This is a genomic window from Limnohabitans sp. DM1 (assembly GCF_001269385.1).
Taxonomy (GTDB): Bacteria; Pseudomonadota; Gammaproteobacteria; order Burkholderiales; family Burkholderiaceae_C; genus Limnohabitans_A.
In genome coordinates this window covers 228,457-284,779 of sequence record NZ_CXOO01000014.1, presented here as the reverse complement: position 1 = coordinate 284,779, position 56,323 = coordinate 228,457, and the positions used below count along the sequence as shown (strand labels likewise).

Below are 56,323 nucleotides of genomic sequence, written 5' to 3'. Positions count from 1 at the left end.
GGCCAAGGCTTTTTCCAAGCCCATGATGGCGCTGTACGAAGACCAGATCCGTGAACTCTGTGTGGGCATCCTCGACCAGGCCCTGGCGCTGGGCGAGTTTGACGCCACGCACCAGATCGCCCGCCAGCTGCCGATGCGCATGCTCGGGCGCATCGCGGGCCTGCCCGAGGAGGACCTGGACTGGCTGGTGGACAAGGGCGACGCGCTCATGGCCAACACCGACAGCGATTTCACCAGCCATGTGGTCGACAAGATGGACACCGAGGCCTACCGCTTCATGCCGTTTCGCTCGCCCGCCGGGGCCGACCTGTTCGACTACGCGGCCCAGATGATGGAACGCAAGCGCGCAGCGGGCGACACCAGTGGCGTGCTGCACCTGATCACCCAGCCTGACGCCCAGGGCAATGTGATCAGCGACACCGAGTTTCGCAACTTCTTTTGCCTGCTGGTGGCGGCGGGCAACGACACCACGCGCTATTCGATCGCAGCAGCCTTGCACGCGCTGGCCAACCAGCCCGGCCTGATGGCGCAGCTCAAGGCGGTGCAGGGCGAGGTCGCCTGGGAGGGCGTGGCCGACGAGTTCATCCGCTGGGCCTCACCCGCCACGCACTTTCGCCGCACCGCGACCGAGGACTTCGAGTACCACGGCAAGCAGGTCAGGGCGGGCGACAAGGTGTTGCTCTGGTTCATCTCGGGCAACCGCGATGAGCGCGCTTTTGACCGGCCGTTCACGGTCAACCTGAACCGGGGCGTGAACCGCCACCTGTCGTTCGGGCAGGGTGGTGCGCATGCCTGTCTGGGCATGTGGCTGGCGCGGCTGGAGTTGCGCGTTTTGCTGCAGGAGCTGATCAAGCGGGTGGACCGCATTGAGCAGACGGGCGAACACGCTTTTTTACGCTCGAATTTTGTTAGTGGCATCAAACGCCTGCCGGTGCGCATGCACCTCATCTGAAGGAAAAAAACCATGACTTCTGCTGCACATGAGCGCCTGCGGGTGCTGTATTGCGACCACCTGGCCATTGCGCGGGGCAAATACGTCACGCTCAAACCCGGTCAGGGCGGCGGTGCCCGTTTTTGCCGCGGCACCTTTGGCGTCACTTACGAAAAAGAGCTGATCCCGGCCCCAGGCGCGATGGTCATGGAAGGCCTGCCCGATATGGAGGCGGCCTACACCGCCGAAGACATCCGCCCGGGCTGGCAGCCGTTCACCCAAGTGGCCATTGGCGACCTCAAAGCCAACGATGGCACGCCCCTGCCCATGTGCGGGCGCAGTGCCTTGAAGCGCGCCGTGGCCGACTGGCAGGCCATGGGCTACGAGCCGATGGTGGGCATTGAGCTCGAAGCCTTTGCCTTCCAGATCGAGCCCGACGGCTCGCTCAAACCCTACGACACGCCTGCGGCCCATGTGTATTCAACCGGTCCATTCTCCGACCCGAGGGGCTTCACCGACGCCCTGTGGGAAAAAGCCACGGCCGCGGGCTTTCGCATCGACAGCATGAACACCGAATACGACGCGCCGCAGTTCGAGTTCACACTCACCTATGACCGCGCCGTGAAGGCGGTGGACGACATCTTTTTGTTTCGCCTGCTGGCACGCGAAGTCGCTTTCCAGCACGGCATCGTGCTGACCTTCATGCCCAAGCCCATCCTCACAGTGGGGGGCAGCGGGGTGCACATCAACTTCAGCCTGCGCGATGGTCAAGGCCACAACGTGATTTCGGGCGGCCATGACGCCAGCCAGTTCAACGCGCTCACATTGGGCTGCACTGCCGGGCTGATGCACCACCACCAAGCGCTGGCGGGCCTGCTGGCACCCAGCGCCAATTCATACAAACGCCTGCAACCGGCCAGCCTCTCGGGCTTCTGGCAAAACTGGGCGGTGGACCACCGGGGCGTCACCGTGCGCCTGTCGGCTGAAAGCGGTCCGGGCGCACGCATTGAGCACCGCATGGGCGACGCCGCCGCCAACCCCTACACCCACACCGCAGCGGTCTTGCAGGCGGCACGTCTGGGTATGGTCAATGGCTACCCACTGCAGCCAGCCGAGACAGGTGACTGTTTGGAAAACAAAGACGCCACCGAAAGCGTGTCCGAATCCTTGTCGGGTGCCCTGGATGCGCTCCAAGCTGACACCGTCTTGAGTCAGGCGCTGGGCCAAGGCTTGGTGGACAACCATGTGGGGATCAAGCGCCACGAAATTGAACGCACCGCAGGCCTGGAAGGCGATGCGCTGCGGGATTACTACATCCGTTTCATCTGAAGGACAGCACATGCAAGACTGGGAGGCCTTGGGACCCGACGCCACGGTGGTGGTGGTCGGAGGCGGGCATGCCGGTGTGGGTGTGTTGGCGCAGTTGCGCAGTCAAGGCTTTGCCGGGCAGTTGGTGCTCATTTCTGCCGAAAATGGCTCGCCTTACCACCGACCACCTCTGTCGAAAAAAGCCTTGCTGGAGGGGGCATCGCTGAGCTTGCGCCCTGAGCCTTGGTACGAGAGCAACCGGGTGACCTGTTACACGTCTGCCAGGGTCACGGGCATAGATCGTGCGGCACGTCGTGTGCATTTGCAATCGACATCGGCCCCTGAGGTCATGGCCTATGACGCACTCATTTTGGCCACTGGCGCGGCACCCCGAGCATGGACCGATCCAGTCAAAGGCGGTGACGCTTTAGGCCTGGTCGACGGTGTTCATGTGTTGCGCGATGTGGAGGACGCGCAGGCCTTGCGCGCTGCGTTGCTGTCCAGTGGCCATCTGGTCATCGTCGGCGGCGGCTACATCGGTCTGGAAGTGGCAGCCACGGCCAGGGCCTTGGGGTGTGGGGTGTGCATCGTGGAGCAAGCGCCGCGCATTTTGCAGCGCGTGGCGCCGCAGGCCACCAGTCAGCTGCTGCGTCAGCTGCACCAATCCCATGGGGTGCAGCTGTTTGAAGGCGCCCAGGTCGTGGCGCTGCAGCGCGAAGGGCAAAAAATCAGCAGCGTACGCATCCAAACCGCCGAGGGCGAGTTGTGCGATCTTCAGGCCGACTTGGTGTTGGCCGGTATTGGTGCGGTACCCCGTGACGATTTGGCCAAAGCCTGTGGTTTGGAGGTGGGCAATGGCATTGTGGTCAATGCCCAGTGCCAAACCCAAGACCCCGCGATTTGGGCCGTGGGGGATGTGGCCAGACACCGGGACCAATCGATCCGCATCGAGTCGGTAGGCAACGCCAATCACCAAGCCGCCCTGGTGGCTGCGGCATTGATGGCCCGACCTGAACCACTGCCTTTAGTGCCCTGGTTTTGGTCCGACCAATACGGTGGGCGTTTGCAAATTGCCGGTTTGTGGCAAACCGCTGACCGTTGGGTGGAGCGCCAAGAGGGTGCGCAGGGGCGCAGCATTTGGTCTTACCAAGGGCCTCGGTTGGTTGCGGTCGATGCGTGGCAAGCCCCTGTGGCCTATGCCTTGGGCAAGAAATGGTTGGAAACCGGCCAATATCCTCCTGCCGAGTGGTTGGCCCATCAGGACCAGAACTTGAAGGACTGGGTGCCTCAAGCTGCCAGCGGCGTGGCCCTGTGAGGGGACTTGAACGCGACCACCCATTTTTCACGAGGAGCAAAGTCTTGCCCCTTGTTTTAAACTTTGAAAGAGATCTCACCATGCCTACAGTGCACTGGATTTTGCCCAATGGCGAACGCGTTTGCGACGATGTCAATGAAAGCACCAACCTGATGGATGCGGCCCAGATGAATGGCATTGCCGGCATCGATGGCGAATGCGGCGGTTGTTTGTCTTGCGCCACCTGCCATGTGGTCGTTGATGATGCTTGGTTGGCCCTGTGCCCCCCCATGGGCGAGGTGGAGAACGCCATGCTCGACATCGTCAGCTCACCGCGCCAAAGCGGCAGCCGCTTGAGCTGCCAGCTGATCGCATCGCCAGCCCTTGATGGCATCGTCCTTCATGTTCCTCAATGAGGTGACGCATGTCTGATCACCAGCTTCAACGCAACCAACTTGGTGTGGCGTCCATTGTGTTTTTTGTCGTCGCAGCTGCAGCCCCTCTTTTGGGAATGACCGGCGCTGCGCCCATGGCCATGGTGTTGGGCAATGGCGCTGGTGTGCCCGGATCGTATTTGCTGGTGGGCTTGACCTTGCTGTTGTTCAGTGTGGGTTACTGCGCCATGAGCCGTCGCGTGACCAATTCGGGGGCATTTTTTGCCTACATCGGCAGCGGCTTGGGATTGCCGGTTGGCCTGGGGGCTGCCATGGTGTCGGTGTTGGCCTACGCTGCCATTCAGTTGGCCATTTATGGGTTTTGGGGTGGACTCTTGGCCATGCAGTGGGGGGTGCTGCCTTGGTGGGGCTGGTCAGGCTTGGCCTGGTGCTTGGTGACGATTTTGTCCATGCGCCAAGTCGAGGTGGGTGCCCGCTTGTTGGGCGTCCTGCTGCTCATGGAGATGGCCTGTCTGCTCGTCACCGCTGTGGCCATTTTGTTGCACGGTGGCCCGGAGGGCTTGTCTTGGGCCGCGGCTTTTGCGCCTGAAAATGTGTTGTCAGGCGGGTTGTCTGGCTCGGCGGGGGTATCTTTGGCTTTTGCCTTGGCCTCGTTCATTGGTTTCGAAGCCACGGCCATTTACGGTGAAGAGTCGACTGACCCCAAAACCACGGTGCCTCGCGCCACTTACTGGGCCGTTGCCTTGATCACGGTGTTTTTCGCGTTGACCTCGTTTGCCATCGTCACCGGTCTGGGTGCCTCCCAAGTGGTGGATGAGGTGGTCAAGCGCTCCACAGTGAATGGTCAGGCCTTGGCCGACCCCGCAGCGGTGTTGTTGTCCCTGGCCAATGAGTTCGTCGGTCCTTGGATGGCCAGTGCGATGGCGCTTTTGGTCATCACCAGCTTGTTTGCCGGATTGCTGGCGTTTCAAAATTCGGCGGCGCGCTACTTGTTTGCATTGTCTCGCGGTGGTGCATTGCCTGCTTCGCTGGCCCAGGTCAATCGCCAAGGTGCGCCGTTCAAGGCGTCGGCTTGGGTCAGCGTGCTCACGGCCTTGGTCATGGTGGCCTTTGCCGTATCCGGCTTGGATCCCATTGTTCAGCTGTTCGCTTGGTGCAGTGGCGTGGCGGTGGTCGCGATTTTGATGATCGAGGTCTTGGTCTCGTTGGGCGTTTGGGCCTATTTCAGACGCTCGCACGAGAAGGTGGGGGCCTGGGTCAGCACCATGGCTCCCTTGGCCTCGGCCGTGCTGTTGAGCCTGGGTTTGTATTTGCTGTTGTCGCGCTTTGGCTTGCTGACCGGCTTGGTGATGACGGGGGTAGACCCCGCCGCTACAGCATGGGGACTGAGCCCCCTGGGCTGGTTGCTGGCCTTGTTGCCCGCTTTGGTCGGGGTTGTGGGCTGGGCCACGGCACACTGGCGTCCCTTGGGCAGCAACCAATTGCTCAAAGACATCCTTTCCTGAAGTACAAAGGTCACCCATGAAACAAGAACACATCGACGCACTGCGTCACTTGCCCATTGCCCACCAAGGTCTGCTGATCGAAGGACAGTGGCAGCCTGCAGCATCTGGCCAGACCTTGCCCGTGGTCTCGCCTATCGACGGGCAGACGCTTTGCAGCATCGCCGCTGCCGGGGCTGTGGACGTCGACCGCGCGGTGCAGGCGGCCCGCCGCAGTTTTGAGCAGGGCGTGTGGTCGCGCATGGCGCCTGCAGAGCGCAAGAAAATTCTGCACCGCATTGCTGACCGCATCGAGGCTAACCATGCCGAACTGGCGGTGCTGGGCGTGCGCGACAACGGCACCGAGATCGCCATGGCCTGGAAGGCCGAGCCGGGCAGCGCGGCGGGCACCTTCCGCTACTACGCCGAGTGTGTGGACAAGATCAACGGCGAGATCGCCCCCACGCCAGAAGGCACGCTGGGCTTGATCCACAAGGAGGCGGTCGGCGTGGTCGGGGCCATCGTGCCCTGGAACTTTCCACTCATGATTGGCGCCTGGAAGATCGCCCCAGCGCTTGCGGCAGGCAACTCGGTGGTGCTCAAACCGTCCGAAGACGCCTCGCTGTCTTTGCTGCGCCTGGCACAGCTGTGTTTGGACGCAGGATTGCCGCCGGGGGTGCTCAATGTGGTCACCGGCACAGGCGCAGAGGCGGGTGAGGCGCTGGCGCGGCACATGGATGTGGACATCTTGACTTTCACCGGCTCGGGCCCGGTGGGACGCCTGTTGCTCAAGGCTTCGGCCGAGTCCAACCTGAAACGGGTGTACCTGGAGCTGGGTGGCAAGTCGCCCAATGTGGTGTTCGAGGATGCGCCCGATCTGGCACAGGCGGCCAAGGTCTCGGCCATGGGCATCTTCCGCAACAGCGGGCAGGTGTGTGTGGCGGGCTCGCGCCTTTTGGTGCAGCGCTCGGTACACGATGAATTTGTGGATCGCCTGCAGAACATCGCTTCCAGCTTGCGCGTGGGTGACCCGCTCGATGTGACGACCGACATCGGTGCCGTCAGCAGCGCTCGCCAGCTGGCCCGCAACCAGAGCATGCTGGCCCGTGCTTTAGAGCAGGGCGCGCGTCTGCGCACGGGTGGTCAGGTGATTGCGCCTGTGCCCGGTGGCCAATACATGAGCCCTGCCGTGCTCGATGGCGTTCAGCCCGAGATGGAAATCGCCCGGCAGGAGGTCTTTGGCCCGGTGCTGGCCGTCATGCCGTTTGACGATGAGGCCCATGCTGTGCGCCTGGCCAACGGCACCGAATACGGCTTGGCAGCAGGGGTGTGGACCGGCAGTCTGTCTCGTGCCCATCGCATGGTGCGCGCCATCAAGGCCGGGCTGGTGCACGTCAACACCTATGGCGGCCCCGACATCACCGTGCCGCTGGGCGGCGTGCGGCAGTCGGGCAATGGGCACGACAAGTCGATGCATGCCCTGGACAAATACCTGGACCTGAAAACGGCCTGGATTCAGCTTTGATTTTTGAAAGTAAATGACATGAACCACTCCCAACTCAAGGCGGACAACGCCCAATACCTGTGGCACCCCATGGCCCACCCGGGGCAGATGAAAAAATCCACACCCGACATCATCGCCAAAGGCGAGGGCTGCTGGATCTGGGACGTGGATGGCCACAAGATGCTCGACGGCGTGGGGGGGCTGTGGGCCTGCAACCTGGGCCACAGCAACAAACCTGTGCGCGACGCCATCGTGGCGCAGATGGATGAGCTGCCGTTCTACAACGTGTTCCGCGGCACCACCCATGTGCGGGCGATCGAGTTGTCCAAACGCCTGGTGCAGACGATGGAGCCTGAGGGCGTGGCCACGGTGATGTTTTCCACCGGCGGATCGGACGCGGTGGAGGGTGCGCTCAAAGTGGCGCGTCAGTACTGGAAGCTCAAAGGCCAGGCCGACCGCTTCAAGTTCATCAGCCTGCGCCAGGGTTACCACGGCGTGCACTTTGGCGGCATGAGCGTGAACGGCAACACCAATTTCCGCCGCGCTTACGAGCCACTGCTGCCCGGCTGCTTTCACGTCGACACGCCTTGGGCGTACCACAACCCCTACACCGATGACCCGATTCGCCTGGGCGAAATTTGCGCCGAAATGCTCGAGCGCGAAATCGTGTTCCAGGGGCCGGACACGGTGGCGGCCTTCATTGCCGAGCCGGTGCAGGGCGCGGGCGGCGTGATCGTGCCGCCGCCCAATTACTGGCCGCTGGTGCGCCAGATTTGCGACAAGTACGGTGTGCTCTTGATTGCCGACGAGGTGGTGACCGGCTTTGGCCGCGCTGGTGAGCTGTTTGGCACGCGCCTGTGGGGTGTGAATGCCGACATGTGGTGCCTGGCCAAGGGTATTTCTTCGGGTTACATCCCGCTCGGGGCCACGGCCATCAACCGCCGCATTGCCGAGGTGTTTGACGCCGACACCACGGGCGCGGCCTCGGTCTCGCACGGCTACACCTACAGCGCGCACCCGATCGCAGCCGCTGCGGCGCTGGCCACGCTCGACCAGATCGAGGCGCTGGACATCCCCGGCAACGCCGCCCGCGTGGGTGCGCACCTGCAGACCCGCTTGCGCAAGCTGGTGGACACCTGCGCCTTTGTGGGCGATGTGCGTGGTGTGGGCCTGATGCTGGGCATCGAGATGGTGAGCGACAAGGCCAAACGCACGCCCATGACCCGCAGCAGCGACATCCCGGCGCGGGTGGCCAAGGCCGCCTACAAGGCCGGCCTGATGGTGCGCATCTCCGGCCCCAACCTGATTTTGTCGCCGCCGCTGATCATCACCCGCGAGCAGGTGGACTTGATGTGCGACGTGCTCGAGGCCGCGTTTGCCGCTGTGCAGGAGGGCCGCGCATGAAGAGCCCGGTCATTCTGATTGTCGGCACCGTCGACACCAAGAGCGACGAGATCGGCTTCATGCGCGAGCAGGTGCAGGCCGCTGGCGGCCAGGCACTGATCATGGACGTGGGCGTGCTGGCCAAAGGCCGGGTGGTCCCGGACATCGCCAACACCGATGTGGCCGCAGCAGCGGGCGTGACGCTGCAGCAGGTGATGGACAGTGGCGACGAAAACAGCGCCATGGCCCTGATGGCGCAAGGCGCATCGGCCCTGGCGGTCCAACTGCAGCGCGAGGGCCGCATGGACGGCCTGCTGGTGCTGGGCGGCACCATGGGCACCGACTTGGCGCTGGACGTGGCCAGCAGTTTGCCGCTGGGCGTGCCCAAGGTGGTGCTGTCCACGGTGGCGTTTTCGCCCCTGTTGCCGCCCGATCGCATGCCGCCCGATTTGATGATGGTGCTGTGGGCGGGCGGCCTGTACGGCCTCAACAGCCTGTGCCAGTCGGCCCTGGCCCAAGCCGCAGGCGCGGTGGTCGGGGCCTGCCGCGTGGCGCGGGTGCCGCGCTTTGACCGGCCGGTGGTGGGCATGACCTCTTTGGGCTCGAGTTGCCTGAAATACATGGTGCAACTGCAGCCTGAACTGGACAAACGTGGGTTTGATTTGGCGGTGTTCCACACCACGGGCATGGGGGGCCGGGCGTTTGAATCACTGGCCGCCCAAGGGCAGTTCGCCTGCGTGATGGATTTCAGCCTGCAGGAGATGGTCAACCAGATGGGCGGCTCGGTGGTCAGTGCTGGCCCCGACCGCCTGATGGGTGCAGGCCGACAGGGCGTGCCGATGATCGTGGCCCCGGGGGCCACCGATCTGGTGGATTACCCCGCCTGGGGCCAGATGCCCGAGCGCTTTGCCGGGCGACCCTCGCACGACCACAACCGCCTGATCGCTTCGGTGGGCATTGATGCCGACATGCGCCGTGAATTTGCTCGGGAGTTGGCCAGCCGCTTGCGCCAGGCGCAAGGCCCGGTGCATCTGGTGCTGCCCCTGCAAGGCATACAAGAGTGGGACCGGGCCGGTGCACCGCTGCACGATCCAGAAGGTCTGGCCGCGATGATGGACGAAATGGCGCAATGCGATTGGGGCGCGGCCGAGGTCTCGCGCATCGACGCCCACATCAACGATGCGGCATTTGTGCAGCAGGTGCTGAAGGTGTTTGACGATTGGCTGGCACGTGGGCTGGTGGACCCTGCTGCGGGCAAGAAAGTTGACCATGTCTGATGCGCTGAGACCCGAAGACAAGGCCCTGATTCTGGACTTTGGTGGTGTCATCAGCCGCACCTTGTTTGAAACCCATGCTTTGAGTGAGGCGGCTTTGGGCCTGGCTGCCGGCACGCTCACCTGGCAAGGCCCGTTTGCGCCTGAAACCGATGCGCTGTGGCAAGCCATGCAGGCCGATCAGATCAGTGAACGCGATTACTGGATGCAACGCACCCGAGAGGTCGGGCGTTTGCTGGGTGAAGACTGGACCGAGATGCAGACCTTTGTGCAGCGCGCTCGGGGGGCGGATGTGCAGGCCGTGATCCGGCCCGAAGCGGTGGCGGCCATCCACCAAGCCAAGGCGCTGGGCTACAAGCTGGGCATTTTGTCCAATGAGCTGGATCTGTTTTATGGGGCTGATTTTCGCGAACGTTTGCCTTTGCTCCAGCAGTTTGACGTGATCGTGGACGCCACGTACACCCAGATCCTCAAGCCCGACCCACGCGCTTACCAGGCGTGTGTGCAGGCCTTGGGGGTGCGGGCCGATCATGCGGTGTTTGTGGACGACCAGTTGCGCAACGTGTTGGGCGCCCAGCGCTGCGGCTTGGCCGTGGTGCATCTGGATGTTTGCCAACCGGGTGCCGGTTTTGCCACCGCCTTGCAGTTGCTGGCCGCACTGTGATGCGCGGTTTGGGCCTTTGGCCAAGGGCCAGGCAGGGCGAGAGCAGGGCATGAAGGGGGCGTCTTGACGGGGGAAGGGGCTGGTGGGGCCTGGGATCGGACGTGACACCCCGGCCCGTGCCTGTGTTTGCAAAAACTTTATGATGCCGCTTCCAAACAAAACCCGGAGACACGACATGAACAACTTGAACCCCTGGGGCCAACGCCGCGATTTCTTGAAGGCCATGGCCGCCGTGACGGGCTCATTGCCTGTGTGGGCCCAGGCCCAAAGCAGCTGGCCTTCCAAACCGGTGACCATGGTGGTGCCCTTTCCGGCAGGCGGCGGCACCGATGCCTTCGCCCGGCCCCTGTCGGCCCAATTTGCCAAGCTGACCGGCAAGCAGCTCATCATTGACAACCGGGGTGGAGCGGGTGGCACTTTGGGCGCTGGCGTGGCCGCCAAATCGACGCCCGATGGCTACAACCTGTTCATGGGTGCCGTTCACCACACGATCGCGCCCAGCATGTACCCCAAGCTGGACTACGACCTGGAACGCGACCTGATCCCCTTGATTTTGGTTGCCAACGTGCCACAGGTCCTGGTGGTCAATCCCAAAAAAGTGCAGGCGGCCGACTTCAAGGCCTTCCTGGAGATGGTCAAAAAGAACCCCGGTCGTCTGAACTACGGCTCTGCCGGGGGCGGTACCTCGCACCATCTGGCCGGCGAGTTGTTCAAGCTGCAGACCAAGACCTTCATCACCCACATCCCTTACCGGGGTGCTGGCCCGGCCCTGCAAGACCTGATCGCGGGCAACGTGGACATGATGTTCGACGGCCTGGGCTCGTCGGCGGCGCACATCAAGGGCGGCCGCATCAAGGCCCTCATGGTCTCGGGTGCGAAGCGCAATGCGGCATTCCCGGACGTGCCTTGCTCGGCCGAGCTGGGTTTACCCGATTACACCGTGTCCACCTGGTACGGCGTGTGGGCCCCCAAGGGCACGCCAGCGGACGCCCAAGCCCGCGCCATTGAAGAGATCCGTCGCGCCTGCCAGACCGACGAGGCCAAAGCCGTCTGGGCCAACCAGGGGGCGGAATTCCCCAACCTGACCACCACCCAGTTCGATGGCTTCATCAAGAAAGAGCTGACCAAGTGGTCGCAAGTGGTCAAGGCCTCCGGGGCCAAGCTCGACTGATTGCGGCACTGGATGTTCAACGGGCCTGTGATCGGGCCCTTGTTCATGCCCTTTTACACCTTGCGATTTTGAAACCATGACCCACAACAACCTGTTTTCGGCCCTGCGGGCTGCTTTTCCGGCCGACTTGACAGCCACGGCGGTGGAGACCGATGAAGGCCTGCGCTACAGCTGGCAAGACCTGGACCGCGCCACGGCCATGATGGCCAACTTGCTGCAATCGCTGGATTTGCCATGCGGCAGCCGGGTGGCCGTGCAGGTCGAAAAATCGGTCGAAGCCATGGTGCTTTACCTGGCTTGCTTGCGTGCAGGCTGCGTGTTTTTGCCGCTCAACACCGCCTACCAAAGTGCCGAGATCGAGTACTTCATTGGCAACGCCGAGCCGGCCGTGGTGGTGTGCAGCGGTGCCAATTTTGGCTGGGTCAGCAAGATCGCTTTCAAGGCAGGCACCCAGCATGTGTTCACCCTGAACGACGACCGCACGGGCAGTTTGCTGGAGCGCGCTGCGCACCACAGCGACCAGCACACCCCTGTGTCGCGACAGGCCGATGATTTGGCAGCGATCCTCTACACCAGCGGCACCACCGGCCGCAGCAAGGGGGCCATGCTCACCCATGGCAACTTGCTGAGCAACGCGCTCACGCTCAAGGACTATTGGGGCTGGACATCGACGGGCGGGCCTGATGGCCGCGGTGACGTGTTGATCCACGCCTTGCCCATCTTCCATGTGCACGGCTTGTTTGTGGCCATCCATGGCGCCCTGATCAACGGCAGCAAGATGATCTGGATGGCCAAGTTCGACCCCAAGCGCGTGATTGCCCGCATGAAAGAGGCGACCGTGTTCATGGGCGTGCCCACTTTGTATGTGCGCATGCTGGCCGAGCCCTCCCTCGACAAGGCGGCGGTGCGTCAGATGCGCTTGTTCATCGCAGGCTCCGCCCCCTTGCTGATTGAGACCTTCACCGAATGGCAAGAGCGCACAGGCCACACCATCTTGGAGCGCTACGGCATGAGCGAGACGGCCATGCTGACCTCCAACCCCTATACGGCCGATAAGCGTTATGCCAACCAGTCCGAGCGGCGCGGTGGCACGGTGGGCTTTCCCTTACCAGGCGTGTCTTTGCGCGTGCGTGGCGACGATGGCCAAGACATGCCCGTGGGCGAGATTGGGGGCATTCAGGTCCAAGGGCCCAATGTGTTCAAGGGCTACTGGCGCATGCCTGAAAAAACAGCCGAGGAGTTCACCACGGACGGCTTTTTTAAAACTGGCGATGTGGGCAAAGTGGACGAGCGCGGCTACGTGACCATCGTGGGCCGCAGCAAGGACCTGATCATCAGCGGCGGCTACAACGTGTACCCGGCCGAGATCGAGGGCTACATCAACGAGATGCCTGGCGTGGCCGAAAGTGCCGTCATCGGGGTGTCCCATCCCGATTTTGGCGAGGTGGGCGTGGCGGTGGTCATTGCCAAACCCGGAGCCAGCTTGAAGCCAGATGCCATCGTGGCCGATCTCAAAGCCAAACTGGCCAACTTCAAGATCCCCAAGCGCTGCTTTGTGGTGCCCGAGTTGCCGCGTAACACCATGGGCAAGGTGCAAAAGAACCTGCTGCGAGATCAGTACAAAAACCTGTTTTCGGCCTGAAGGGTTTCACCCGCCCAAGACACACCGTGCCTCAAATGACCGCATCTTGCGGCCATTTGAGTGCGCGCATCATTTGAGGTAAGCGTTTTTCTCGTGCACGCTCTGGATGTGCTGAGCCGCTTGTTCCGGGCTGATGTCCTGGTTGATCACTTTCACGTTGGCGTACCAAAGCTCCTCTTCCATAGAGGGCCAGACGCGGTTGATTTTCTGGGCGTTCAGGCGGATCGTGTCCTGACAGCTGCGCCGCCAACTCATCATCTCCTGACCCAAGGGGTCGTTGAATTGGACCGGGTGGTCCGCCAAAGGAAAGTAGCCGGTCAGCGTGTCGGTGAGCAACTGGGCGAAATCGGCGGTGCCCAGCCAAGCGATGAACTTGAGCGCCGCAGCCTGGTTCGGGCTGTTTTTGTTCACCCCGATGCCGAAATCAGGGTGCACCGAGATGTGGCAAGCCTGGCCTTCTTGTTCAACTGGGGGCTTGAAGACACCCAAATCGATGGGTTTTTTGTAAGCGAAGCTGGTGCTGCGCAAAAAGTCGATGTCCCAGGAGCCTGAGGGGTAGACCGCTGCGTTGCCCGTGGCAAACAGCAGCTGGATGTCACCGTTGGACATGCTGTTTTGCTCGGGGTGCATGTAGGGCTTGAGCCGGGCCATCATGTCCCAGGCCTTGAGAAAGCCCGGGTCGGTGAATTTGACAGTGCCCTCCATCAGCCCTTGCCGGGCCTTTTCACCTTCCCAAAAGTTGGGCCCTAATCCGGTAAACACCACTTGGGTCGATTCCCACATGTCGGCGGTGCCCAGCGCCAGCGGCGTCACCGTCTTTTTGGCGGCCACTTGGCTGAGCAATTGGTAGAACTGTTCCCAGGTCTTGGGTGGATCGAGTTGGAGGTCGCGCAGGATTTTCTTGTTGTAGAACAGGCCATGCATCACATAGGCCACAGGCAGGCAGTAAGTGGTGCTGCCGTCGTCGGTGGTCCAGGCCCGGCGAGCCTGGGGGTTGAAATTTCGGAGGGCCTCTTCCTTCAGGGGCAGCAGGTAACCCTTGGCCTGCATGCGCACGCTGGCGTCAAAGGGTCTGCAAAAAATCAGGTCGCCTGCGCGCCGGGTGGACAGCCGTGCTTCCAGCCGCGAATCGTAGGCCAGTGGCTCCTCGGGTTTGAATTGCAACTTGATTTCAGGGTGCCGACGCTGAAAGGCCGGAATCAGAACCTTGTCCCAGAAAATCTGATCGTCTTTGCGCCAGCTCTCGATGGTCAGCGCCTGGGCTTGCGCTGTGCCCGCGCCCAGTCCTGAGGCGATGAGCAAAACCATGCCCAAGGCCTTTTTCCAAAGTGGGCAAGGGTGGCTGGGACTGGGTCGGTCGGTGCTGAGGCGTCGCCTGAAGAGTGTGCGCATGGGCCGAGGGGATGGGTTGAAGTGAATTCATTTTAGTTAATTTCTTCTTTGTGAATCCATTTGACCATCAGCTGGCGTGCCCACTCGCTGCGCCGCATCGCCACCGCGCACGGACCACGCGGCCTGGCGTACCCTCAGGTGCCCATCAGCGCAGCACCAGCACCGGGATGTGTGAGTGCGTCAGCACTTGTTGGGTTTCGCTGCCCAGCAGCAGGCGTTTGATGCCTTTGCGGCCGTGCGAGGCCATGACGATCAGGTCGGCTTTGTGCTTTTTGGCTGCCGCAATGATGGCGTCCGAGACCACATCCGATTTGACGGTGATGGCTTTGGTGCTGACGGCTTTGGCTTTGGCGTTCTTTTCGACCGTGGCCAACTGAACCCGAGCCGCTTCGGTCCATTGGGCTTCCACGCGCGAGATCTCTTCGCCCGACAGGGGGATGCTGCCTTCAAAGTACGCCTGCGGGTAGCGCGGCACCACCTTGACGGCAATCAGCTCTGCGCCGCATGTGGCGGCCAGTTCGATGGCGCTGGCCACCGCTTTTTTGGACAAGGTGGAGCCATCGGTGGCCACAAGGATGCGTTTGTACATGAGGTGCTCCTGTTGAAAATGACAAAAACCCAGCTTAAAAGAGCGGCAAACGGGCGCGCTTGATGTACATCAAGCTTTGATCGGGCGGGCTGTCGTATCTTCGAAACATGACCCAAGTCAATGTTTTGCCCGGCCTGACATCTGCCCCCGATCCAGCGGTGGAATCGGTGGCACTGGCGTTGTCATCTGTCGAGCGCGACGCCCCGCAGCAGCGGCTGGAACTGCTCGACGCACCCGAGGAGTGGGCGGCGTTCAGCCAGCCCGAAAAAACCGAGTCGGGCTGCTGGCGCTCCAGTGTGGTGTTCGAGGGCATGCATTGCGCGGCCTGCGCCATCACTTTGGAAGATGCTTTGCGGGCCGTGCCCGGCGTGCAGTCGGTGCAAATCAGCGGTGCCAGCCACCGAGGCCAGATCGTCTGGTCGCCTGAGCTCACGCGCCCCTCTGAATGGATGCGCTCGGTCGAGCGCCATGGTTACAAAGCCTTGCCCGCCAACGATGCCCATGCCCATGCGCGCAGGCGCGAAGAGGCTCGGCGCATGGTTTGGCGCTGGGCGGTGGCGGCCATGTGCATGATGCAAGTCATGATGTACGCCACACCGACGTACCTCACGCAGCCGGGTGACATCTCGGACGAAGCCATGCATCTGCTGCGCTGGGCGTCGTGGGTGTTGTCTTTGCCGGTGATGTTTTTCTCCTGCACGCCATTCTTGAACAACGCCTGGCGCGATCTGCGTGAGCGCCAGATCAGCATGGACTTGCCCGTGGCCTTGGGCATGGTCGCGACTTTTGTGGTGAGCACGCTGGGCACTTTCGAGCCGCAGGGGGCGTTCGGTGCCGAGGTGTTTTTTGACTCGTTCACCATGTTCGTGTTCTTTTTGCTCACGGGCCGCTGGCTGGAGTTGCGCATGCGCGACCGCACGGCCGGGGCGCTGGAGGCCGTGCTCAACCGGCTGCCTGACAGCGTGCGCAAGCGCCAGGCCGATGGCAGCTGGGCGCTCATGTCCATTCGCCGCTTGCAGGTGGGTGATGTGATCGAGGTATTGCCCGGCGAGGCTTTTGCAGGCGATGGCTTGGTGCTGGCTGGCCAGACCCAAGTGGACGAAGCCTTGCTCACGGGTGAATCGCGCCCGCTGGCGCGGCGCGTGGGTGACCGCGTGATTGCAGGCAGCCACAACCTGAGCGGCACGCTGCAGGTGCAGATCGAGCAGGTTGGCGCGGCCACGCGCTATGCGCAAATCGTGGCCTTGATGGAGAGCGCCTCGGTCTCCAAGCCCGCCATGGCGCAGCTGGTGGACCGCTGGGCCAAGCCCTTTTTGGTGGCGGTGATGCTGGCCTCGCTGGCTTCGGCCATTTACTGGTGGCCCACCGACCCCGCCCACGCTGTGATGGTGGCGGTGGCCGTGCTGATCGTGACCTGTCCTTGCGCTTTGTCGCTGGCCACGCCTGCCGCCATGTTGGCCACGGCCGGGGCGTTGGCGCGCAGTGGTGTGCTGGTGCGGCGCTTGAGTGCCCTGCAAAACCTGGCGCTCATTGACACGGTGATTTTTGACAAGACCGGCACTCTCACGCGCGATGCTTTTGAAGTGGCCCGCATCCATACCCGCGATGGTGTGAGTGCGGCCCAGGCCCTGGACTGGGCAGGCAGTCTCGCGCGGCATTCCTTGCACCCGGTCTCACGGGCTCTGTGGTCCGAGGCCCGGCGCCGCGCCGAAGCCACCGGGCGTTTGCAAGCCTTGGAGGCACTGGCTGCGCAGGATGTGAGTGAGCTGGCAGGGCAGGGGGTGCAAGGCGCGTTGACGCGGCCAGGCCAAGCCGCACAAACTTTGCGATTGGGCTCGGCCGCTTTTTGCGCGGCCCCGGCACGCGCCGGGCACCACCTGCAGGTGAGTCTCGCCGATGCGTCGGGTTGGCTGGCCAGCTTTGAGTTGGCTGAGCAAGTGCGCCCCGAGGCGGCGGGTGTGGTGCGTGCCTTGGCACACATGGGTTTGACCCTGAAGGTGTTGTCGGGCGACGGCCCCGCTGCGGTGGCCCAGGTGGCGCAGGCTGTGGGCATTGCCGATGCGCAAGGCGGCTGCAGCCCCCAGCACAAATTGCATGCCCTGCAGGCCTTGCAGGCCCAGGGACACAAAGTGGCCATGGTGGGCGATGGCCTGAACGATGGGCCGGTGCTCGCCGGGGCCGATGTGTCCTTCGCGCTGGGCCAGGCCGTGCCGCTGGCGCAGTCCAAATCCGATTTTGTATTGATGGGTGGCCAACTCGAGGTGCTGGTCAGCACGGTGCAGCGCAGCCGCCAGACGATGCGCATCGTGCGGCAAAACCTGTGGTGGTCGGCGGCCTACAACGCCGCTTGTGTGCCGCTGGCCTTGACGGGCTGGCTGCCCGCCTGGGCTGCGGGCTTAGGCATGGCGCTCAGCTCCTTGCTGGTGGTGCTCAATGCTTTGCGCCTGTCGCAGGCCTTGCCCGAGTCGCTTCAGCAGCAGGCGCTGGTCCTTCAACCCGTTTGAGAAAACAGCATGGACATTCTTTATTTGCTGATTCCTTTGTCGGTGGCCTTGGTGTTTTTCATCCTGGCGGGCCTGTGGTGGGCGATTGACCGTGGTCAATTTGAAGACATCGAGGCCGAAGGTGAGCGAATTTTGCGTGACGATTGATTTTGATCAAGTGTCCACGGTGTACACCCGGGCAAACTGCCCTGGTAGCTTTTAAAAACAAGAGGTGAAAATGAAATTTGCCAATATGCAGGCGACGTCCTACAACGACAAGGTTGTCAGGCAGTTCGCCATCATGACGGTGGTCTGGGGTGTGGTGGGCATGCTGGTCGGCGTGATCATCGCAGCCCAGCTGACTTGGCCGGCGCTGAACTTCGGCATTTCCTGGCTCAGCTATGGCCGTTTGCGGCCCTTGCACACCAACGCGGTGATTTTCGCGTTCGGGGGTTGCGGCTTGTTTGCCGCCGCTTATTACGTGGTGCAGCGCACCTGCAACGTGCGCCTGATCAGCGACAAGCTGGCCGCTTTCACCTTCTGGGGCTGGCAATTGGTCATCGTCTTGGCGGCCATCTCTTTGCCTTTGGGTTTCACCAGCGGCAAGGAATACGCCGAACTCGAATGGCCGATTGACATCCTGATCACCTTGGTTTGGGTGGCGTTTGCCGTGGTGTTCTTTGGCACCGTGGGCACGCGCAAGGTGCGTCACATTTACGTGGCCAACTGGTTCTTTGGCGCCTTCATCATCGCCGTGGCATTGCTGCACATCGTCAACAGCGCGGCCCTGCCTGTGGGCATGATGAAGTCGTACTCGGCCTATGCGGGCGTGCAAGACGCGATGGTGCAGTGGTGGTACGGTCACAACGCGGTGGGCTTCTTCCTCACGGCGGGCTTCCTGGGCATGATGTATTACTTCATCCCCAAGCAAGCCGAGCGGCCTGTGTACTCGTACCGCCTGTCGATCGTGCACTTTTGGGCGTTGATCTTCACCTACATGTGGGCCGGCCCTCACCACCTGCACTACACCGCTTTGCCCGACTGGACGCAGTCCGTGGGTATGGTCTTCTCGCTCATCTTGCTGGCCCCCAGCTGGGGCGGCATGATCAACGGCATCATGACCTTGTCGGGCGCTTGGCACAAACTGCGTGACGACCCGATCCTGCGTTTCCTGATCGTCTCCCTGTCTTTCTACGGCATGTCGACCTTCGAAGGTCCGATGATGTCCATCAAAACCGTCAACGCCCTGAGCCACTACACCGACTGGACCGTGGGCCATGTGCACTCAGGTGCTCTGGGTTGGGTGGGTCTGGTGACCATGGGCTCCATGTATTACCTGATTCCCCGCCTCTTTGGCCAAAAGCAGATGTACAGCGTCAAGGCCATCGAAATCCACTTCTGGACGGCCACCATCGGCATCGTGATCTACATCGCAGCGATGTGGATTGCCGGTGTGATGCAAGGCCTGATGTGGCGCGCCATCAATGCCGACGGCACCCTGACCTACACCTTTGTTGAATCGGTCAAAGCCACGTACCCCTTCTATGTGTTGCGGTTGCTCGGTGGTTTGCTGTATTTCATGGGCATGCTGATCATGCTGTGGAACACCTTCAAGACGGTGACTCAGGGGCGTTCGGTTGAAGTCCGCATCCCCACCCTCGAACTTGCACACGCCTGAGGAGAAATCAAACATGGTTCAAAACCAAAAAACAGGCGGCTTGTCGCACGAGAAAGTCGAGACCAACAACTTCCTGATGATCGTGCTGATCCTGGTGGTTCTGTTGGTGGGTGGCATGGTTGAAATCCTGCCCCTGTTCTTCCAGAAATCGACCACCGAGCCGGTGCCGGGCCTCAAGCCCTACACCGCGCTGCAAGTGGTGGGGCGCGATGTGTATGTTCGCGAGGGCTGCTACAACTGCCACTCGCAAATGATTCGCCCCTTCCGCGCAGAGACCTTGCGTTACGGCTCTTACTCGCTGGCGGGTGAATTCGTCTACGACCGTCCCTTCCAATGGGGCTCCAAGCGCACGGGTCCCGATCTGGCCCGTGTGGGCGGCCGCTACAGCGACGAATGGCACCGCATCCACCTGACCAATCCGCGTGACCTGGTGCCCGAGTCCAACATGCCCGCTTACCCTTGGCTGGAGAAAACACCTGCCAGTGCTGCCTCCATCCAGGCCCATATGAACGGCTTGCGCACTTTAGGTGCCCCGTACACCGACGAGGAAATTGCCAAAGCACCTGAAGCGGTGAAAGACAAGACCGAGCTGGACGCCGTCATCGCCTACCTGCAGGTGCTGGGCACCCACCGCAAATAAGGAATCGCCATGGACATCAACACCATGCGCTCTGTCGTGACCTTGCTCGCCTTTTGCTGCTTTGTCGGCATCGTGGTGTGGGCCTGGTCGCGGCGCAACCAGGCCGATTTTGACGAGGCGGCGCAACTGCCGTTTCGTCAGGACGATTGAGCCGTCCTCCAGAACTTCAAAAGATACCAAGGAATCTCCATGAGTGACTTCATCAGCAATTTCTGGCACCTGTACGTGGCCGGCATCACGCTGGTCAGCATCATCGCCTGTTTGCTCTTGCTGTGGTTCAGCGGCAAGGCCAAGGCCATGACTGCCAATGACAACACCACGGGCCATGTTTGGGACGGCGACCTGCGCGAGATGAACAACCCGCTGCCACGCTGGTGGGTGGGCTTGTTTGTCATCACCATCATTTTTGCCTTCGTTTACTTGGCCATGTACCCCGGTGCCGGCAGCTTCGCAGGCAAATTTGGCTGGTCTTCGGCTGGTCAGTACGAGGCCGAAGTGGCCAAAGGCAATGCCGAGGTGGCCCCCTTGTACGCCAAGTTTTCGGGCATGCCGCCCGAGCAAGTGTCCAAGGACCCGCAGGCCCTGGCCATAGGTGACCGCTTGTTCATGAACAACTGCGCCCAGTGCCATGGCTCTGACGCGCGCGGCAGCAAAGGCTTCCCCAACCTGGCCGATGCCGATTGGTTGTATGGTGGCACGCCCGATGCGATCAAAACCACCTTGGTGCAAGGCCGCGCCGGCAACATGCCACCCATGGCCGCCGCAGTGGGCACGCCGGAAGACGTGCGCAACGTGGCGCACTATGTGCTGAGCCTATCGGGCAGCCCGCACGACTCCTTGCGTGCATCGCTGGGCAAATCCAAGTTCGGCGCCTGCGCAGCTTGCCACGGCATGGACGGCAAAGGCAACCACGCCATGGGCGCGCCCAACCTGACCGACGACATCTGGTTGCACGGCTGGGGTGAGAACGCCATCGTGAACATCATCAACAACGGCAAGCTCAACCAGATGCCCGCACAGGCAGCCAAGCTGACCGAGGGCCAAATCCATGTGCTCGCTTCGTATGTCTGGGGTCTGTCCAACAACGCTGTGGCCAGCGCTGCAGTCGGTCCTGCCAAGTGATGTCAACCCCCTGCAGCAGGCTGGACTTGCTGCAGGATTCGAAACAAGGTCTGCGTTTTGTCCACCCCCGAAGATCGTCCCTCTCGCAGCGTGATCCCGATCACCCCTGTCCCGGCCGAGGGTGATGTGGAATTGGTGTCGCTGTACCAGGCGCACCAAAAAATCTACCCCCGCAGTGTTCAGGGCGTGTTTGCCCAATGGCGTTGGCTCATGGTGGTGATCACGCAGCTGGTTTTTTACGGCCTGCCTTGGCTGGAGTGGGGGCAGCGGCAGGCGGTGCTGTTCGACTTGGGGGCCCGCAGGTTCTACATCTTTGGCCTCGTCCTTTATCCGCAGGACTTCATTTACCTGACGGCCTTGCTGGTCATCTCGGCGCTGTCGCTGTTTCTGTTCACGGCAGTCGCCGGGCGTTTGTGGTGCGGCTTTGCCTGTCCACAAACCGTCTACACAGAAATTTTCATCTGGATCGAACGCCAGTTTGAGGGCGACCGATCTGCCCGCATGCGCCTGGACGATGCGCCGATGAGCCTGAACAAGGCTTGGCGAAAAACCGGCAAGCAACTCGCATGGATCGTGTTGTCGCTTTGGACGGGCTTCAGCTTTGTCGGTTACTTCACGCCAATACGCGAGTTGACGGCGTCGATACTGTCTTTGGGTTTTGGCCCTTGGGAAATTTTCTGGATTCTGTTTTACAGCTTGGCCACCTATGGCAATGCGGGTTTCATGCGCGAGCAGGTGTGCAAATACATGTGCCCGTATGCGCGCTTTCAGAGCGCCATGTTTGACAAGGACACCCTGATCGTCACCTACGACGAAGCGCGAGGTGAGCCTCGGGGTGCCCGCTCCAAAAAAGCAGACCCCAAAGCTTTGGGGCTTGGAGCTTGTGTGGACTGCACCTTGTGTGTGCAGGTGTGCCCCACCGGCATCGACATCCGCAAAGGCTTGCAGTACGAATGCATCGGCTGCGGTGCTTGCGTGGACGTGTGCGACAACGTGATGGACAAGGTCGGTTACGAACGCGGCCTGATCAAGTTTTCGACGCAAAACGCCATAGACAAGGGTTGGACTTGGGCGCAAACGCTGCGGCGCATTTTCCGACCCCGGGTGTTGGTCTACACCGCAGTGCTCTGGGCCATCATCATTGGCGTTGGCGTGTCTTTGTGGCTGCGCGAACCGTTCAAGGTGGACATCGAGCGCGACCGCGCCACCCTGGCGCGCATCGTGGCGGGCGGCAAGATTGAGAACGTGTACCGCGTGCAAATCATGAACGCGGCCGAGGAAGCTCTGACTTTCCGGTTGACAGTTGATGGCTTGCCCGGGTTGGTCTTGGCCAGTGAGCCCGAGGTACAAGTCAATGCCACTGAATCGCGCTGGGTTTCGGTGCAATTGCAAGTGCCCTACGATGCGGTGGCTTCCGGCTCTCACCCGATTCAGTTCCACATTGAGGCGCGCAAGTCTTCAGGCCCTTCTGCCGCTTCGTCCGTGGGGCATCTGCGCGAAAAAACCGTGTTCCTGATCCCTCGCTGAGCGGTCTGCCACTTCAGAAAGACACCCATGAGCAACACTTTGAATTCGCAACAAGCGGGCCAGCCTTGGTGGCGCTTTGGCATGGTTTGGATGGTGGTGGGGGGGCCCGCCGTGGTGGTGGTGGCGGGCTTGATCACGTTCTACATCGCCGCGAGCAACCCCGACCCGGTGCTCACCGTGACACCACGCACCGCCACGCAAGAACGCCAAGGCATCACCCTCGCCCCCGCCATGCAAGGCCGTAACCATGCAGCCACAGGCGAGTTGCCCAAGTCCAAGGACGCTTCAGGCAGTGCCGATGCGGGTGCAGCGAATGCAAGCGCCCCATCTCCGGCATCTGTCCCGGCTCCAGCACCTTCGAAACACTGAGCTTGAAGGACAACTCCCATGCGCGCGCAACCTTGGATGTGGATCACCTGGCCGGCCTTTTTGGTTGCAGGTTTGATGGAGGTGCTTGTTTTTGCATTTGTAGACCCGCAGGACCTGCACTGGTTCGGCCGGGATCTGGACCTGTCACGGCAGGCTATTTACACGCTGGCGTTTTTTGCTTTTTGGGGCTTGGCCATGCTGTCCAGTGCATTGACCATGCTGTTGGCTCAGTCATCCGCAGAAGTCAACGACTCAGTGGCCTGAGTGAACGCCAGAGGAAGGATTTAAAGACTCAATGGCATTGGGAGGCGTTGTTGACCAAGCGTTGCAAACCTTCGCTGCTCAAAATCCGCACATGCCGCTGTTTGACTTCGACCATGCCTTCTTCCACAAACTTGGAGAAAGTGCGGCTCACGGTTTCGAGCTTGAGGCCCAGGTAGCTGCCGATTTCTTCACGGGTCATGCGCAAGACCAACTCGGATTGCGAGAAACCTCGGGCATGCAGTCTTTGCACCAGATTCAATAAAAAGGCGGCCAAGCGTTCCTCAGCACGCATGCTGCCCAGGAGCAGCATCACCCCATGCTCACGCACAATTTCGCGGCTCATGATTTTGTGAACGTGGTGCTGCAAGGCGGTGACCTCGCGGGAAATTTCTTCGATCCGGTCAAAAGGCATGACACACACTTCTGCATCTTCCAGTGCAACGGCATCGCAGCTGTGTTGGTCGTTCACGATGCCGTCCAGGCCAATGATTTCGCCCGCCATTTGAAAACCTGTGACCTGATCGCGCCCGTCTTCTGTGGACAGACAGGTTTTGAAAAAACCCGTGCGTATGGCGTAAAGCGATGTGAATTTCTCACCGTTGGTGAACAAGGTGTCACCCCGCTTGACCCTGCGGCGCACAGCCACCAGGTCGTCGAGTCGGTTCAAGTCATGGTTACTCAGGCCCACGGGCATGCACAACTCGCGCAAATTGCAATTCGAGCAGGCGACTTTGATGACTTCGGGATTCATGGTTTATCTCAGATTGAGCGTTGGATTTGCCTTGGATCAAGGTTTGAGCTTAAACCGAAAAATCTTTCAAAATCGTGTGTGTACCTGCTCTGTGCAGAAAATCCTCTAAAACAAGTATTCCCTTTGACTTGTGTCAAAACCCAAGCACCTTCAAAAAGGCAAAGTCTCTTTCAATTTTTGAAGACGTTTGCGTGAAGGGCCAAGCCATGTCTGTCATCACCCCCGAATTGTTGTCCCGTTTTGACGTGCCGGGTCCTCGCTACACCTCTTATCCGACGGCAGACCGTTTTGTGCAAGCCTTTGGCGAGGCCGATTACATCCAAGCCTTGACAAAGCGCCAACTGGGTGCTGTGGGAAAGCAGCCGCCCCTGTCTTTGTACGTGCACATTCCGTTTTGTGAGTCCCTTTGTTATTACTGTGCGTGCAACAAAATCATCACCAAACACAAAGAGCAGGCGGCGACATATCTGCATTACCTGAAGCAAGAGGTGGCGCTGCACACCCGCCATCTGGGACGAGGACAAGCGGTCAGTCAACTGCATTTGGGGGGTGGAACGCCCACATTTTTGAGCGATGCCCAGTTGCGCCAACTCATGGCCTTGCTGCGTGAACACTTTGTCTTTGCCCCCGGCGGTGAATATTCGGTCGAGGTGGACCCGCGCACCGTGGACGAAAGCCGCTTGGCGGTTTTGGCCGAGCTGGGTTTCAATCGCCTGAGTTTTGGCGTTCAGGACTTTGATCCTGATGTGCAAAAAGCAGTTCACCGTCTCCAGCCAGCAGATCAAGTCTTTCAACTTGTTGAAGCGGCTCGTTGTATGGGATTTGAGTCGGTGAATGTGGACCTGATTTACGGCTTGCCTTTGCAAACCCCGCAATCCTTTGAGCGTACCTTGGCACAGGTCAAGCAGTTGCACCCTGAGCGCATCGCGCTGTATGCCTACGCCCATTTGCCCGAACGCTTCAAGCCGCAGCGGCGCATCCATGTGCATGAACTGCCATCGGCTGCAGGCAAGGTGGCCATGCTCTCGCGCTCGCTCGACGCCCTGACCGATGCTGGCTATGTCTACATCGGCATGGATCACTTCGCCTTGCCGGATGACGCCTTGGCCGTGGCCAAACGGCAAGGGCGTTTGCACCGCAACTTCCAGGGCTACAGCACGCAGGCCGATTGCGACCTGATCGCGCTGGGCGTGTCCTCGATCGGCCGCATCGGCACGACCTACAGCCAAAACGCCAAGACCCTGGAAGAGTATGCCGACCTGCTCGACCAAGGCCATTTCCCGGTGGTGCGGGGCCTGGCGCTCACGCGCGACGACCTGATCCGCCGCTCGGTCATCATGGCGCTCATGTGCCAGGGGCATTTGCAATACGAGTCCATCAACCTGGCCTGGCTGGTCGACTTCAAGACCCTGTTTGCCCCAGAGCTGGCCCAGCTCGAACACATGCAAGCGCAGGGCCTGGTGCAGTTGAGCGAGACCGGGATTCAGGTCACGGCCATGGGCTGGTTCTTTGTGCGCGGCGTGGCCATGGTGTTCGACCGCTATGTGCAGGCCGACCGCAACCGCACGCGGTATTCCAAAATCATTTGATGCGATCGGTCATGAGTCTGGGCACGTCCTTGGCGGTCTGCATCGCCGACAATGCGCCTCTTGACATTCAAGCGAACAAGCCATGCAAAGTTCTTTGGCCATCACGGCCTTGATGATGGGGGTGTTGGGTGGGCCGCATTGCGTGGCCATGTGCGGCGCAGCCTGTGCGGGCCTGGGCCAGGCGGCGGGTGAGCGGCGTGCGCAGGCCTTGCTGGCGTTTCAGCTGGGCCGCCTGGGCGGCTATGCGCTCTTGGGCGCGGTGGCTGCGGCCAGCGTGCAGGGCTTGGGCTGGTTGACCACGCAGTCGGCCGCCATTCGCCCGGTGTGGACCTTGCTGCACCTCACCGCTTTGGTGATGGGCTTGCTGCTCGTGCTGCAGGCGCGGCAACCCGTGTGGCTCGACGCTGCAGCGCGCCGCTTATGGGCGCGCGTGCGGGCTTTCAACAGCCGCTGGGGGCGCGCCGCGCCCTGGATGGTGGGTGGGCTGTGGGCCTTCATGCCCTGTGGCTTGTTGTATTCGGCTTTGATGGTGGCTGCCTTGACCAGCCAGCCCTTGGAGGGTGCGGCCACCATGGCCTTGTTTGCCTTGGGCAGCAGCATCAGCCTGTGGGCCGGGCCTTGGCTGTTTTTGCGCATGCAGACCTTGGGCGATGGGGCCTGGGGCATGCGTGTGGCAGGCTTGGCGCTGGCGTCGGTGTCGGCCTGGGCTTTGTGGATGGGCCTGGTGCATGACCAGGCGCCATGGTGCGTTACACCCTGACACCAAAACTCTGCGCTGGGTCAGCAGGCTTGCCCATGGCGGCCTTCACAATCGGCCAGTCGATTTGGCTTGAATGTTTGAAAGGACCCCGATGACCACGAAACCCACACCCGCGTTGGCCTTGGCCTGCCTGTTGGCCATAGGCCTGCCTTGGGGCTCTGCGCTGGCGCAAAATCTTTCCCCGACTTCGCCGCCCGCAGCCCAGGCTGCACCCCATCAGGTGCTGCACTTGAGTGCATCGGCGCACACGGAGGTGCCGCAAGACTGGCTGGTCATGACCCTGGCGGTTCAAAAAGAGGGCTTGCAAGCCCCGGCGGTTCAAAAGCAGCTCAATGCTGTGCTGTCCGCCGCTTTGGCAATGGCCACGCCGCTGGCCAAGCCGGGCGCCCTGGACGTGAGCACGGGGGAGATGGATGTGTCGCCGCGTTATGGCCGCGAGGGCAAAATCAACGGCTGGTCGGGCTCTGCGCAGCTGGTCCTGCAAGGCCGTGATGCCGTTCAGATCGCGACGCTCGCCGCACGTTTGCAAGAGCTCACGGTGGCCCAAATCGATTGGCAGCTGAGCCCTGAGCAAAAAATCGCCGCCGAATCCCGCATCCAGGCCGAGGCGGTGTCACGTTTTCAGAGCAAAGCCCAGGCCTTGACGCAGCAGTTCGGCTTTGCGGCTTACACGCTCAGGGAGGTTCGCGTCAACGCGCAAGAGGCCCAGGAGGGCAGCGCCATGCCACGCATGGCCATGGCACAAATGGCCGCAGCCCCAGCACCCACGCCGACGCTGGCCGGCAAGTCACGCGTGGTGGTGAACATCTCGGGCAGCATTGTGCTGCGCTGAAGAGGTCGGGGTTGCGTCCCCAATTGGCTCCGATCGTCCGAGGTTGGCCCTCAGAGATCAGGCGGACAGGCCTTTGTAGAGCATGTAAGCGGCCAGCAGATAGAGCACGCTGGCAAACACCCGCTTGAGTTGCTTGACAGGCAGCTTGTGCGCGGTGGCCGCCCCAATGGGGGCCATCAGCACACTGCACACCGCGATCACCACCAAAGCGGGCAACCACAAATAGCCAAAGCTGTAGGCCGGAAGGTTTTGCACGTTCTGGCCGCTCACGATGTAGCCGGCCACGTTGGCCAACGCGATGGGAAAGCCCAGGGCCGCGCTGGTGGCCACGGCGTTGTGGATGGCCACATTGCACCAGGCCATGAAGGGCACGCTGATGAAGCCGCCGCCTGCACCCACCAGACCCGAGAGCAAGCCGATCAGGCCGCCCGCGCCGAGCAAGCCCTGAAAACCGGGCACCTGGCGCGAGGGCGCAGGTTTTTTGTCCAAAAACATTTGTGTGGCCGAAAAGCCCACAAACAGCGCAAAGAACAAAGCCAGGTAAGTGCCTTTGGCAAAGGCAAAAATGCCCAGGCTGCCGATCAGGCTGCCGATCACGATGCCCGGGGCCAGGCCCTTGACCAAATCCCAACGCACGGCTTTTTTCTTGTGGTGGGCACGCACACTCGAGACCGAAGTGAAGATGATGGTGGCCATCGATGTGGCAATCGCCATCTTGACGGCCAGATCAGGGCTCACGCCTTTTTGACTCAACATCCATGTCAGAAATGGCACCATGATCATGCCTCCGCCAATGCCGAGCAAACCAGCGAGGAAGCCGGTGCACAAACCAAGAACAGCCAATTGGGCCAGGAGCACAGGTTCGATGAACATGATGTATGGATGGAAATAAAGAAGGTGTCTGCGAGTGCCACCGGACCGTCATCCTGAACCGGGGGTTCAGGTGGGCGAGGGCAGACTGGCGTTGGGTTCATCTGACGCGAGACGATCACGCTCACCAGCCAATGTACCAAGCCCGGGCTCTAAGAGCATTGGTTCAAGGAAATATAAAGCCCGGCATGCACCGCAGACCGCGCCATTGTAGGCGCTTTGCTCATGCGTTTCGGGCTGGGTGTTGCAAGTGTCAAATCAACTGACCATCACGCTCAATGACTTGATCCAGTCGACCCAGCAACTGTGTAAGTCGTTCTTGCGATGGCTGGGGCAGATCGGCAACGGGTGTGCTGACAGGGCTGGTGCTTGCGGCCAATTCAGCTTGATCAAAAGCCAGGTTCAGTGCCGCCAGAACCGCAATCCTGTCGCGGGCTTTGATCTTGCCGGCATCGCGAATTTTGCACATGGCTTCATCCACTTTATGCACGGCGGCCAGCAAACGTTCTTCACCGCCAGGAGGGCAGCCCAGGATGTAACTTTGGCCCATGATCTGGACCTCCAACTGTTGAGCGCTCATGCGGATGTCTCAGATATGGTGGATGGGCCTGACGATGGCAGCCGTTCAATCAAGGCGTCGACGCGGGCTCTGGCCGCAGCCAAGCGGGATTTGAGCTGATCACGCTCTTGTGTGAGCGCAACAACTTGTTGGGACAGCAAGGCGTTGGTCCTTTGCAGCTCTTCGTGGCGCAGCAGCAGGTGATCCACACGCTCGGCGATCTGATCGATGGTGTCGGAATGGGCCATGGCAAACGTTGAAAGTGAGAACCAGATTGTAGGCCGTTACCCGACTTTGTAGGCTGGCAGACAGCTTGCCGCATAAAATGAAGCCTGTTGGTGCTCGCGATGCCGGTTCACGGCGCGCAGTTCAACGGGAAGCAGGAGGGAAAAGCCACCACGGCCATCCTAACCTGCGCTGCCCCCGCAACGGTAAGCAGACGGGTTTTCAGTCCTAAGAAAACCCCGCTTTCATCTCAAACCACTGGCCGCCCTGAAACAGGTGGCCGGGAAGGTGATGAAGGTCGCATCTGCCAGCCCGGATACCGGCCAACAAGGTGACCTGTCGCAAGGCAGGTTGTAAAGCCCATGCACTGTCGGGGAAGGCGGTGAGGGCGTTTGACTTGTTAGTTTTTCATGAAAAATCGTACGCTTCGTGCACGCTCTGCGCTGCCTGTTCTTTCCATTTTGTCCTTGGCTTTATCTGCATCTGTTCAAGCCCAAACTGTCGAGATCAATCCAATGGTGATTTCTGCGGCACGTTTGCCTCAACCCCTGTCTGATGTCTTGCCTTCGGTGTCAGTCATCACACGACAAGAAATAGAGAAGTCACAATCTCCGACCTTGGCTGACTTGCTGCAAGGCGAGGCTGGCTTTGAATTCGGCCGAAATGGCGGGCCTGGTGCACAAACATCATATTTTTTGCGGGGACAAAATAGTACCAATGTTGTTGTTTTGGTGGATGGCGTCAGGTCGCAAACGGATAGTGGTGGAAATTTGACTTTGACAGATATGCCACTTGCTTTGATAGAGCGAATTGAAGTGCTGCGTGGCAACGCTGGCGCTCTTTATGGCGAAGCGGCGGTCGGGGGCGTGATCAATATTTATACACGTCAGTTCAAGGGTGACCCAGTGCCATTCGGCTCCATCACTTTGGGTGCCAGAAACACCGTAGACATGAATGCGGGTTATGCCGGCACTTTGTCTGATTACAACTTCAATGTCATGGCTGGGAAAACATCGACCGATGGTTTTTCGGCCATGAATTCGACGATCAATGCTGCCGTCAATCCGGACAAAGATGGCCATACCAGCGTGTACGCGTCTGCAAAAGTGGATAAGAAGATTTCGTCTGCTTTGTCTGTGGGCCTGCGCGTCAGAACCATGCAGTCCAAAACTGATTACGACCGTGGTTATGGTCCTTCTGAATATGATCTGCGCGGCGATCTTCCTGCAGATGAGCACAAGTCAAAAAAGGATGTGGACTCCTTCGGTGCGTTTGTTAGAAAAGTAGTATCAGATCAATGGGTAACTACACTTGATCTTTCAACTTCGAAGACGACATACAAAGAGTTGACAACTTACCTTGAGCCATTTTTGAACTTCGATTCAAGTCAGTACAACTCCAAGCAAGATGCAATCCATTGGTCAAATCAGTACCAGTTCACGGAAAAATTTGCGGGTAACTTTGGGCTAGATTTGGTGGATGATCTTCACGAACAAAAAGACAGTTTTCAATTGCGTCGAAAAACATTGGGAGCCTATGCAGGGTTGACGCAACGTTTTGACCAATTGACAGTACAAGTGAATCTTCGCCATGATCAAATTGACATTGATCGTAATGATTCTGGAGCTATAAAAAAAGCGAACTCTAACGCCACTACAAGCCTGCTGGGGTTAGGCTATCAACTGACGCCGACGTGGAAATTAACTGTCTCCACCTCAACAGGCTTCAAGGCACCTTCTGCTTACGACATTTCAACCAATCCGTTGGTTAACTCTGAAAATTATCAGTCGCAAGAAGCCGGGGTTATCTATGCAACGGGTCAAACGGTTGGACGTTTGGTTTATTTTGCTACCCATACTGACAATGCGATTGGCTACAACACCCACTATGACGCTGAGAATATTGGAAAAACCCAGAACAAAGGTTTCGAAGCCAGCCTGCGTACTCTGTGGTTAGGCAACAGCGTCAAGTTGACTTATGTGGATCAGAATCCTTGGAATGTTACGGATTCGTCGCCACTGGATCGTCGTGCACATCGCTATGGGTCGTTTGAAATGTCTCGTCCAATAGCTTCATATGAAGTGGGCGCCAAGATCCATGGATCTTCAGCACGTACTGAATTTGGCTCACAACTTGCAGGCTATGCACTTATGTCTGTTTATGCAAGTCGTAAGCTCAGTGACACATGGATTGCGCGGGTCCGCTTAGAGAATCTGACCAATCAGCGTTATGAGCTTGCTGGGGGTTACAACACCCCCGGCCGTGGCTTGTTTGCTACCTTGCAATACAGTCCCAAGTGATGACCCCTGCCACTCTTGCCCCCCAACGCATCGTCTGCCTCACCGAAGAGGCCACGGAGTGGCTCTATCTGCTGGGGCAGGAGCAGCGCATTGTGGGCATCTCGGGCTATACGGTGCGCCCGCGCCGTGCCCGTGAAGAAAAGCCCAAGGTCAGCGCTTTTTTGAGTGCCAAGATCGACAAGATCCTGGCGCTCAGGCCGGATTGTGTTTTTGGCTTTTCAGACCTGCAGGCCGACATTGCGGCTTTGCTCATCAAGGCCGGTGTGCAGGTCACCCTCTTCAACCAGCGCAGCGTTGACGAGATTTTTTCGATGCTCTACCAGGTGGCAGCCATGGTGGGGCAGGCCGAGCAGGGTTTGCAAAGGCTTGCGGCCATGCGTGCAGAGCTGGATGCGATTGCACACAAGGCGGGAAGCTTCAAGCGCAGACCGAAAGTGTTTTTTGAAGAGTGGGACGAGCCGCACATCAGCGGCATCCGCTGGGTGTCGGAGTTGATGGGCATCGCAGGCGGTGACGACGTGTTCCCCGAATTGGCTGTGCAAGCGATGGGCAAGGATCGCATCATTGCCGATCCGCAGACCATCATTGAACGTGCACCCGACATCATCATCGGCTCGTGGTGTGGCAAAAAGTTTCGTCCTGAAAAAGTGGCCGCGCGTGCGGGCTGGCAAGACGTGCCTGCGGTGCGCAACGGGCAGCTGTTTGAAATCAAATCGGCCGACATCCTGCAACCCGGTCCTGCGGCGCTGACCGATGGCGTGGCGCAATTGCACCGCATCATGAGCCAGTGGGAGGCGCAGCATGCGTGACGGTTGCTGTACGCCTACGATGAAGCATACCGTGCGCTCAGCCGATGCCGCACATGTGAGCCTGCTTTCGCCTTGGGTTCAATCGGTGATCGTGTTCATGGCCTTGCTGTTGGCGGCCACCTGTGCTTTGGCGGTGACCGTGCAAGACGACCGTCAACAAAAAATCGTGGTGGCCAAACCGCCGCAGCGCATTGTGAGCTTGCTGCCTTCACTGACCGAAACTGTGTGCGCATTGGGCGCCTGCCAGCGTTTGGTCGGGGTGGACCGTTATTCCAACTGGCCCGCATCCATTGCGCAGTTGCCCCGCGTGGGCGGCGGCCTTGATCCGAACATTGAAAGCCTTATCGCGCTCAAGCCCGACCTGGTGTTGGCGGCGGGCTCGACCCGTGGTGCAGACCGTTTACAAGCCCTGGGCCTGACGGTGTTGCGCCTGGAGCCGCGAACCCATGCCGACGCGCAGCGTGTGTTGCGCACCGTGGGCGATGCCTTGTGGGTGTCCCCCGCCGACAGCGAACGCGTTTGGCGCGGGATCGAGGCGGGCGTGCAAGCCGCCTCCCAATCGCTCAGTCCGCAGGCGCGCCAACAGCGGGTGTATTTTGAAGTCAACTCCGCCCCATATGGCGCCAGCGAAGCGTCCTTCATCGGCGAAACGCTCACGCGCATGGGGGTGGGCAACATCCTGCCTGCGGCCATGGGGCCGTTTCCTCTGGTCAATCCCGAGTTTGTGGTGCGCACCCAGCCTGATGTGATCATGGCTGGCGACAGCAGCCGCACCCGCATGGCGCAGCGCCCGGGCTGGTCCACTTTGCGCGCCATGCAGGCGCAACGCATTTGCGTGTTCAAACAGGCCGAATCCGACATGCTGGTGCGTGCGGGTCCGCGCATGGCCGAAGGTGCCCGGCTCATGGCCGATTGCCTGAACAAAGCCGCTGGGGCAGGGCGATGAGCGATCAGTCCCGCGCGCACCGCTGGGTTGGGCTGTTGCTCTTGATCGGTGTGACGACGGTGCTGCTGGGCACCGTGGCGGGCAGCCAAGGCTGGCATGCCTGGTGGTGGTCTCAGGCCGATGAAGTGTCGCGCCAGATTGTGTGGGACATCCGTCTTCCACGCAGCCTGGGGGCCTGGTTGGGCGGTGGCTTGCTGGGCTTGGCTGGGGCCGTGGCGCAGGGGCTGTTTCGCAACCCTCTGGCCGATCCGTATTTGCTGGGCAGCGCTTCGGGGGCGTCATTGGGGGTTGGCACGTATTTCAGTTTGTTTGGCGGCAGCGCCTGGGCCATGACCTGGTGGCTGGGTCTGGGCCTCACGGGCGCAGCCTTTGTGGGGGCGGTGTTTGCTGTCATCTTGACTTTGCTCTTGGCGCGTGGCGTGCAGCAGACCCTGCGCTTGCTGCTGGCCGGTGTGGTGGTGGGCGTCGTGCTGGGCGCCGTCACGTCGATGATGTCTTTGCTGCAGCCGCAGGTGCTGCAAGCCATGCAGGGTTTCATGCTCGGCTCCACCGCTTTTGTCAGCTGGACGGCTTGCGCCAGCATGGCCATGGTGTTGATCCTTTGCGTGACCTTGGCCTGGACTTTTGCCCGCGTGCTGGATGCTTTGACCTTGGGCGAGTCCACGGCGCAAACGCTGGGTGTGCCGCTGCGTTCAGCCCGACTCGTGTTGGTGGGCGTGATTTCTTTGGCGACGGGGGCTGCTGTGGCGCATATTGGGCTGGTGGCTTTTGTGGGTTTGGCTGCGCCGCATTTGGTGCGTTCTCTGGTGCGCTGCACCCATGCGTGGCGCTTGCTGCTGGCCGCGCTCATGGGCGGCGCTTTGTTGTCCTTGGCCGATGTGTTGGCCCGTGTGCTGTTTGCTCCGCAAGAGTTGCCGGTGGGGGTGCTCACGGCGGTCTTGGGTGGTGGCTATCTGTTGTGGCGCGTGTATCGGGACACGGATCAAAGCTCGGGTGCAGGGGGTGTGCGATGAGCCTTGCCCTGGAAGCGCGACAACTGCAGCTTGAACTCGGTGGCCGCACCGTGTTGAACGGCCTTGACCTTCAGATCGCCACGGGTCGCTGGACTTGCGTTGTCGGCCCCAATGGAGCGGGAAAATCCACCTTGCTCAGGGCGCTGGCCGGTTTGTTGCCTTACAGCGGGCAGGTGCTCTGGCAGGGCCAGGCGCTCGAAGCCATCTCTCGCCGTGACCGTGGTTTGCTGCTGTCCTGGCTGGGCCAAGGCGAGGTGAGCACGCTCGATCTGCGCGTGTGGGACGTGGCCATGCTCGGCCGACTGCCTCATCAAGGCTGGCTGGGGGCTCCGACCGAACTGGACCATCAAATGGTCGAAGCAGCCCTGAAAGCCACACAGGCCTGGGATTGGCGCGAACGCACGCTGGGTGAGCTCTCGGGCGGTGAGCGGCAGCGCGTGCTGCTGGCACGGGCCATGGCCGGCAATGCGCCCCTCATGCTGATGGACGAACCACTGGCCAACCTCGACCCGCCGCACCAGGTGGACTGGCTGGAGCAGGTGCATTGCCTGATCGCGCAGGGCACCACGGTGGTCAGCGTGCTGCATGAAATCGGCATGGCGCTGCATGCGCACGAAGTGGTGGTCATGGATGCAGGGCAAGTCGTGCACCATGGTGCTTGCAGCGATACCGACACGCACGCGGCCATCGAATCCGTGTTTGACCACCGGATCCGCATTTGTGCGCTGGAGGGTCAATGGGTCGTGTTGCCGCGCCTTTGACCCCAATTGGACACCATGCAAATCGAACCCGTACCCACCGAGCGCCGCAAACCTGTCGATGTGGCCGAGCGTCGAGGACTCGTCATCATCCACACCGGTGACGGCAAAGGCAAAAGCACCGCGGCTTTTGGATTGGCGATCCGGGCGCATGGACGAGGCAAGGCCGTCAAGATTTTTCAATTCATGAAAGTGCCCAGCGCTCGTTTTGGCGAGCACCGTTTGTTTGAACAAATCGGTTTGCCCATTGAGGGGCTGGGTGACGGCTTCAGCTGGAAAAGCCGTGATCTGGAGCACTCTGCGCAACTGGCTCTTGAGGGTTGGCAAAAATCCAAAACCGCCATTCTGGGAGGCGAGTTGTTTCTGGTCGTGCTGGATGAACTGACCTATCCTTTGCGCTACGGTTGGGTGCCGCTGCAAGATGTGATGGACGCCTTGAATACACGGCCCAGCCATGTGCATGTGTGCATCACGGGAAGGCGCTGTCCGCAAGAGCTGATCAATCAGGCCGACACCGTGACTGAAATGGTCAAGATCAAACACGCCTATGAGCAAGGCATCCCCGCACAGCGCGGCATTGAAGACTGAAGGACCGCAATGAGCGCACGTTGCATCATGGTGCTGGGCACGTCCAGCGGCGCTGGCAAGAGCTGGCTGACCACGGCGCTGTGCCGCCATTACGCCCGCCAGGGGCTCAAGGTGGCCCCCTTCAAGGCTCAGAACATGAGCAACAACGCCCGCGTGGTGGCCAGTACCAACGGGGTGGGCGAGATCGGCAGCGCCCAATACTTTCAGGCACTGGCCGCCCAAGCTGAGCCTGATGTGCGCATGAACCCGCTGCTGCTCAAACCCGAAGCCGACACGCACAGCCAAGTGGTGTTGCTTGGTCAGGTGAGTCAAGCCTTGAGTGACACGCCCTGGCGCGGTCGCAGCGAAAAAGTCTGGCCCCAGATTGCTGCCGCACTTGACGAGCTGATCGCCGAAAACGACGTGGTCGTGATCGAAGGGGCAGGCTCGCCCGCCGAGATCAACCTCATGGCCAGTGACATCGTCAACCTGCGCGTGGCACGGCATGCGCAGGCCCAATGTCTGCTCGTGACCGACATCGACAAAGGCGGCGCCTTTGCCCACTTGTATGGCACCTGGGCCTTGCTGTCGCCTGAAGACCAGCAGCGCATCAAAGGTTTTGTGCTCAACAAGTTCCGGGGGGATGCCAGCTTGCTGGCCCCCGCGCCCGAGATGCTGCAAGCCTTGACCGGCGTGCCCACGGTGGCGGTGCTGCCCATGTGGTGGCAGCACGGTTTGCCCGAAGAAGATGGCGTTTTTGATCACCGCAGCCGCGCCACTGGCGCAGTCACCCAAACCGTGGCGGTGATTGCTTATCCCCGCATCAGCAATCTGGATGAGTTTCAGCCGCTCAAAAACGTGTCCGGTGTGCGCCTGCTTTGGGCACGCAGCCCGGCCGATCTGGCGGGCTTGCAAGCCCATGACTGGGTGATTCTGCCCGGCAGCAAACACACCAGCAGTGACCTGGCTTGGCTGCGAGAACACGGGCTGGATGCGGCCATTGCCGGGCATGCACGGCAGGGTGGGGCGGTGCTGGGCATTTGTGGCGGCCTGCAAATGCTGGGCGAAGCCCTGATCGACACACATGGCATTGATGGCAATGCGCCCGGTTTGGGCTTGCTGCCTTTGGTGACCCGGTTTGCTCCGGTGAAAACCGTGACGAAAACGCAGGCCCGCTTCGGGCAGTTACGTGGCGCGTGGTCGGCTTTGAGTGGCGTGGAGGTGTCGGGCTACGAAATACATCAAGGCCAGACGCAGGTCCACAGGGACATGTTGGCGGCAGGTGCAGCGCTGCACGAAGTCATGCCAGGTCTGGCCTGGCAAAGTGGCGACGGACAGGTGTTGGGCACTTACCTGCATGGCCTGTTCGAGTGCCCGGCGGTGCTGCAAGCCTTGTTTGGCGTGCAGGTACCCACGCTCGAGACGGTGTTGGACGGGCTGGCTGATTTCATTGCGCAACACATCCCTTAGGACGTGTTGCGCCAACTGCTGGCGCCAGTCCCTGTCAGTGACCGCTGATGACCACAGGAATCTCTGTGGCTGGAGGCGTGTTGCGGCTGCGTCCACAGCGCACGATGCCGTCGATCATGACCATGCCAATGCCTGGAATGTCGCCCAGCTGTACGCTTTCCAGCAGCGTCTTGCCCGCCGTGTGCTGCGCGCGGTCCATGAAGACGAAATCGGCGGCCCGCCCGACTTCGATCAGGCCGCAGTTGAGCTTGCGGATGCGTGCCGTGTTGCCGGTGGCAAAACAAAACACCAGCTCGGCAGGGATGTTGGCCAGGCTCGATAGCAGCGACACCATGCGCAGCATGCCCAGCGGCTGCACGCCAGAGCCCGCCGGGCCATCGGTGCCCAAAATGATGCGGTGCGGGCATTTGAGTTCAAGCGCAGCCCTTGCTGCTGCAATCGCCACCCGTTCATTGCCGTTGTGCACGATTTCGATGGCGCGCGAAGATTTTTCGCACAACTCACAGACGTGGGCTTCGGGCAGCGAAGTGTGTCCGCCGTTGATGTGGCCAATGACGTCGGCGTCAGCTTCGAGCACCACATCCTTGTCGATCATGCCCGAGCCCGGAATGGAGGGGCCACCTGTGTGGATCGTGCTCTGGATGCCATGCTTGCGCGCCCAGGCCACCATTTGTTGGGCCTCATACCCGGCCTTGACGGAACCCAAGCCCACCTCGCCCAGCAGCGTCACGCCCGCATCGGCCATGTCCTTGAAGTCTTGCTCGGTCATGCCTTTTTCGATGATGGGGGCACCCGCAATCACCTTCACACCACCGGGGCGGAAGTTATCAAAAGCGCGCTGCGCCGTGATGGCCAGCGCTTTGAGGCCCACGATGTCTTTGGGGCGGCCTGGCAGATGCACTTCACCGGCTGATACCATGGTGGTCACCCCACCGTTCATGGTCGAGTCGATCCAGCCGATCTGGTTTTGACGCGGTGTCCAGTCGCCAAACACCGGGTGCACATGGCTGTCGATCAGGCCGGGGCAAACGCAGGTCTGACGAGCGTCGATCACGGTTTGAGCGCCTTCCAGATCGCAATCTTTTTCGCGGCCCACGGCGGTGATCAGTCCGTCGTGGATGACGAGGGTGTCGGCCTGCAAGATAGGCTGGTCCAGGTCGCCCGAAAGCAGCAGGCCGATGTTCTTGATGACGACTTTGCCGGATGCACCGGAAGTGCTGATGTCTGCCATGGGAAGGGTCTCCTTATTGTGGGGATGAAAGGGGTGGGTTGACCACACGAAACACGGTGTCGATGACAAAGGCTTTCCACTGCGCCACGGCCTGCGGGGCGTCGATGTTTTCGCCCAGAAAAGCGGACAGCGTGTGGCGGTTGGACATGTAGAAATAGCCGGTGGCGGCAATCAGCAGGTAGACATCGCGGGCCGATACATCCTGGCGGAACAGACCTTGCGACACACCTGCGCGCAAGATGTCGCCAATGACGGCAATGGCCGGAGAAGAGTATTCCCGGGCGCGCAGGGACTTGACGATGTGTTTGCCTTTGTGCAGGTTTTCGGTGTTGAGCAGGGTGACAAATTCCGGATGTGCCCGGTAATAGTCGAGCACAAAATGAACCACCTGTTCCAGTGCGGCCCTGGGCTGGTTCACATCAAGCGCCAATTTCGCCTCGGCATCGTTCATGCGCCGATAAATCGTCTCCAGCACTTCGATGAACAAGCCTTCCTTGCTGCCGAAGTAGTAATAAATCATGCGGTCATAAGACTTGGCCTGTTGCGAAATTTTTTCAACACTGCCGCCGTCATACCCATGCTTGGCAAACACCTTGATCGCTGCCCGCAAAATGCTCTCGCGCGTTTGTTGGGCAGCGTGTTCACGCACCCCCACGGCGCGGCGTACACCAGCTTTGGTTGGCGCTGTTTTGGCTGGGCGTGCAGTGCTCACCATGGAGGAGTCATGGGTGGATGAATGACAAAGGTCTGTGACCACAGGGCGCTTGTCACGCGCTCTTCATGAATTGCGCTCATGATCCATTCACGTCGGGTTGACTGCCATGCACGCGTTTCAGACAAGAGCATGGCAGCATGGGAAAAACACGGTTGCACAGCAAAACGGGATGCGCTATATTGATTTTCAATGTAGCAGACGCAACATTTTTGTGTGGTGAATGCTACACAGATTAAAACCGCCGTGCAAGCGCGTGCGACGACTATTTTGGGACACGGAATCCTGGATGACTGAACACTCCAAAACCGATGGATTACCCGGCATGCAGGCCCCTGCGATGCCACAGGTTCTTGAGCGCGCCAAGCCACGCAACGACCGTATGAGTGACGCCAAAATCGAATGCAATGCTTGCCCGGTGTTGTGTCAGATCTCCGAGGGGCGGCTGGGGGCTTGTGACCGCTATGCCAACCGCGACGGGCAACTGCTGCGCGTGGACCCGGTGGTTTTTTTGCGCCGCACGCTGGAACAAGATGAACCCCGCTTGGTGCCTTTCGCGGTCGGCGATGCCCAAGCACCGCAGTGGAATGGTGATGTGCTGGGCACCGATCAGGTCTTTGTCACGGGCGTGGGTTCATCCACCACCTATCCCGACTACAAACCGGCGCCTTTCATCGTGTCTTCTCAGGTGGATGGCGTGGACATGGTGACTGTGGTCACCGAGGGCATCTTCAGTTATTGCAGCTTCAAGGTGAAGATCGACACCGACCGTTTTCTGGGGGCCGAGCAAGCCAACGTGCGCATGAAGGGCGAGGTGGTGGGGCATGTCACCACCGCCGAATATGGCTCTCAAATGTTGTCACTGGGTGGGGTGCATCACTTGACCGGTGGCAGCAAAAAAGAAGGCCGCGTCACCGTGGAGATGATGGAGGCCCTGGGCAACAAGCAGGCGGTTGAGCTGACCATTGATGGCGGCGCGCAACTGGTGATCCAGGCCGGGCGTGCCCCCATTGTCAATGGCGTGCAGGAGCAACGCATGCGTGTGGGCTGCGGTTCTGCGGTGGTGGGTATTTTTGCCCGGCAGTTTTTGGGTTTGGCCGACGAGGTGGTGGTGCTCGATGACCACATCACCGGTGTGCTGACCGAGCACCAGGCCGGCCGATGTCTGGACATGAAGCCCTCGGGCATTGACATGCGGGGGCGCAAATCGACGCCAGGGCGGTATTTTCAGGTGGCCAATCCGGGCAATGGCTGGGGCGGCACCGACATTGCCGATCCTTTGTCCATCATTGAAGGCTGGGACGCGCAGGTGGCCTGGCCGGGCTTGCGCCTGCTCATGACATCGACCACCGGCGAGCATGCCGCCTGGTATGTACTCAACGAGCAATTGCAGCCTACGCCCCAAGACATGCCCGCAGCGGTGCGGGCCATTGTGGAGCGCATTGGCGAGAACTGCGAGCCTTCGCTGTGCAGCGTGATGTTTCTGGCCGGTGCGGGCGGCAGCTTGAGGGCCGGCGTCACTGAAAACCCGGTCTTGCTCACCCGTGCCATCAAGCAGGCATTGGTCAATGTGACGTGTGGCGGTGCACCCGCATTTGTCTGGCCCGGTGGGGGTATCACCGTCATGTCCGATGTGCTGCGCATGCCCGAGCGCAGCTTTGGCACCGTGCCCACGCCCGCCATCATTGCCCCGATTGAATTCAGCATGCGCTTGTCCGAGTACCAGGCACTGGGCGGGCACATGGCGTATGTGCGGTCTTTGCAAGAGGTCTTGAGTCAGGGCGCCTGGCACAAGGAAGGCGCACCCACAGCGCTGCAGTGGCAGCCCCAGCCTGACGCCAACCCCTGGCCGCTCGGGCAAGCCCCGATGCTCGGATGAGGTGCCCAAAATGAGTGCGTCCCGTCACCGTTTGCCCGATGGCCGCTGGCACTTCCAGCATGGCCCCATGGACATCGTGATCGGCGCTGATCCGGACGTCGGGGCGGGTGCCCAATCGGCGGTGGACTGCGCGCATGAGGCTGCCTGGGCGCGCTTTGTGCCCTTGTTGGCGCAGTTGATGCATGAGTGGCCGGTGTTGCGTCTGCCGGTGCAGCCGGGTGCGGTCTGTCCCTTGCAAGGCGAAGTGGCGCGATGCATGTGGCAAGCGTGCGCACCCTGGGCTGCGCAAACTTTCATCACGCCCATGGCGGCGGTGGCTGGCAGTGTGGCGCAAGCCTTGCTGGCCTGCTATGCCCGTGCCGGGGTGGCGCGGGCCTGGGTGAACAACGGCGGCGACATTGCGCTGCACCTGACGCCCGGTCACTCGGTGCGGGTGGGCTTGTATGCTGACCTGGCGCGCTTGCAAGCACACGAGTTGATGCAGGGCCTGAAGCTCGATGGTGCTTTCGAGATTGCCCACCCCATGCCGGTGCGCGGTGTGGCCACCAGTGGCTGGCGTGGGCGCAGTTTTTCACTGGGCATTGCCGACAGCGTGACGGTGCTGGCCGCAACAGCGGCGCAGGCCGATGCCGCCGCCAGCATCATTGCCAATGCGGTGAATGTGGCGCACCCGGCCATCGTGCGCCAGCCCGCCAACAGCTTGCGCGATCACACCGATCTGGGCGATTTGGCGGTGACGGTGGATGTGCCCGCCTTGCCTGCCGAGTGGGTGCAAGAGGCCCTGCAAGCGGGGTGGCAACGTGCGCGAGAATGTCAGGAGCGGGGATTGATCGAGGCCGCGGCGCTGGTGTGCCAGGGTCAGTCCTTGCTGCTGCCGATGGCCTTTGTGGCTGACCCTGACCTTGACCCCTTATGCTGTCCAGACCCCGTGGGGGTTTTGGCCTGAAAAATGCTGATGCTGATGGTGATGAAATGATTGAAATACGACGCGTGTTCACCCAGGTGGAAGAGATCTTCCATGAGTTCGGTCCTGCACCGGCCCAGCCGCTGCTGCGCGGGGCCATTGGCGCCGTGCTGACCAACCCCTATGCCGGACGCTACGAGCCCAACATCCTGCCCATGATGGATGCCTTGCAGGACGTGGGCATTGACATGGCGCGCCAGATGCTCAGTGCCATGGCGGTGCCCGCCGAGCGCATTGCCACTTACGGCAAGGGCGCGATTGTGGGCGAGTTCGGTGAACTGGAGCACGGAGCGCTGTGGCATGTGCCGGGAGGCTATGCCATGCGTGAATTACTTGGCTGGAAGGGCGACCGCGCCGCTTACAAGGCAGGCAAGGTCGATGAAAAACCCACAGGTCAGCCAGGCAATGCCTTGGCCATCGTGCCTTCGACCAAAAAAGTCGGCCCACCCGGTGCCACGCTGGATGTACCGTTGACCAACATCAACGCCTCTTATGTGCGCGGCCAGTTTGACGCCATCGAAGTGCGTGTGCCCGGTGCGCCGCTGCCCGACGAGATCGTCTTCATCCTGGCCATGAGCACCGGCTACCGCATCCATGATCGCGTGGGTGGTTTGCGTGCCGAAGACATCAGCCAGTGGAACGGCTTGCGCTGATTCCACACGTTCATCACAACCCCTCAAGGAGACGTCTTCGATGACCGCACACATCCGAAAAATCATTGTTCAAGTGGACGAGACACGCCTGGAAATGGGCCGTGCCGTCGAACCCCCGACACGCCGCGCCCTGGCCATGGCCGTGATCGCCAACCCCTATGCGGGCCGTTACAGCGAAAACCTGGACGAGCTGATCGCCATCGGGGAAGAACTCGGTGCCCTGTTGGGCCAAAAATGCGTGCAGGCTTTGGGCATTGCGCCCGGCCAGGCCCAAAGCTATGGCAAAGCCGCCATCGTGGGCGAGTCAGGTGAGCTGGAACACGCAGCCGCCATCTTGCACCCCAAGCTCGGCGCCCCGCTGCGTGCGGCGGTTGAAAAAGGCGCAGCCTTGGTGCCTTCGGCCAAAAAACGCGGCGGCATGGGCACCGCCATCGATGTGCCGCTGGGCCACAAGGATGCGGCTTTTGTGCGCAGCCATTTCGACGCCATGGAGGCGCGTGTGAGCGACGCCCCGCGTGCGCAGGAAATCGTGGTCGCCGTCGTGGTCACCGACAGTGGCCGTCCGCTGCCGCGCATCGGCGGCTTGCAAGTGCATGAAATTCAAGGTCAAGACGGTTTGCGCTGAACGGCCAACCCTTTGTTTCGCGTTCGTTTTTTAACCCACCTCAGGAGATCTTTCATGAAAGCAGTCAATCCTTTGCGCCGCGCCGTGGCGCTGGCGGCCCTTGCCTGGGTTGCCATGCCCGCGCAGGCCCAAAACACCTTCAAGATCGGGGAACTCAACAGCTACAAAGCCCAACCCGCTTTCCTGGAGCCCTATAAAAAAGGCATGGAGCTGGCCATTGACGAGATCAACGCCAGCGGTGGCGTGATGGGCAAGAAGTTCGAGCTGGTCACGCGTGACGACAACGCCAACCCCGGGGATGCCGTGCGGGTGGCCGAAGAGTTGATCTCGCGTGAAAAAATCGACGTGCTCACGGGCACCTTCTTGTCCAACACGGGTTTGGCCGTGGCCGACTTTGCCAAGCAGAAAAAAGCTTTTTTCCTGGCTGGTGAGCCCTTGACCGACAAGCTCACCTGGCAGGGCGGCAATGCCTACACTTTCCGTTTGCGCCCCGGCACCTACATGCAGGCGGCCATGCTGGTGCCTGAGGCGGTTAAGCTCAAGAAAAAGCGCTGGGCCGTGGTCTACCCCAACTATGAATATGGCCAGTCTGCCGCTGCCGCATTCAAGACCTTGCTCAAGGCCGCCCAGCCCGATGTGGAGTTTGTGGCCGAGCAGGCACCACCGCTTGGCAAGCTCGACGCGGGCAGCGTGGTGCAGGCCCTGGCCGATGCCAAGCCTGATGCGATCTACAACGTGCTCTTTGGTGCGGATCTGTCCAAGTTTGTGCGCGAGGGCAACACCCGTGGTTTGTTCCAGGGCCGTGAAGTCGTCAGCATGCTGACCGGTGAGCCCGAGTACTTGGACCCGCTCAAGGACGAAACGCCCAATGGCTGGATCGTGACCGGCTACCCCTGGAACAACCACAACACCAAAGAACACAACGCCTTCTTGCAGGCTTATCAGGCCAAGTTCAAGGACTACCCTCGTTTGGGTTCCGTGGTGGGTTACGCCATGATCAAGTCGGTGGCCGCCGGTGTGGCCAAGGCCCAGAGCGCCGATTCTGAAAAACTGCGCGTGGCTTTCCGTGGCCTGCAGGTGGACACACCGTTTGGCAAGATCACCTACCGCGCTGAAGACCACCAGTCCACCATGGGCGCTTTTGTGGGGCGCACCAAGAACGAAGGCGGTAAAGGCGTGATGGTGGATGCGCGTTACCTGGACGGTGCGCAGTTCCAGCCCTCGGCTGCCGATGTCAAGAAGTCGCGCAACGCCGATTGATTGATTGGATTCACGCTTGAGTGATGGACATCCCTTGGGGCCGTGCCCCATGGGATGCCACGACCGGGCCTTTCTTGAAATGATTCCCTCATGAGCTTTTCCGGATTTCTCGTTCAACTCCTCAATGGACTGGCCGCAGCGTCCTCGCTGTTTTTTGTGGCGGCGGGGCTGTCACTGATTTTTGGCGTGACACGCATTGTGAATTTTGCGCATGGCTCGTTTTTTATGGCGGGCATCTACATCGCTTACAGCGTGGTGGAGCGCTTTGCGAGCAGCATCGGGTTTTGGCCTTCGCTGGTCGTGGCCGCCCTGGCCGTCGGGGTGCTGGGGGCGGTCATCGAGATGCTGCTTTTGCGCCGCATTTACAAGGCCCCCGAGTTGTTCCAATTGCTGGCCACATTTGCCCTGGTGCTGGTGCTCAAGGATGCGGTGCTGTGGCTGTGGGGCCCTGAAGAGCTGTTGGGGCCACGCGCGCCAGGCCTGGCCGGTTCGGTCTCCATTTTGGGTCGGCAGTTTCCCATGTACGACCTGTTTTTGATTGTGGCGGGGCCGGTGGTGCTGGCGCTGCTGTGGTTGCTGCTCACGCGCACCCGCTTTGGCACCTTGGTGCGGGCGGCCACGCAAGACCGTGAAATGGTCAGTGCCTTGGGCGTGAACCAGGCCTGGTTGTTCACCACCGTGTTTGCCCTGGGCGCCTTGCTGGCCGGTCTGGGCGGTGCCTTGCAGTTGCCCCGTGAACCGGCCAATCTGGAGATGGATCTGAACATCATCGGCGCGGCCTTTGTCGTGGTGGTAGTGGGGGGCATGGGCTCGATCCCCGGTGCCTATCTGGCGGCCTTGCTGATTGCCGAAGTCAAGGCCGTGTGCATCTGGCTGGGCGTGGTCGATGTGTTCGGGGTGTCCGTGTCCTTTTCCAAGCTCACTTTGGTGGTGGACTTTTTGGTCATGGCGGTGGTGCTGGTGTGGCGGCCCTGGGGGTTGCTGGGTAGGCCGCAGGCACCCAGCCGCTATGTGGGCATGCGTGAAGAGCCTTTGCGCTCCGCCAGCAAGGCCTACCTGGTGGCCGCTGCCGTCTTTGGTCTGGTGATGGTGGCCATGCCGCTGCTCACGGCCAGCTCGCCCTACACCACGGTGCTGCTGATTGATTTGCTGATTGCCGCTCTGTTTGCCGCCAGCTTGCACTTCATCATGGGGCCTGCGGGCATGCATTCTTTCGGGCATGCGGCTTACTTCGGGCTGGGGGCTTACGGCGCGGCACTGCTGGTGCGTGCTTTAGGCTTGTCCATGGAGGTGGCGCTGCTGGTGGCACCGCTGGTGGCGGCCTTCGGCGCTTTGATCTTTGGCTGGTTTGCCGTGCGTCTGTCAGGTGTTTACCTGGCCATGCTCACGCTGGCTTTTGCACAGATCACCTGGGCCATCACCTTCCAGTGGGACAGTTTCACCGGTGGCAGCAATGGCTTGACGGGCGTATGGCCTTCCGAGTTGTTCAGCGACAAGCGCTTTTACTACTGGCTCACTTTGGGCCTGGTGGTTGCGGGTGTGCTCTGGCTGCGCCGTGTTTTGTTCTCGCCTTTTGGCTATGCCTTGCGCGCTGGGCGTGATTCTGAATTGAGGGCTGATGCCATTGGCATCAACGTCAAATACATGCAGTGGCAGGCCTTCATTCTGGCAGGCGGTGTGGCTGGTCTAGCGGGGGCGCTGTATGCCTTTTCAAAGGGCAGCATCTCGCCCGAATCCCTGAGCGTGGGCAAGTCGGTGGATGGTCTGGTCATGGTCTTGCTGGGGGGTATCCAGACCCTGGCAGGGCCGGTGGTTGGCGCTTTCACCTTCACCTGGTTGCATGACGTGGTGGCGCGCAACACCGATTATTGGCGCGCCATGCTGGGCACCGTCATCCTGATTTTGGTGTTGTTGTTCCCCCAAGGCATCGCCGGTTCGGTGCAAGGGCTGTGGGAGCGTTGGCGGTCCAGATCGTTGGCCACATCTTCGACTGCAGGGGGGGCTGCATCATGAGCACCCCTTTGCTGCAAGTGAACAATCTGGGCAAGTCCTTTGGCGGCGTCAAGGCCGTGGACGGCATCAGCTTTGAACTGGCTCCGGGCGAGTTGCTGGCCTTGATTGGTCCCAACGGGGCCGGCAAGACCACCACCTTCAACATGGTCAACGGCCAGCTGCGCGCCGACCAGGGCTCCATCCTGCTCCAGGGCCAAGAGCTGTTGGGCCGAAAGCCGCGCGACATCTGGCGTCAGGGCGTGGGGCGGACCTTTCAGATTGCTGAAACCTTCGCCTCGCTCACGGTGGTGGAAAACGTGCAGATGGCCTTGCTCTCGCACGATGACCTGCTGTTGTCCATGTGGCGTCGTGCTGCGAACCATCGCCGTGACGACGCACTGGCCTTGCTCGATCAGGTGGGCATGAAAGCACAGGCCGACCGGCCTTGCAATGTGCTCGCCTATGGCGATGTCAAACGGGTCGAGTTGGCGGTGGCCATGGCCAACAGCCCCAAGCTGTTGTTGATGGACGAGCCCACCGCAGGCATGGCGCCCAAAGAGCGCAACGAACTCATGGCCTTGACCAAAGACCTGGTCATCCAGCGCGGCATGGCGGTGTTGTTCACCGAGCACAGCATGGACGTGGTGTTTGCCTATGCCGATCGCATGATCGTGCTGGCCCGGGGCCGCTTGATTGCCGAAGGCAAACCCCTGGAAATTCGCGACCACCCCAAGGTGCAGGAAGTCTATTTTGGCACCGGCAAGACATTTGAAAAGAGCAAGGCATGAGCACTTCAGACATTCTGCTCGACGCCAAAGGCCTGGCCGCCTGGTATGGCGCAGCGCAAATCTTGTACGACGTGGACCTGCAAGTCAGGCGCGGTGAGGTGGTGGCGCTCATGGGGCGCAATGGCGCGGGCAAATCCACCACGCTCAAGGCCTTGATCGGCATGCTCGCGCGCAGACGCGGTCAGATCACGTTCATGGGGCATGACCTCTCGCGCAGCGAACCCCATCATGCCGCCCGCCTGGGCTTGGGCTTTGTGCCGGAAGACCGCCGGGTGTTCACAGACCTCACCGTCATGGAAAACCTGGAAGTGGGCCGTCAGCGCGTGCGCCAGTGGCCCGATGGCACGGTTGCCCCGCACTGGACGCCCGAGCGCCTGTTTGAGCTTTTCCCCAACCTGGGCGAAATGCCCCAGCGCCCCGGCGGACGCATGAGCGGTGGCGAGCAGCAAATGCTCACCGTGGCCCGCACGCTCATGGGCAATCCGTTTCTGGTGCTGCTGGACGAGCCTTCTGAAGGTGTGGCACCGGTGATTGTGGAGCAAATGGTGCAGATGATTCTGGCGCTCAAGGCCCAGGGCGTGAGCATCTTGCTGTCCGAGCAAAACATGCACTTCGCCGAACTGGTGTCTGACCGGGCCTATGTGCTCGAAAAAGGACAGATCCGCTACCAGGCCAGCATGCAGGAATTGGCCGCCAATGAAGAGGTCCGGCGCTCGTATTTGAGCGTGTGAACCCGGACTTATGGTTTTTTCAACCAGGAGTAGCCAATGAGCACTTATGCACGCAGACAATTCCTCCAAACCTCCGCAGCCCTTTTCGGGGCGGCCGCCTTGCCTCAGGCTTGGGCGCAAGGCGCCATCCGCCCGAATGAGCGCTCTGCGCTGATCGTGGTCGATGTGCAAAACTGCTTTGTGCCGGGCGGCACCTTGCCGGTCAACAACGGTCAAGAGGTGGTGCCGGTGATCAACCGCATTGCCCCCGCTTTTGAAAACGTGGTGGTCACGCAAGACTGGCATACCCCCGGCCATGCCTCATTTGCCAGCAGCCACCCGGGCAAAAAACCCTTTGAAACCACCCAACTGAGCTACGGCCAGCAGGTGCTGTGGCCAGACCACTGCGTGCAGGGCAGCGAGGACGCTGCGGTGCACAAGGACCTCAAGGTTCCTCAGGCGCAGGTGATTTTGCGCAAGGGCTTTCACAAGCATGTGGACAGCTACTCTGCGTTTGAAGAGGCCGACCGCAAGACGGCCACGGGCTTGGCGGGTTACCTGAAACAGCGCGGCATACGCACGGTGTTTGTGACCGGCCTGGCGACTGATTTTTGTGTGGCCTGGACTGCGCTCGATGCCAAGCGTCTGGGTTTTGAGACCTATGTGATCGAAGACGCCTGCCGAGGCATTGACCTCAACGGGTCGGTCGCCGCCGCCTGGAAGCAGATGAAAGCCAAGGGGGTCAAACGCATTCAGTCCAGCGATCTGGCACTGGGCTGATCCGGTCAGTGCATGCGTGACGCCTATTCCTTGCAGGTCAACGAGGCATGGCATGCAGTGCCAGAGTCGGCTGCTCGTGCCACCTTGCTGCAGGTGCTGCGCAATGACTTGCAGCTCAATGGCCCCAAGTACGGCTGCGGGCTGGGCGAGTGCGGCGCTTGCACCGTGTGGGTGGACGGGGTGGCGGCCAGGGCCTGCGTGATTCCTGCGCATGGGGTGGCTGGACGCAGCATCACCACGCTGGAAGGCTTGCCCGCATTGCACGGGCAGGCGGGCACCTTGCACCCTGTGCAGCAAGCCTTTGTCGACGCGCAGGCCGCGCAGTGTGGTTATTGCCTCAATGGCATGGTCATGATGGCGGCGGCTTTGCTGGCCCGAAACCCCAAGCCGAGTGAGGCCGATGTGCGCAGAGAGTTGTCGGGTAATTTGTGCCGCTGTGGCACGCACCTCGAAATCATTCAGGCGGTGCTGCTGGCCGCCGAGCGCATGCGCAAGGTGCCCGCATGACCCGACGCGCCGAGAGGCCACAACGCCGCGCTGATTTTCACGCCGCTCAGGGCGTGTTGCTGATCACGCGAGAGCCGCCACCGCCTGCTCCCCCCGTCAAAGGCCAGCCCATGGCCGTGCCCGGCAACCCGGCCGAGGGGGTGGAGATTTTGCTGGCGGTGTGGGACGACGGCAGTGTCACCGCGCTCAACGGCCATGTGGACTTGGGCACGGGCATTCGCACCGCACTGTCGCAGCTGGTGGCAGAGGAGCTGGATGTGGACCTGGCCGATGTGCACATGGTGCTGGGCAGCACCACGTTGGCGCCCAACCAGGGGGCCACCATTGCCAGTGCCACGCTGCAAATCCATGCGGCGCCTTTGCGTGCGGCTGCGGCGCAGGCACGCGCCTGGCTGCTGGCCCAGGCGGCGGAACGGCTGGGCGTGGCCGAGTCGGACCTGCAGGTGCAGGGCGGGGTGGTGTCTTGCCGCAGCGATGGAGCGCGGCAGTGCCGCTATGGCGATTTGTTGCAAGGGCATGTGGCGCTCACTCTGGCGCTGGCGACACCGCTCAAAGCGGCGGACGAGCACCACATCGTGGGCCAGAGCGTGCAGCGGGTGGACATTCCGGCCAAAGTCACGGGCGAGCTGGTCTTTGTGCACGACATGCGTGTGCCCGGCATGCTGCATGGCCGCGTGGTGCGCCCGCCCTATGCTGGTGCCGACCACGGTGATTTCATTGGCAACACGCTGGAATCGGTGGACGAGTCTTCCATCGCCCATATTCCTGGTGTGCGTGCGGTGGTGGTCATCCGCGATTTTGTGGGCGTGGTCGCCGAGCGCGAAGAACAGGCCGAGCAGGCCATGCGCGAATTGCGCGTGCAATGGAAAGACTGGCCTGGCTTGCCGTCTTTAGGGAATGTCGAACAGGCCTTGCGCAACAACCCTTCCACCAAGCGGCTGCTGGTGGACGAAGGCGATGTGGATGCGGCACTGGCCAGCGCTGCGCAGCGTTTGTCACGCACCTATGTCTGGCCCTATCAGCTGCATGCTTCGATTGGCCCGTCGTGTGCCGTGGCTTTGTGGCAGGGGGAGGCGACTGAAGCTGCTGATGCGGTGGCTCAAGACCGGCCAGACCTCATTGTCTGGGCGGGCACGCAAAACCCGCATGTGCTGCGCGCCGACCTGGCCCGGCTCATGGGCCTGGCCGACACCGCCATCGATGTGGTTCGCATGGAAGCCGCCGGTTGCTACGGCCGCAATGGCGCCGACGATGTGGCCGCTGATGCCGCCTTGCTGTCCCGCGCTGTGGGCGCGCCTGTGCGGGTGCAACTCACCCGCGAGCAGGAACACGCCTGGGAACCCAAGGGGGCGGCGCAGCTGATGGATGTGCGCGGGGGGCTCAACGCCGATGGTTCGGTGGCCGCCTACGACTTTGAAACCAGCTACCCCTCCAACGGCGCGCCCACTTTGGCGCTCTTGCTCACCCGCACGGTGGAGCCTTTGGCACAGGCCTACGAAATGGGTGACCGCACCGCCCGGCCGCCCTATGACTACAGCCATTTGCGGGTCAGCGTGAACGACATGGCGCCCATCTTGCGGGCCTCCTGGCTGCGCGGCGTGTCGGCCTTGCCCAATTCGTTTGCGCATGAAAGCTACATCGACGAGCTGGCGGCGGCTGCCGGTGTGGACCCGGTCGAGTTCCGGTTGCAGTACCTCAAAGACCCGCGAGCGGCTGAACTGCTGGCCACCACCGCCGAGCGCGCAGGCTGGCAGGTCCGCACGGCGCCCCGGCAGCAAACGGTGGAGAGCAGCAAAGGTGAAGTGTTGCGGGGCCAAGGCGTGGCCTATGCACGCTATGTGCACAGCAAATGGCCGGGCTTTGGCGCCGCTTGGGCGGCCTGGGTGGCCGATGTGGAGGTCAACCGCCGCACGGGCGAGGTGCATGTCAGCCGCGTGGTGGTGGGGCACGATGCGGGCATGATGATCAACCCCGCCGGGGTCCAGCACCAGATCCACGGCAACGTGGTGCAGACCACCAGCCGGGCCTTGCACGAACAGGTGCAGACCGAGCCGCGCAAGAACACCGTGGCCACGCAGGAGTGGGGCAGCTACCCGATTTTGAATTTCCGCAATGTGCCGGTGGTCGAAGTCGTCACCATGCCGCGACAAAACGAAGCCCCTTTGGGTTCAGGGGAGTCGTCTTCGGTGCCCGGCACGGCGGCCATTGCCAACGCGATTTTTGACGCCACCGGGGTGCGTTTTCGCGAGCCGCCCTTCACCCCCGAGCGTGTGCGTGCGGCCTTGAACAGCGACGTGCCGCCAGCCCCACCTGCGCAAGCTGCCGCCCAAACCACCCCGCAAGCCGCCCCCCGCAGGGCCTGGGTGCCCGAAGGCGCGTTTTGGCCGCAGCGCGTGTCCTGGTGGGCCCAAGCGGGCGCTTTGGCGCTGGGCCTGCTGGGTACTGCGTTTGCACTTTGGGGTGGGCGTGCCGCCATCGCGCCGGTCACAGGCAAACCCGGCGCCCTCTACACCGCCGAAACGATTGAGCGCGGTCGCCAGCTGGCGGCTGCGGGTGATTGCGTGGTGTGCCACACCGCACCCGGCGGTGTGGCCAATGCGGGCGGACGCGCCATGGCCACCCCCTTTGGCACCATCTTCACCACCAACCTCACCCCCGACCCCGAACATGGCATCGGTCAGTGGTCCTTCAGTGCCTTTCAGCGGGCCATGCGCGAAGGCATCTCGCGTGACGGACGGCATCTGTACCCGGCCTTCCCCTACACCTCGTTTGCCCGCATGACGGACGACGACCTGATGGCGCTGTACGCCTACCTGATGGACCAGCCTGCCGTGGCGACGGCGCCACCCACCACCCGGTTGCACTTTCCCTTCAATCAGCGCGCCTTCATGGCGACCTGGAATGGTCTGTTTCACGATGCCCGCCCCTTTGAGCCGACCCCCACGCAGTCTGCCGAGTGGAACCGTGGCGCTTATTTGGTCAATGGCGTGGGCCACTGCGGCGCTTGCCACACGCCGCGCAACGCGCTGGGGGCAGAGCGCAGCGGCCAGGCGTTTTTGAGTGGCGCCATGGTGGACGGCTGGGAAGCCCCGGCCCTGACGGCTTTGTCGCGCGCGCCCGTGCCCTGGAGCGCCGAAGAGTTGTACCGCTACCTGCGCCATGGGCACACCGAACACCATGGCATGGCTGCTGGCCCCATGGCCCCTGTGGTGCAGCAATTGGCCCAAGTGCCTGACAGCGACATCCGAGCCATGGCCACTTACCTGGCCAGTTTCAACCCGCCAGAGACCGACAGCGCAAGTCTCGCCCGGCAGGTGGTGGCCCAAGCCGCTGAACAGCGCACCCGCTTGGTGGGCAGCGCCGGTCAGCGCCTGTTTGATGGGGCCTGCAGCGCCTGCCACCACGAAGGCGATGGCCCCAAGCTGCTGGGTGTGAACCGGCCGCTGGCGCTGAACACCAACTTGCACAGCGAACAGCCCGACAACCTGCTGCGCATCATTTTGGATGGCGTGCAAGACGTGCCCGGTCCCGAGCTTGGCTTCATGCCCGGCTTCCGGCATGCGCTCAATGACCAGCAGATTGCCGATCTGGCCCGCTACATGCGCCAGCGCTACGCCCCCGGACAGCCCGCATGGCCCGCTCTGGACAGCGCCGTGGCCCGTGTGCGCGCCACGGCCAGCGGGCATTGAAACAAGGGGGCGTTTTTTTTGGGGGGGGGAGGGTGCCCACGCTGACAAGGTCGGAGTCTTCGACCACCCACCTGCGCGATGCCGTCTCCTGTAGGTCGGCACTCGCAGAGTCCGACAAGGGACCACTGCGAAGACGAGAGTGCCCATGGCACCGATGCGCCCCACATTGCTGGCTTCGGCGCAGGCCCATGTCGGGGCTGAAGCCACCGACCTACGCATACAGCCAAGGCAAATCGCAAGGCGGCGTGCCTTGGCGTTTACTTTTTTGATTTCGCCGCAGTTGCTGATTTGCCGGGTGCGTGCTTGGCCTGACCCGCTTCGTCCAGACACAGCAAGGTGTCCACATAGAGCATGAAGCGGTTCAGGTAATCCGGGCAGATGTCGCGCATCAGGCCCAGTGAGCGCAGCACCAGCATGTGCGAGTTGATGGGGCCTGCGTTTTGTGGGGCTTGGGCGATGGCCTGGGTCACCGACTTTTGCACGCTGATCTTGTGCAATTGCTGGCGAAATTGCTGAACCCGAGGGTTTTCCGGGCGGCTGCTTGGGGGCTTGTCGCTGGGGCCTGCCAAAGAGGTGTGGCGGGTCATCTCGCTGAGCAAGGCGGACAGGGGCGAGCCCAAGGGGGGGGCTTGGCCTTCGTGGTGCCCGTTTGGCCCTTTTTGAGCGTTGGTCTCGCCCATTTGCGCCTGCAATCGTTCCAGCTCGTCACGCAGCTTGCGGTTCAGCAAGGGCTGCACGGCATCAGACTGAGCGCCTGTCCGTTTGGCCAAGGTTTCGATGTAATGCCAGCCGATCGGGTCGACTTGTGCGGCGCCACGGCTGCGCAATGCGTCCATCAATGCAGCGACGCAGTCGGTCTGAACGGCGGGTGTGTCGCTCATGGCTTTTGGTCGGGGGCCAAGCGGCTGCTGGCTTTGGGCACCGGGGCCATTTCCACGCGGCGGTTCTGGGCGCGGGCTTTTTCGTTGCTGTTGGGCACCAGCGGCTGTTCTTTACCGAAGGCGGCGGCAAACAGCATGGAGGACGGCATGCCTTCTTCGATCAGGGTGCGCGTCACGGTCAGGGCGCGTTGGGCCGAGAGCTCCCAGTTGTCTTCAAACTGGCGGTTGCGGCTTTTGATGGTCTGGTCGTCGGTGAAGCCGCTGACCATGAGCATTTCGTCGCGCGACTGCAGGTAGCTGCGCAGGGGCAGCACCAGGCTCTTGAGCAGCTTGCGGCCTTCTGGCTCGAGCTTGTCGGAGTTCAGTTGAAACAGCAGCTTGCCGCTGATGCCGATGCGGCCATTGTTCAAGGTGATGCGCCCGCTGGCCAAAGGAATGGCCAGGGCTTTTTCCAGTGACTGGCGTTTTTGTTCTTCGGCCTGGCGTTTGTGGACTTCGGTTTCGAGCTGCGAGGCCATGTCCAGCTGCGCCGCCATCACGCCCACCAACAGCAGCACAAAGGCGCCCAGCAGACCCGTCATCAGGTCGGCAAACGAGATCCAGGTCGGTGCGGTGGATTCGGCGTCTGCGTCGTGTTCGAGCATCAGACGGCTCCTTCGGTGGCTGCGGCTGCGTGGTTTTGCAGCGTTTCGAGCACGTCTTTTTGCGAGGTGATGCTCAGGTCGATGATGTCGCGGGCCTGGGCCACGTAGTAGGCCAGTTGCTCATCGCTGCGTGTCATGGACTTGTCCATCGCTTGCTCGATGCGCTGCAAGCTGGCCATGAGTTTTTCATTGCTGTCGTTGAACGAGCGCACCGCAAAGCTGAAGGTCTCGCCCAGGCTGGCCACGTCCACGGCGCTGGCCGTGACTTGCGCGGCGATGTCGCCCAGTTTGCCGGTCTCGGCGGACACATGCGCCCGGAACTCCCCACTGGCCTGGGCCAAGGATGCGGCGCTGGAGGCCACCAGTGTGTCGATCACGCTGCGCTGCTCGGTCGATGCGTGGTTGATCGCATCCAGCAAGCTGCTGAGCGTTGCCATGATGCGGGTGCGCTCATCGAGCAGCGCGTTGTCGCGTGCCACACTGACCGAGATTTCCTGGCGCAGCTGGCCAATGACTTCGGCTGCCGCCTTGGGCGCTTCAGAGGCGGTTTCGATCAGCCGCGTGATCGGCGCTTCCAGTGCGGTGCCCAGGGTGCTCAGGTGCATGGTCACAGCGGTCTGCAATTCGCTCAAGCGGGCCACGGCGGCTTGGCCGCGCGCGTCTTCGACCTCGCGCAGGGCCGACAGTTCGGTGCGCAGCAAGGCGCTGAGTTCTTCGGCGCGCTGGTTGTGCTGGGTGGCCCACTGCGCCTCAGAGGCTATGCGTGCTTGCATCAACTCTTCGCTGCTGGCCATGAGGCGGGTCACTTCGGCCAAGGTCTGCTGGGTGTGGGTCTGTACCTGTTCGGTGACTTGGCGGGCGGTGTGGGCCAGCGTGTCGCAAATCGCTTGTTGCTGCGCCAGGGTTTGGTTGCCCGTTGTTTGCCACTGGTTTTGCAAGGAGGCGGCCACGCTGTCCAGGGCTGTTTTCCATGCGTCCAGGCGCTGCTGGTCGGCAGCGCTTTGCAAGTCTTGCTGGCGCGTTTGGTCGGCCAGCGTCTGGCTGGCGTGCGCCTGCATTTGCTGGGTAATGGTTTGTGCGGTCTGGGTCAGGGTGTCGCAAATGGCTTGCTGTTGCGCCAGGGTCTGCGTGCCCGAGGCTTGCCATTGCTCGCCCAGCGAGGTGGCCACGCTGTCGAGCGCGCCTGTCCAAGCGTCCAGGCGCACTTGCTCGGCGCTGCTGAGCTGGGCCTGCTGCGCGGTGTGCGCGTTGTGGAGTGTGGTGATCAGGTCCTGGCTGCGTGTTTCAAAGGTCTGGCTGAACGCGTCCAGCGTCTTGCCCATACCTTCGAGCAGGCCGGTGCTTGCGGCGTTGTTCTGGGCCAAGGCGCTGGTGTAGGTCTGGGCCATACTGGCTGCGGTGGCGCTGAACTGCTCGTTCAGTGCGCCCAATTGCTGCTGTGTGTTTTGCAGCAGCTGCGCATTCATGCTGTGGGCCTGTTCGGCCAGCTGGGTCATGGTGGCTTGCACCACGGGGCGAATGCCATCGCTGGCTACCTGCATGCTGTGGCTCAGGCTGGCGCGCAGGGATTGGTCCACCGATTGCGCCAGGCTGGTGTAGGCGGTGTGCACTTCCTGGTGAAAGCTATGCTGCTGGGCCAGCAACTGAGCCTGGGTCTGTTCGCTGGTTTGTGCCAGCTGGGCCATCAGGGTCTGAAGCTGTTGCACCACTTGCGGCAAGGCGTGCGACTGTTGTTGCAGCGCCTTGAAGGCTTCCTGGCGCTGGTGCGTGAGGGAGAAACCACGCAGGCTGGTGGCGATGTGGGTGTCCAGCGACTGGGCCGCTTGTGCGCGTTCGCGTCGGGCCAGGCTGCTCATGAGGCCCAGCATGGCCGAGGTGGCAACCCCGGCGACCGAGGTGCCAAAGGCCAGGCCCAGGCCTTTGATGGGTTCGGAAAACGCGGCCCGAATGCCCGCGAGGTTGCTGGAGCCTTCGAGTGCGAACACCGCGCCGTTGAGGGTGACCACCATGCCCAAAAACGTGCCCAACATGCCCAGCATGACCAGAAGGCCCACCAGATAGGGCGTCAAAGCCGGGCCGGGCAGGCCCACGCGCTCGCCTTCGATGCGCTGGCGCACCGCGTTGTGCAGCGAGGCGGGCAGGGTGATCAGCCAGTCGTTCAGCACGATCAGGTCTTGCGGGATGTCGGCCAGGGCCTGACGCAAAGCAGCGGTGGTGGTCCGGTAGTGGCGCAACTCCAGGGCGCCAAAGACATACACCCCGCCAATGAAGGCGGTCATCACCAAGACCAGCAGGTGGCTAGCGGCCACAGATGCTGCGACCCAAAGCACGGCCAATGCACCCAGCCCGAAGGCGGTTTCGAAGGAATAGCGTTTCATGGATTCAGGTGTTTTCTGCATTGAAGGCTTCAAGAAGGCCCAGCGTGGGCTGCAAGCGCGTGTCCAGCTC

At 61.4% G+C, this 56,323-nt stretch carries 53 protein-coding genes and 1 riboswitch (2 of these 54 running past the window's edge); of the genes, 41 read left to right on the top strand and 12 right to left on the bottom strand.

Going from position 1 to position 56,323, the window contains the following annotated elements:
* The 11 genes from AMM33_RS06095 to AMM33_RS06045 all read left to right on the top strand — a co-directional run.
* Positions 1-952, top strand: the 3' portion of a protein-coding gene (locus tag AMM33_RS06095) for a cytochrome P450 (RefSeq protein ID WP_090139530.1). Its footprint begins 314 nt before the window's first position; only the last 952 of its 1,266 coding nucleotides appear in the window; its start codon lies beyond the left edge, outside the window; the stop codon is at positions 950-952.
* A gap of 12 nt (positions 953-964) precedes the next feature.
* The gene (locus AMM33_RS06090; RefSeq protein ID WP_090139528.1) at positions 965-2,260 is read left to right on the top strand and encodes a type I glutamate--ammonia ligase; all 1,296 of its coding nucleotides are present in this window, start codon (positions 965-967) and stop codon (positions 2,258-2,260) included.
* Positions 2,261-2,270: 10 nt separating this feature from the next.
* Entirely contained in the window at positions 2,271-3,554 is a 1,284-nt protein-coding gene (locus AMM33_RS06085; protein ID WP_194945264.1) for an NAD(P)/FAD-dependent oxidoreductase, read from the top strand.
* Between the two features lie 80 nt (positions 3,555-3,634).
* Positions 3,635-3,949, top strand: a complete 315-nt coding sequence (locus AMM33_RS06080; protein WP_090139525.1) for a 2Fe-2S iron-sulfur cluster-binding protein — start codon at positions 3,635-3,637, stop codon at positions 3,947-3,949.
* An 8-nt stretch (positions 3,950-3,957) separates the two neighbouring features.
* Positions 3,958-5,433: an APC family permease gene (locus AMM33_RS06075; RefSeq protein ID WP_090139524.1), complete on the top strand. Its 1,476-nt coding sequence runs from the start codon at positions 3,958-3,960 to the stop codon at positions 5,431-5,433.
* A gap of 16 nt (positions 5,434-5,449) precedes the next feature.
* Entirely contained in the window at positions 5,450-6,934 is a 1,485-nt protein-coding gene (locus AMM33_RS06070) for an aldehyde dehydrogenase (RefSeq protein ID WP_090139522.1), read from the top strand.
* Positions 6,935-6,952: 18 nt separating this feature from the next.
* The gene (locus AMM33_RS06065; RefSeq protein ID WP_090139520.1) at positions 6,953-8,317 is read left to right on the top strand and encodes an aminotransferase class III-fold pyridoxal phosphate-dependent enzyme; all 1,365 of its coding nucleotides are present in this window, start codon (positions 6,953-6,955) and stop codon (positions 8,315-8,317) included.
* Positions 8,314-9,573 (top strand): Tm-1-like ATP-binding domain-containing protein, encoded by a 1,260-nt coding sequence (locus AMM33_RS06060; RefSeq protein WP_090139517.1) that lies wholly within the window; start codon positions 8,314-8,316, stop codon positions 9,571-9,573. The genes AMM33_RS06065 and AMM33_RS06060 overlap by 4 nt, the downstream gene beginning before the upstream one ends.
* A complete protein-coding gene (locus AMM33_RS06055; protein WP_090139516.1) occupies positions 9,566-10,234 on the top strand; it encodes an HAD-IA family hydrolase in 669 nt (222 codons plus the stop codon). Before AMM33_RS06060 ends, AMM33_RS06055 begins: the two co-directional genes overlap by 8 nt.
* A 175-nt stretch (positions 10,235-10,409) precedes the next feature.
* Entirely contained in the window at positions 10,410-11,405 is a 996-nt protein-coding gene (locus AMM33_RS06050; RefSeq protein WP_090139514.1) for a Bug family tripartite tricarboxylate transporter substrate binding protein, read from the top strand.
* A 76-nt stretch (positions 11,406-11,481) separates the two neighbouring features.
* Entirely contained in the window at positions 11,482-13,047 is a 1,566-nt protein-coding gene (locus AMM33_RS06045) for a malonate--CoA ligase (RefSeq protein WP_090139512.1), read from the top strand.
* A 69-nt stretch (positions 13,048-13,116) separates the two neighbouring features.
* Here the strand turns inward: AMM33_RS06045 and AMM33_RS06040 are convergent, their stop codons facing one another.
* Both AMM33_RS06040 and AMM33_RS06035 read right to left on the bottom strand, forming a co-directional pair.
* On the bottom strand, positions 13,117-14,439 hold the full coding sequence (locus tag AMM33_RS06040) for an ABC transporter substrate-binding protein (RefSeq protein WP_228767973.1): 1,323 nt from the start codon (positions 14,437-14,439) through the stop codon (positions 13,117-13,119).
* Between the two features lie 145 nt (positions 14,440-14,584).
* On the bottom strand, positions 14,585-15,028 hold the full coding sequence (locus AMM33_RS06035; RefSeq protein WP_090139510.1) for a universal stress protein: 444 nt from the start codon (positions 15,026-15,028) through the stop codon (positions 14,585-14,587).
* 107 nt (positions 15,029-15,135) lie between these two features.
* Here AMM33_RS06035 and AMM33_RS06030 point away from each other — a divergent pair, with 107 nt between their 5' ends.
* The 9 genes from AMM33_RS06030 (at position 15,136) to AMM33_RS05990 (ending at position 23,111) form a co-directional block, all read left to right on the top strand.
* Complete coding sequence (locus AMM33_RS06030; protein WP_090139508.1) at positions 15,136-17,532, top strand: heavy metal translocating P-type ATPase; 2,397 nt, start codon at positions 15,136-15,138, stop codon at positions 17,530-17,532.
* Positions 17,533-17,541: 9 nt separating this feature from the next.
* A complete protein-coding gene (gene ccoS, locus AMM33_RS06025; RefSeq protein ID WP_090046617.1) occupies positions 17,542-17,679 on the top strand; it encodes a cbb3-type cytochrome oxidase assembly protein CcoS in 138 nt (45 codons plus the stop codon).
* Positions 17,680-17,749: 70 nt separating this feature from the next.
* Positions 17,750-19,189: a cytochrome-c oxidase, cbb3-type subunit I gene (gene ccoN, locus AMM33_RS06020; protein WP_090139506.1), complete on the top strand. Its 1,440-nt coding sequence runs from the start codon at positions 17,750-17,752 to the stop codon at positions 19,187-19,189.
* Positions 19,190-19,202: 13 nt separating this feature from the next.
* Positions 19,203-19,829, top strand: a complete 627-nt coding sequence (ccoO, locus tag AMM33_RS06015; protein WP_090139504.1) for a cytochrome-c oxidase, cbb3-type subunit II — start codon at positions 19,203-19,205, stop codon at positions 19,827-19,829.
* Between the two features lie 9 nt (positions 19,830-19,838).
* Positions 19,839-19,979, top strand: a complete 141-nt coding sequence (locus AMM33_RS06010; RefSeq protein WP_090139502.1) for a cbb3-type cytochrome oxidase subunit 3 — start codon at positions 19,839-19,841, stop codon at positions 19,977-19,979.
* Positions 19,980-20,018: 39 nt separating this feature from the next.
* On the top strand, positions 20,019-20,951 hold the full coding sequence (gene ccoP / locus AMM33_RS06005; RefSeq protein WP_090139499.1) for a cytochrome-c oxidase, cbb3-type subunit III: 933 nt from the start codon (positions 20,019-20,021) through the stop codon (positions 20,949-20,951).
* 57 nt (positions 20,952-21,008) lie between these two features.
* Complete coding sequence (gene ccoG, locus AMM33_RS06000; protein WP_090139496.1) at positions 21,009-22,478, top strand: cytochrome c oxidase accessory protein CcoG; 1,470 nt, start codon at positions 21,009-21,011, stop codon at positions 22,476-22,478.
* Between the two features lie 27 nt (positions 22,479-22,505).
* A complete protein-coding gene (locus tag AMM33_RS05995; RefSeq protein WP_369802406.1) occupies positions 22,506-22,847 on the top strand; it encodes a nitrogen fixation protein FixH in 342 nt (113 codons plus the stop codon).
* An 18-nt stretch (positions 22,848-22,865) separates the two neighbouring features.
* The gene (locus AMM33_RS05990; RefSeq protein WP_090139494.1) at positions 22,866-23,111 is read left to right on the top strand and encodes a hypothetical protein; all 246 of its coding nucleotides are present in this window, start codon (positions 22,866-22,868) and stop codon (positions 23,109-23,111) included.
* Positions 23,112-23,139: 28 nt separating this feature from the next.
* Here the strand turns inward: AMM33_RS05990 and fnr are convergent, their stop codons facing one another.
* Entirely contained in the window at positions 23,140-23,862 is a 723-nt protein-coding gene (gene fnr, locus AMM33_RS05985; protein WP_090139492.1) for a fumarate/nitrate reduction transcriptional regulator Fnr, read from the bottom strand.
* A 206-nt stretch (positions 23,863-24,068) separates the two neighbouring features.
* Here fnr and hemN point away from each other — a divergent pair, with 206 nt between their 5' ends.
* From hemN to AMM33_RS05970, 3 genes are all read left to right on the top strand, one after another.
* Complete coding sequence (gene hemN, locus AMM33_RS05980; RefSeq protein WP_090139580.1) at positions 24,069-25,451, top strand: oxygen-independent coproporphyrinogen III oxidase; 1,383 nt, start codon at positions 24,069-24,071, stop codon at positions 25,449-25,451.
* Between the two features lie 82 nt (positions 25,452-25,533).
* The gene (locus AMM33_RS05975; RefSeq protein ID WP_090139490.1) at positions 25,534-26,211 is read left to right on the top strand and encodes a sulfite exporter TauE/SafE family protein; all 678 of its coding nucleotides are present in this window, start codon (positions 25,534-25,536) and stop codon (positions 26,209-26,211) included.
* A gap of 91 nt (positions 26,212-26,302) precedes the next feature.
* Entirely contained in the window at positions 26,303-27,043 is a 741-nt protein-coding gene (locus tag AMM33_RS05970) for an SIMPL domain-containing protein (RefSeq protein WP_194945263.1), read from the top strand.
* Positions 27,044-27,100: 57 nt separating this feature from the next.
* Here the strand turns inward: AMM33_RS05970 and AMM33_RS05965 are convergent, their stop codons facing one another.
* The 3 genes from AMM33_RS05965 to AMM33_RS05955 all read right to left on the bottom strand — a co-directional run bounded on the left by AMM33_RS05965 (position 27,101) and on the right by AMM33_RS05955 (position 28,720).
* The gene (locus tag AMM33_RS05965) at positions 27,101-27,916 is read right to left on the bottom strand and encodes a sulfite exporter TauE/SafE family protein (protein ID WP_090139486.1); all 816 of its coding nucleotides are present in this window, start codon (positions 27,914-27,916) and stop codon (positions 27,101-27,103) included.
* 250 nt (positions 27,917-28,166) lie between these two features.
* A complete protein-coding gene (locus tag AMM33_RS05960; protein ID WP_090139484.1) occupies positions 28,167-28,493 on the bottom strand; it encodes a cell division protein ZapA in 327 nt (108 codons plus the stop codon).
* On the bottom strand, positions 28,490-28,720 hold the full coding sequence (locus AMM33_RS05955) for a DUF904 domain-containing protein (protein ID WP_090139481.1): 231 nt from the start codon (positions 28,718-28,720) through the stop codon (positions 28,490-28,492). Before AMM33_RS05955 ends, AMM33_RS05960 begins: the two co-directional genes overlap by 4 nt.
* A 71-nt stretch (positions 28,721-28,791) precedes the next feature.
* Positions 28,792-29,040, top strand: a riboswitch (cobalamin riboswitch).
* A gap of 67 nt (positions 29,041-29,107) precedes the next feature.
* Here AMM33_RS05955 and AMM33_RS05950 point away from each other — a divergent pair.
* The 7 genes from AMM33_RS05950 to AMM33_RS05920 all read left to right on the top strand — a co-directional run bounded on the left by AMM33_RS05950 (position 29,108) and on the right by AMM33_RS05920 (position 36,560).
* Positions 29,108-30,997, top strand: coding sequence for a TonB-dependent receptor domain-containing protein (locus tag AMM33_RS05950; protein ID WP_090139479.1), 1,890 nt, complete (start codon positions 29,108-29,110; stop codon positions 30,995-30,997).
* Positions 30,997-31,806, top strand: coding sequence for an ABC transporter substrate-binding protein (locus AMM33_RS05945; protein ID WP_090139477.1), 810 nt, complete (start codon positions 30,997-30,999; stop codon positions 31,804-31,806). Before AMM33_RS05950 ends, AMM33_RS05945 begins: the two co-directional genes overlap by 1 nt.
* Positions 31,807-31,903: 97 nt before the next feature.
* Positions 31,904-32,752: an ABC transporter substrate-binding protein gene (locus tag AMM33_RS05940; protein WP_228767979.1), complete on the top strand. Its 849-nt coding sequence runs from the start codon at positions 31,904-31,906 to the stop codon at positions 32,750-32,752.
* The gene (locus AMM33_RS05935; protein ID WP_090139474.1) at positions 32,749-33,765 is read left to right on the top strand and encodes a FecCD family ABC transporter permease; all 1,017 of its coding nucleotides are present in this window, start codon (positions 32,749-32,751) and stop codon (positions 33,763-33,765) included. Before AMM33_RS05940 ends, AMM33_RS05935 begins: the two co-directional genes overlap by 4 nt.
* Positions 33,762-34,526, top strand: coding sequence for an ABC transporter ATP-binding protein (locus AMM33_RS05930; RefSeq protein ID WP_090139472.1), 765 nt, complete (start codon positions 33,762-33,764; stop codon positions 34,524-34,526). The genes AMM33_RS05935 and AMM33_RS05930 overlap by 4 nt, the downstream gene beginning before the upstream one ends.
* Positions 34,527-34,541: 15 nt before the next feature.
* A complete protein-coding gene (gene cobO / locus AMM33_RS05925) occupies positions 34,542-35,111 on the top strand; it encodes a cob(I)yrinic acid a,c-diamide adenosyltransferase (protein WP_090139470.1) in 570 nt (189 codons plus the stop codon).
* A gap of 9 nt (positions 35,112-35,120) precedes the next feature.
* Positions 35,121-36,560: a cobyric acid synthase gene (locus AMM33_RS05920; protein ID WP_090139468.1), complete on the top strand. Its 1,440-nt coding sequence runs from the start codon at positions 35,121-35,123 to the stop codon at positions 36,558-36,560.
* Between the two features lie 34 nt (positions 36,561-36,594).
* On the opposite strand, the gene AMM33_RS05915 is transcribed toward AMM33_RS05920, so the two are convergent.
* Positions 36,595-37,791, bottom strand: coding sequence for an amidohydrolase family protein (locus tag AMM33_RS05915; RefSeq protein ID WP_090139466.1), 1,197 nt, complete (start codon positions 37,789-37,791; stop codon positions 36,595-36,597).
* Between the two features lie 13 nt (positions 37,792-37,804).
* On the bottom strand, positions 37,805-38,506 hold the full coding sequence (locus AMM33_RS05910) for a TetR/AcrR family transcriptional regulator (RefSeq protein WP_090139464.1): 702 nt from the start codon (positions 38,504-38,506) through the stop codon (positions 37,805-37,807).
* A 286-nt stretch (positions 38,507-38,792) separates the two neighbouring features.
* Between AMM33_RS05910 and AMM33_RS05905 the strand changes: the two genes are divergently transcribed.
* The 11 genes from AMM33_RS05905 (at position 38,793) to AMM33_RS05855 (ending at position 52,350) form a co-directional block, all read left to right on the top strand.
* Positions 38,793-40,382: a 6-hydroxynicotinate reductase gene (locus AMM33_RS05905; RefSeq protein WP_090139462.1), complete on the top strand. Its 1,590-nt coding sequence runs from the start codon at positions 38,793-38,795 to the stop codon at positions 40,380-40,382.
* Between the two features lie 10 nt (positions 40,383-40,392).
* Positions 40,393-41,328 carry a UPF0280 family protein gene (locus AMM33_RS05900; protein ID WP_090139460.1) on the top strand — a complete coding sequence of 312 codons (936 nt, stop codon included), beginning with the start codon at positions 40,393-40,395 and terminating at the stop codon, positions 41,326-41,328.
* 26 nt (positions 41,329-41,354) lie between these two features.
* Positions 41,355-41,999 carry an amino acid synthesis family protein gene (locus tag AMM33_RS05895; RefSeq protein ID WP_090139578.1) on the top strand — a complete coding sequence of 215 codons (645 nt, stop codon included), beginning with the start codon at positions 41,355-41,357 and terminating at the stop codon, positions 41,997-41,999.
* A 40-nt stretch (positions 42,000-42,039) separates the two neighbouring features.
* Positions 42,040-42,624 (top strand): amino acid synthesis family protein, encoded by a 585-nt coding sequence (locus AMM33_RS05890; RefSeq protein WP_090139458.1) that lies wholly within the window; start codon positions 42,040-42,042, stop codon positions 42,622-42,624.
* 54 nt (positions 42,625-42,678) lie between these two features.
* Positions 42,679-43,884, top strand: a complete 1,206-nt coding sequence (locus AMM33_RS05885) for an ABC transporter substrate-binding protein (protein WP_090139457.1) — start codon at positions 42,679-42,681, stop codon at positions 43,882-43,884.
* 90 nt (positions 43,885-43,974) lie between these two features.
* Positions 43,975-45,897, top strand: coding sequence for an ABC transporter permease (locus AMM33_RS05880; RefSeq protein ID WP_090139454.1), 1,923 nt, complete (start codon positions 43,975-43,977; stop codon positions 45,895-45,897).
* Complete coding sequence (locus AMM33_RS05875) at positions 45,894-46,664, top strand: ABC transporter ATP-binding protein (protein ID WP_090139452.1); 771 nt, start codon at positions 45,894-45,896, stop codon at positions 46,662-46,664. Before AMM33_RS05880 ends, AMM33_RS05875 begins: the two co-directional genes overlap by 4 nt.
* Entirely contained in the window at positions 46,661-47,395 is a 735-nt protein-coding gene (locus tag AMM33_RS05870) for an ABC transporter ATP-binding protein (RefSeq protein ID WP_090139450.1), read from the top strand. Before AMM33_RS05875 ends, AMM33_RS05870 begins: the two co-directional genes overlap by 4 nt.
* 36 nt (positions 47,396-47,431) lie before the next feature.
* Entirely contained in the window at positions 47,432-48,154 is a 723-nt protein-coding gene (pncA, locus tag AMM33_RS05865) for a bifunctional nicotinamidase/pyrazinamidase (protein WP_090139447.1), read from the top strand.
* Between the two features lie 12 nt (positions 48,155-48,166).
* Complete coding sequence (locus AMM33_RS05860) at positions 48,167-48,661, top strand: (2Fe-2S)-binding protein (protein ID WP_090139445.1); 495 nt, start codon at positions 48,167-48,169, stop codon at positions 48,659-48,661.
* Positions 48,658-52,350, top strand: coding sequence for a molybdopterin cofactor-binding domain-containing protein (locus AMM33_RS05855; protein ID WP_090139442.1), 3,693 nt, complete (start codon positions 48,658-48,660; stop codon positions 52,348-52,350). The genes AMM33_RS05860 and AMM33_RS05855 overlap by 4 nt, the downstream gene beginning before the upstream one ends.
* Before the next feature lie 257 nt (positions 52,351-52,607).
* Here AMM33_RS05855 and AMM33_RS05850 read toward each other — a convergent pair whose 3' ends face one another.
* The 4 genes in view from AMM33_RS05850 to AMM33_RS05835 are tightly spaced (at most 4 nt apart) and all read right to left on the bottom strand, a layout consistent with a single transcriptional unit that may run on beyond the window.
* The gene (locus tag AMM33_RS05850) at positions 52,608-53,231 is read right to left on the bottom strand and encodes a DUF2894 domain-containing protein (protein ID WP_090139440.1); all 624 of its coding nucleotides are present in this window, start codon (positions 53,229-53,231) and stop codon (positions 52,608-52,610) included.
* Entirely contained in the window at positions 53,228-53,875 is a 648-nt protein-coding gene (locus AMM33_RS05845; protein ID WP_090139438.1) for an OmpA family protein, read from the bottom strand. Before AMM33_RS05845 ends, AMM33_RS05850 begins: the two co-directional genes overlap by 4 nt.
* Positions 53,875-56,253: a DUF802 domain-containing protein gene (locus AMM33_RS05840; RefSeq protein ID WP_090139436.1), complete on the bottom strand. Its 2,379-nt coding sequence runs from the start codon at positions 56,251-56,253 to the stop codon at positions 53,875-53,877. Before AMM33_RS05840 ends, AMM33_RS05845 begins: the two co-directional genes overlap by 1 nt.
* A gap of 4 nt (positions 56,254-56,257) precedes the next feature.
* Positions 56,258-56,323 carry the end of a DUF3348 family protein gene (locus AMM33_RS05835; protein WP_090139434.1) on the bottom strand. It continues 696 nt past the right edge of the window, so 66 of the gene's 762 nt are visible here — the last part of the coding sequence; its start codon lies off the right edge, out of view — the gene reads right to left on this strand; its stop codon occupies positions 56,258-56,260.

Bases quoted from the DNA above. Each gene is read 5' to 3' on its own strand.
- AMM33_RS06090 (WP_090139528.1), top strand. From the start codon at position 965: ATGACTTCTGCTGCACATGAGCGCCTGCGGGTGCTGTATTGCGACCAC.
- AMM33_RS06085 (WP_194945264.1), top strand. From the start codon at position 2,271: ATGCAAGACTGGGAGGCCTTGGGACCCGACGCCACGGTGGTGGTGGTC.
- AMM33_RS06080 (WP_090139525.1), top strand. From the start codon at position 3,635: ATGCCTACAGTGCACTGGATTTTGCCCAATGGCGAACGCGTTTGCGAC.
- AMM33_RS06075 (WP_090139524.1), top strand. From the start codon at position 3,958: ATGTCTGATCACCAGCTTCAACGCAACCAACTTGGTGTGGCGTCCATT.
- AMM33_RS06070 (WP_090139522.1), top strand. From the start codon at position 5,450: ATGAAACAAGAACACATCGACGCACTGCGTCACTTGCCCATTGCCCAC.
- AMM33_RS06065 (WP_090139520.1), top strand. From the start codon at position 6,953: ATGAACCACTCCCAACTCAAGGCGGACAACGCCCAATACCTGTGGCAC.
- AMM33_RS06060 (WP_090139517.1), top strand. From the start codon at position 8,314: ATGAAGAGCCCGGTCATTCTGATTGTCGGCACCGTCGACACCAAGAGC.
- AMM33_RS06055 (WP_090139516.1), top strand. From the start codon at position 9,566: ATGTCTGATGCGCTGAGACCCGAAGACAAGGCCCTGATTCTGGACTTT.
- AMM33_RS06050 (WP_090139514.1), top strand. From the start codon at position 10,410: ATGAACAACTTGAACCCCTGGGGCCAACGCCGCGATTTCTTGAAGGCC.
- AMM33_RS06045 (WP_090139512.1), top strand. From the start codon at position 11,482: ATGACCCACAACAACCTGTTTTCGGCCCTGCGGGCTGCTTTTCCGGCC.
- AMM33_RS06040 (WP_228767973.1), bottom strand. From the start codon at position 14,439: ATGCGCACACTCTTCAGGCGACGCCTCAGCACCGACCGACCCAGTCCC.
- AMM33_RS06035 (WP_090139510.1), bottom strand. From the start codon at position 15,028: ATGTACAAACGCATCCTTGTGGCCACCGATGGCTCCACCTTGTCCAAA.
- AMM33_RS06030 (WP_090139508.1), top strand. From the start codon at position 15,136: ATGACCCAAGTCAATGTTTTGCCCGGCCTGACATCTGCCCCCGATCCA.
- ccoS (WP_090046617.1), top strand. From the start codon at position 17,542: ATGGACATTCTTTATTTGCTGATTCCTTTGTCGGTGGCCTTGGTGTTT.
- ccoN (WP_090139506.1), top strand. From the start codon at position 17,750: ATGAAATTTGCCAATATGCAGGCGACGTCCTACAACGACAAGGTTGTC.
- ccoO (WP_090139504.1), top strand. From the start codon at position 19,203: ATGGTTCAAAACCAAAAAACAGGCGGCTTGTCGCACGAGAAAGTCGAG.
- AMM33_RS06010 (WP_090139502.1), top strand. From the start codon at position 19,839: ATGGACATCAACACCATGCGCTCTGTCGTGACCTTGCTCGCCTTTTGC.
- ccoP (WP_090139499.1), top strand. From the start codon at position 20,019: ATGAGTGACTTCATCAGCAATTTCTGGCACCTGTACGTGGCCGGCATC.
- AMM33_RS05995 (WP_369802406.1), top strand. From the start codon at position 22,506: ATGAGCAACACTTTGAATTCGCAACAAGCGGGCCAGCCTTGGTGGCGC.
- AMM33_RS05990 (WP_090139494.1), top strand. From the start codon at position 22,866: ATGCGCGCGCAACCTTGGATGTGGATCACCTGGCCGGCCTTTTTGGTT.
- fnr (WP_090139492.1), bottom strand. From the start codon at position 23,862: ATGAATCCCGAAGTCATCAAAGTCGCCTGCTCGAATTGCAATTTGCGC.
- hemN (WP_090139580.1), top strand. From the start codon at position 24,069: ATGTCTGTCATCACCCCCGAATTGTTGTCCCGTTTTGACGTGCCGGGT.
- AMM33_RS05975 (WP_090139490.1), top strand. From the start codon at position 25,534: ATGCAAAGTTCTTTGGCCATCACGGCCTTGATGATGGGGGTGTTGGGT.
- AMM33_RS05970 (WP_194945263.1), top strand. From the start codon at position 26,303: ATGACCACGAAACCCACACCCGCGTTGGCCTTGGCCTGCCTGTTGGCC.
- AMM33_RS05965 (WP_090139486.1), bottom strand. From the start codon at position 27,916: ATGTTCATCGAACCTGTGCTCCTGGCCCAATTGGCTGTTCTTGGTTTG.
- AMM33_RS05960 (WP_090139484.1), bottom strand. From the start codon at position 28,493: ATGAGCGCTCAACAGTTGGAGGTCCAGATCATGGGCCAAAGTTACATC.
- AMM33_RS05955 (WP_090139481.1), bottom strand. From the start codon at position 28,720: ATGGCCCATTCCGACACCATCGATCAGATCGCCGAGCGTGTGGATCAC.
- AMM33_RS05950 (WP_090139479.1), top strand. From the start codon at position 29,108: ATGAAAAATCGTACGCTTCGTGCACGCTCTGCGCTGCCTGTTCTTTCC.
- AMM33_RS05945 (WP_090139477.1), top strand. From the start codon at position 30,997: ATGACCCCTGCCACTCTTGCCCCCCAACGCATCGTCTGCCTCACCGAA.
- AMM33_RS05940 (WP_228767979.1), top strand. From the start codon at position 31,904: ATGGCCTTGCTGTTGGCGGCCACCTGTGCTTTGGCGGTGACCGTGCAA.
- AMM33_RS05935 (WP_090139474.1), top strand. From the start codon at position 32,749: ATGAGCGATCAGTCCCGCGCGCACCGCTGGGTTGGGCTGTTGCTCTTG.
- AMM33_RS05930 (WP_090139472.1), top strand. From the start codon at position 33,762: ATGAGCCTTGCCCTGGAAGCGCGACAACTGCAGCTTGAACTCGGTGGC.
- cobO (WP_090139470.1), top strand. From the start codon at position 34,542: ATGCAAATCGAACCCGTACCCACCGAGCGCCGCAAACCTGTCGATGTG.
- AMM33_RS05920 (WP_090139468.1), top strand. From the start codon at position 35,121: ATGAGCGCACGTTGCATCATGGTGCTGGGCACGTCCAGCGGCGCTGGC.
- AMM33_RS05915 (WP_090139466.1), bottom strand. From the start codon at position 37,791: ATGGCAGACATCAGCACTTCCGGTGCATCCGGCAAAGTCGTCATCAAG.
- AMM33_RS05910 (WP_090139464.1), bottom strand. From the start codon at position 38,506: ATGGTGAGCACTGCACGCCCAGCCAAAACAGCGCCAACCAAAGCTGGT.
- AMM33_RS05905 (WP_090139462.1), top strand. From the start codon at position 38,793: ATGACTGAACACTCCAAAACCGATGGATTACCCGGCATGCAGGCCCCT.
- AMM33_RS05900 (WP_090139460.1), top strand. From the start codon at position 40,393: ATGAGTGCGTCCCGTCACCGTTTGCCCGATGGCCGCTGGCACTTCCAG.
- AMM33_RS05895 (WP_090139578.1), top strand. From the start codon at position 41,355: ATGATTGAAATACGACGCGTGTTCACCCAGGTGGAAGAGATCTTCCAT.
- AMM33_RS05890 (WP_090139458.1), top strand. From the start codon at position 42,040: ATGACCGCACACATCCGAAAAATCATTGTTCAAGTGGACGAGACACGC.
- AMM33_RS05885 (WP_090139457.1), top strand. From the start codon at position 42,679: ATGAAAGCAGTCAATCCTTTGCGCCGCGCCGTGGCGCTGGCGGCCCTT.
- AMM33_RS05880 (WP_090139454.1), top strand. From the start codon at position 43,975: ATGAGCTTTTCCGGATTTCTCGTTCAACTCCTCAATGGACTGGCCGCA.
- AMM33_RS05875 (WP_090139452.1), top strand. From the start codon at position 45,894: ATGAGCACCCCTTTGCTGCAAGTGAACAATCTGGGCAAGTCCTTTGGC.
- AMM33_RS05870 (WP_090139450.1), top strand. From the start codon at position 46,661: ATGAGCACTTCAGACATTCTGCTCGACGCCAAAGGCCTGGCCGCCTGG.
- pncA (WP_090139447.1), top strand. From the start codon at position 47,432: ATGAGCACTTATGCACGCAGACAATTCCTCCAAACCTCCGCAGCCCTT.
- AMM33_RS05860 (WP_090139445.1), top strand. From the start codon at position 48,167: ATGCGTGACGCCTATTCCTTGCAGGTCAACGAGGCATGGCATGCAGTG.
- AMM33_RS05855 (WP_090139442.1), top strand. From the start codon at position 48,658: ATGACCCGACGCGCCGAGAGGCCACAACGCCGCGCTGATTTTCACGCC.
- AMM33_RS05850 (WP_090139440.1), bottom strand. From the start codon at position 53,231: ATGAGCGACACACCCGCCGTTCAGACCGACTGCGTCGCTGCATTGATG.
- AMM33_RS05845 (WP_090139438.1), bottom strand. From the start codon at position 53,875: ATGCTCGAACACGACGCAGACGCCGAATCCACCGCACCGACCTGGATC.
- AMM33_RS05840 (WP_090139436.1), bottom strand. From the start codon at position 56,253: ATGAAACGCTATTCCTTCGAAACCGCCTTCGGGCTGGGTGCATTGGCC.